This window comes from Paenibacillus monticola (assembly GCF_009664975.1).
Taxonomy (GTDB): domain Bacteria; phylum Bacillota; class Bacilli; order Paenibacillales; family Paenibacillaceae; genus Paenibacillus_AQ; species Paenibacillus_AQ monticola.
This window is the reverse complement of sequence record NZ_WJXB01000002.1, coordinates 1-57,671: the sequence shown is the minus strand read 5'-3', so window position 1 is coordinate 57,671 and position 57,671 is coordinate 1. Positions and strand designations below refer to the sequence as shown.

Annotated in this window: 20 protein-coding genes and 2 pseudogenes (1 of these 22 running past the window's edge); 14 read left to right on the top strand and 8 right to left on the bottom strand. The window is 41.5% G+C overall.

What is annotated here, in order from left to right:
• The 3 genes from GJB61_RS04695 to GJB61_RS04685 all read right to left on the bottom strand — a co-directional run.
• Positions 1 to 1,703 carry the 5' portion of an ABC transporter permease gene (locus tag GJB61_RS04695; protein WP_154117334.1) on the bottom strand. 7 nt of this gene lie to the left of the window's left edge, so the window shows 1,703 of its 1,710 coding nt (coding positions 1–1,703); its start codon is at positions 1,701 to 1,703; its stop codon lies off the left edge, out of view.
• Positions 1,704 to 1,715: 12 nt separating this feature from the next.
• The gene (locus tag GJB61_RS04690; RefSeq protein ID WP_154117333.1) at positions 1,716 to 2,732 is read right to left on the bottom strand and encodes an ABC transporter ATP-binding protein; all 1,017 of its coding nucleotides are present in this window, start codon (positions 2,730 to 2,732) and stop codon (positions 1,716 to 1,718) included.
• A 110-nt stretch (positions 2,733 to 2,842) separates the two neighbouring features.
• Positions 2,843 to 3,952, bottom strand: coding sequence for an extracellular solute-binding protein (locus GJB61_RS04685; protein WP_154117332.1), 1,110 nt, complete (start codon positions 3,950 to 3,952; stop codon positions 2,843 to 2,845).
• Positions 3,953 to 4,389: 437 nt separating this feature from the next.
• Here GJB61_RS04685 and GJB61_RS04680 point away from each other — a divergent pair, with 437 nt between their 5' ends.
• On the top strand, positions 4,390 to 5,817 hold the full coding sequence (locus GJB61_RS04680; RefSeq protein ID WP_154117331.1) for a family 43 glycosylhydrolase: 1,428 nt from the start codon (positions 4,390 to 4,392) through the stop codon (positions 5,815 to 5,817).
• A 113-nt stretch (positions 5,818 to 5,930) separates the two neighbouring features.
• Here GJB61_RS04680 and GJB61_RS04675 read toward each other — a convergent pair whose 3' ends face one another.
• The 4 genes and pseudogenes from GJB61_RS04675 to GJB61_RS32505 form a co-directional block, all read right to left on the bottom strand.
• On the bottom strand, positions 5,931 to 6,308 hold the full coding sequence (locus tag GJB61_RS04675; protein WP_154117330.1) for a PilZ domain-containing protein: 378 nt from the start codon (positions 6,306 to 6,308) through the stop codon (positions 5,931 to 5,933).
• 226 nt (positions 6,309 to 6,534) lie between these two features.
• A complete protein-coding gene (locus GJB61_RS04670) occupies positions 6,535 to 8,076 on the bottom strand; it encodes a flavocytochrome c (protein WP_154117329.1) in 1,542 nt (513 codons plus the stop codon).
• A gap of 176 nt (positions 8,077 to 8,252) precedes the next feature.
• Positions 8,253 to 9,023, bottom strand: a pseudogene (locus GJB61_RS04665) (IS5 family transposase).
• A 389-nt stretch (positions 9,024 to 9,412) separates the two neighbouring features.
• Positions 9,413 to 9,496, bottom strand: coding sequence for a (2Fe-2S)-binding protein (locus GJB61_RS32505; protein ID WP_154118114.1), 84 nt, complete (start codon positions 9,494 to 9,496; stop codon positions 9,413 to 9,415).
• Positions 9,497 to 10,945: 1,449 nt separating this feature from the next.
• Here GJB61_RS32505 and GJB61_RS04655 point away from each other — a divergent pair.
• The 12 genes and pseudogenes from GJB61_RS04655 (at position 10,946) to GJB61_RS04600 (ending at position 54,349) form a co-directional block, all read left to right on the top strand.
• Positions 10,946 to 12,667 (top strand): ABC transporter ATP-binding protein, encoded by a 1,722-nt coding sequence (locus GJB61_RS04655; RefSeq protein WP_229521481.1) that lies wholly within the window; start codon positions 10,946 to 10,948, stop codon positions 12,665 to 12,667.
• A 30-nt stretch (positions 12,668 to 12,697) separates the two neighbouring features.
• Positions 12,698 to 13,237, top strand: a complete 540-nt coding sequence (locus tag GJB61_RS04650; protein WP_154117327.1) for a hypothetical protein — start codon at positions 12,698 to 12,700, stop codon at positions 13,235 to 13,237.
• Positions 13,238 to 13,266: 29 nt separating this feature from the next.
• Positions 13,267 to 13,998 (top strand): thioesterase II family protein, encoded by a 732-nt coding sequence (locus GJB61_RS04645; protein ID WP_154117326.1) that lies wholly within the window; start codon positions 13,267 to 13,269, stop codon positions 13,996 to 13,998.
• 10 nt (positions 13,999 to 14,008) lie between these two features.
• On the top strand, positions 14,009 to 24,106 hold the full coding sequence (locus GJB61_RS04640; protein WP_154117325.1) for a non-ribosomal peptide synthetase: 10,098 nt from the start codon (positions 14,009 to 14,011) through the stop codon (positions 24,104 to 24,106).
• Positions 24,107 to 24,140: 34 nt separating this feature from the next.
• On the top strand, positions 24,141 to 34,916 hold the full coding sequence (locus tag GJB61_RS04635) for a non-ribosomal peptide synthetase (protein ID WP_154117324.1): 10,776 nt from the start codon (positions 24,141 to 24,143) through the stop codon (positions 34,914 to 34,916).
• A gap of 34 nt (positions 34,917 to 34,950) precedes the next feature.
• Positions 34,951 to 41,208, top strand: coding sequence for a non-ribosomal peptide synthetase (locus tag GJB61_RS04630; protein WP_229521544.1), 6,258 nt, complete (start codon positions 34,951 to 34,953; stop codon positions 41,206 to 41,208).
• A gap of 15 nt (positions 41,209 to 41,223) precedes the next feature.
• The gene (gene fabD, locus GJB61_RS04625; protein ID WP_154117322.1) at positions 41,224 to 42,498 is read left to right on the top strand and encodes an ACP S-malonyltransferase; all 1,275 of its coding nucleotides are present in this window, start codon (positions 41,224 to 41,226) and stop codon (positions 42,496 to 42,498) included.
• A gap of 34 nt (positions 42,499 to 42,532) precedes the next feature.
• Positions 42,533 to 47,293, top strand: a complete 4,761-nt coding sequence (locus GJB61_RS04620) for a type I polyketide synthase (RefSeq protein WP_154117321.1) — start codon at positions 42,533 to 42,535, stop codon at positions 47,291 to 47,293.
• Positions 47,294 to 47,309: 16 nt separating this feature from the next.
• The gene (locus GJB61_RS04615) at positions 47,310 to 52,019 is read left to right on the top strand and encodes a type I polyketide synthase (RefSeq protein ID WP_154117320.1); all 4,710 of its coding nucleotides are present in this window, start codon (positions 47,310 to 47,312) and stop codon (positions 52,017 to 52,019) included.
• Positions 52,020 to 52,021: 2 nt separating this feature from the next.
• Positions 52,022 to 52,477, top strand: a complete 456-nt coding sequence (locus tag GJB61_RS04610; protein WP_154117319.1) for a GNAT family N-acetyltransferase — start codon at positions 52,022 to 52,024, stop codon at positions 52,475 to 52,477.
• Between the two features lie 276 nt (positions 52,478 to 52,753).
• Positions 52,754 to 53,253: pseudogene (locus tag GJB61_RS04605) on the top strand (accessory Sec system translocase SecA2); the annotation flags it as partial.
• 328 nt (positions 53,254 to 53,581) lie between these two features.
• Complete coding sequence (locus GJB61_RS04600; RefSeq protein ID WP_338115674.1) at positions 53,582 to 54,349, top strand: hypothetical protein; 768 nt, start codon at positions 53,582 to 53,584, stop codon at positions 54,347 to 54,349.
• A 139-nt stretch (positions 54,350 to 54,488) separates the two neighbouring features.
• On the opposite strand, the gene GJB61_RS04595 is transcribed toward GJB61_RS04600, so the two are convergent.
• Complete coding sequence (locus tag GJB61_RS04595) at positions 54,489 to 55,877, bottom strand: S-layer homology domain-containing protein (RefSeq protein ID WP_154117317.1); 1,389 nt, start codon at positions 55,875 to 55,877, stop codon at positions 54,489 to 54,491.
• Positions 55,878 to 56,493: 616 nt separating this feature from the next.
• On the opposite strand from GJB61_RS04595, the gene GJB61_RS04590 reads away from it, so the two are divergent.
• On the top strand, positions 56,494 to 57,138 hold the full coding sequence (locus GJB61_RS04590; RefSeq protein WP_154117316.1) for a hypothetical protein: 645 nt from the start codon (positions 56,494 to 56,496) through the stop codon (positions 57,136 to 57,138).
• Positions 57,139 to 57,671: the final 533 nt, after the last annotated feature.

Here is a 57,671-nt window from a genome sequence, read left to right as displayed (position 1 = left end):
TTCGATTTTCTTCCGTAAACTAAATAGAGGGTTACGGTTGAAATCACCATTAATACAACGGAATAAACCAATCCGAGTGCTTGGGTGTCAGCAGTCGTTTGCCCGCTCGTCGCATTTTGGATAGCGATGCCCAGCGGTTTGAACAGTGGATGGTACAGAAATATGGTTAAGTCATAGTCTGCCAAATGGCTGTTGAAGTTAAGCGCAAGTATAGCCAGGGTTGAAGGGAGGACAATGGGAAGAATCACTCTTCTGAACGTATAGAAGGTGCTGGCTCCCAGACTTTTCGCTGCATCCTCCAGGGAAGAATCCACAGCGAAGAAAGCAGCCCTCAACATGCGCAGCGTGAACGGAATCAGAACAATTACATAAGCGATCATCAGAATCCACATCGTTCCGGTCAACACGTTGTTTGCCAGAATCCATCTTGGCGTGTCGTACGTAATAATCAGACCCAGAGCAATCAGCGTAGACGGCAGCAGCCAGGGGATCAGCATCGCATATTCCAACGCGGTCGTACAGATATTGCTGTATTTATGAAGAAAGCGTGATACCGTCAGCGATAGCGCAACGACGAGAATAGCGGCTGCGGCGGAATAAACAATACTGATGATATATGGCTGATACGCATCAGCTTCGGTGAACAGCATTCGGTAGTTGGCAATTGTAAAATGGCTCCATGATAACGTGGATGTGGAGATGCTGTATGCATCCGTAAAAGAAAACGTAATGGTCAGCAGAACCGGCAAAGCGTAAACGATAAATAGCAGGTAGGCAAGAACGTGAACCAGCGCGTTCAGCCACTTGTTTCCGATTTTCTGCTTCTGGATTTCCGATTTCACTTTGGAAACAGAAATATAGTTGCCTTTTTTCTCGATTTTTCTAAGGAATATCAATAAAATCAGCGTAGCTGCTCCCAAAAATATGGCTAGCACGGCAGCCATGTCCCGGGAGGTCGGGCTTTTCGAAAACGCGAGAATCATAGGGGTGATGGTCTGGAATTCCGTTCCGCCTACAATAAGCGGCGCAGAGGTTGCCCCCAGGCCGGTCAGAAAAAGCAAAATGGTGATGGCGAACAAAGTGGGCTGCAATACCGGCAGTACAACTCTTCGTAAAATATAGAACGAAGATGCGCCCATATTCCGAGCTGCCTCAACGGTTTGAAAGTCAATCTTGCGAATGGCGTTAGTCAGGAAAAGGACATGGTTGGATGTGCAGGCAAACGTCATAACGAAAATTACGGCCCAGTACCCGTGGAACCATCCGGCAGGAAAAAAGGGAAACATATTGGACAGGAATTTCGTAATAAAGCCTTGTTCGCCGTATAGAAATTTATAGCCGGATACCAGCACGATCCCGCTGTAAACAAGTGTAGTATAATAGCCAATTCTGAGCAGTCGGGAGCCTTTTATGTCGAAATATTCGTTAACGAACACCAAGAAAATTCCAATAATATTAACAGTAACGACCATAGAAACCGCCAAAATAAAGCTGTTAAGCAAACTTTTCAAAGCTCTTGTGGAGTGAAGTAATTTTTGGATGGGTTCTATGGAAAAGGTTCCGTTCACCCAAAAGACGGCTTTCAGCAGGTTAAGATTCGGATAAACCAAAAAAGCAACGACAAACCATGTTAAGAACAAGCCGATGATCAGACCGATGATGTTTCCCAAGGTTACATATTTTCTTATGCGTTCCATTGTCATGAGGACAACCTCCTAGTATTGCAAAATGTCGTCGGGATGGATATAAATATCCATTTGATTCCCTTTGACATAGTGGTTTCGTCCGTCTTCGATTTCCACCTTTTTTAGCGAGGCTCCGTCTATTTCAAACGTATATTTCGTATAAAGCCCGTAGTATTCGGCTTCGGTCACACTGGCCTTCATTTTAGCAAATCCGGCGCTATTCCGATCGGGGACTAATGTATGAACCCTCTCGGTTCGCAAATAGGCAACTTTGGACAGATCAAATGTTTTGCCCGATGCGGCTGTTACTTTCTCCAATAGGGTCCTGCCCAGCTTGTTGATATCTCCGATGAAATTGCACACGAATTCGGTTGCGGACTGATTGTATATTTCGTAAGGCGTACCAACCTGCTCGACAACCCCGTGATTGAACACGGCAATGCGATCCGATAAGGTCAGGGCTTCCTCTTGGTCATGGGTAACGTAAATCGTGGTAATGCCAAACTTCTTTTGCAGACTTTTCAGCTCGTTTCTCAATTGGACACGCAAGCTGGCGTCCAGGTTGGATAAAGGCTCATCCAGTACGAGCATGCTTGGCTTTAGTACCAGTGCTCTGGCGATCGCTACACGCTGCTGCTGTCCGCCTGACAGCTCGGACACTTTCTTGAGTAACTGTTCGCTCTTCAAATCCACTTTTTGCGCGATGGCTCTAACCTCGGCATCAATCTGTTCTTTTGGCATTTTCTTGACCTTCAGACCGAAAGCGATATTCTCATATACATTGAGGGTCGGAAACAGGGCATAGCTTTGAAAAACCATACTGATATCTCGCTTCTCAACGGGCAAGTGTGTGATATCTTTGCCGTTCACATAAATGGCGCCACGCGATGGGTTAATAAATCCTACTAAACTTCTTAGGGTTGTTGTTTTTCCGCAACCGGAAGGGCCTAGCAGGGTGAAGAATTCGCCTTCCCCGATCTGCAGATTCAAACTTTTCACTGCGGTAAAATCATTGTATTTAATTTCAACCTCTTTAAATTCGATCATGACTCCCTGGCTCCTCGCTTGTCTGTCTACAAATAAAGGCAGCCGGCAGAGCGGCTTCGATGCGCCGTGGCACACCGAAACCGTTCTGCCGGGGATGCGCATTATACGGGTTATGGCAAAAGCTCAAGCTGAATTTTTTCAACCCAGTTGTTGATGTTTTTGTTGACGAACGCCCAATCGATATCCTGCTGCTTGACTGAAGCTTCCAGGTCTTTAATGTCCTGCGCCGCGTTCTCAAGCGCTTTGTTGTTTGCCGGCATGCTAGAGAACTGCTTGGACCATTCCGTTTGCACTTCCGCGCTGCCGAACCAGTCTACAAAGGCTTTTGCGCTGTCCAGATTCTTTGTGCCTTTCACGATGGCTGCCTGTTCGACGATAAAAGGAACGCCGATTTCGGGTTTCACGATCCCGGCTTTTACGCCGTATTGTTGCTCCCGGGAAGCAATGCCGCTTGAAAACATAGGACCAAGAGGAGTTTTTTCGCTTGCCAGGTTAGCATAGAAATCCTCGCCTTCGGCTTTGTAAAAACCGAATTTCAAATAATTCTTCATGGCATCCCAGCCTTCCTGGGAAATCCCGTATTCGCCGTTTGGATCCTGATAGCGAACCAAGATGCCTGCAAGTGTTGCCTGGACTGTGCCTCCGCCCAGATCGCCTGTTCTTGGTGCATCGTATTTATTATGGAACTGTTCGTCGTTCCACAAATCCGGCCAATCTTTCGGAGCGGTATTCTCGTCATACATTGTAGAATTATAAATCATGAGAATGGCTTGTTTGACAAGAGCATGGAAATAGTCGTCCTTATCGCTTAAACCGTCCGAAACTTCGTCCGCCCAAGCAGGCTTGTACTGCTCCAGCATATCTTGAGCTTTGAACTCCTCATAGTTCATTGTGCTTAAGCCATAAATAACGTCGGCGACCGGTTTGTTCTTCTCGGCAATCAGCCGGTTGGCGATGTCGCCGCCTCCGCCTTCCACAATTTGCAGCTCGAAGCCTTGCTCCTTGGCCTTCTCCTTCAGCCAGTCGCCTCTGCCGTCGGAGGCAGAGTTTGTGTAAATGACGAGTGGAGACTTGGCAGAATTGGTCGGTTTGGCAGAATTGGTCGAATTGACTGGATCAGCGGCATTGGTGGTAGAGGCGTTATTCCCACATGCGGCTAAAGAACTGGCTAATGCGATTCCGAGCAGAGGTAGTAAAATCCGTTTTAATTTGATTTTCATTCGAATCTCCCTTTTTTCATTTTTTGGAACGTGTCAATTTCAATTTCATTATACCAACCTCCCAAAATGACCGTCAATCGAATTGATGTTATTTAACGTGGGGTTAATAAAATTAACAAATCTCAATTTTCGACAATATCCATCATATGATCTAACTGTAAAAGAACCGAATTGCTGCGCTCCTTTTCTTTATAGAGACGGTTCATATATCGTCAAGCTAAGAATGACAAAGATAATTTAAAGATGCCTCAGTATAAAGGCGCTTACATATGTTGTACACTAATATCAAACCATATAATTACATATTTACCATGATAATGCCGAGGGGTGATGCTTGAATAGTCTTTGCCGTCTGGTTAGTAAGCAGGATTATTGCATGAATTTGAACTGCATACCGGGAATGTATCCCGGATACAGGTAATGGGGAGGTAGCACTTATGAAAAAAAAGTTTTTGAGCCTATTTTTATCAGGAACAATGCTATTGTCCGTATTTATCGGATACACATCCTCTTCCTCAGCCTCGGCTGCGGACATCATGTCTGGAAACCCTATTTTCACTAGTATATTTACCGCTGATCCCTCTGCGCATGTGTGGGATGACGGACGTATTTATGTTTATGCGTCACATGATATTTTCCCTTCTAGGGGTAGTGATTTAATGGATAAATATCACGTCTTCTCATCGGACAATATGGTGGATTGGGTGGACGAAGGAGAGATTCTGCGTGCTGATGATGTGCCGTGGGGGCGTCCGGAGGGCGGCTTTATGTGGGCTCCTGATGCCGCTTACAAAGACGGGACCTATTACTTCTATTTCCCTCATCCCAGTGATACGAATTGGAACAATTCTTGGAAAATCGGTGTGGCCATAAGTGATAAGCCTGCCGCAGATTTCACCGCCCAAGGCTATATAGAGGGGCTTCCCGGCAGTAATCTTATTGATCCTGCTGTATTCCGCGATGACGATGGAAGCTATTATCTTTATGCCGGCGGCGGCGGAACCGGCTATGGCGTGAAGTTGGGAAGCAACATGATGTCGATAGATGGGGCGGTCAAGCAGTTCACCGGGCTGCAGGACTTCCATGAGGCCAGCTGGGTCTTTAAGCGGAATGGTATGTACTACTTGATGTATTCCGACAATAATCCCGGTGCCAACCGGATGCGGTACGCCACCAGCAACAGCCCGCTTGGACCATGGGTAAACCGCGGCATCATTCTCGACCCGGTAAAAAATAGCGAAACATCACATGGCTCTATCGTGGAGTTTAAGGGTAACTGGTATATGTTCTACCATAACTCCGAAATCTCCGCCAACGGTACGCTGCGTTCTGTCAATGTGGATCGGTTATACTTCAATCCAGATGGAACCATCCAAAAGGTAATACAGACGACCGATGGTGTCCCGGCTGTCGGGCCACGTTCCCATGCTACAGAGATAAAGTATTATGATTTGATTAACGAGAACTATGAGCAATATACGGTGAAGACAGAATATCCCATGAACAGTAGCAACGTATCCATCGGAGGCGGGGCGGTCCGGTCGGGTAATAATATTGAAAATATGCATATCTCAGGTTCCTACTTCGAGTTGACTGGTGTCAATGGCGGCGCAGGTGGCAAGGCGCTTCTTACAGTGATCTACGCTTCCGCTGACAATGGTGCAGCCTTCAAAGTGGACGCTAGCGGCGACCCAGCTGGTGACGGTTATTTTCTTTCTCTGCCTGGAACAGGAGGATGGGGAACTTACACGGGTCGAACCAGCCGCCTGATTGATTTAAACTCAGGTATGAATAACACTATTCGGATGAGTGGTGGTATGGGAGGAGTTAATGTATCTCGCGTTATTGTTTCGTTGATACAGTAATGTTTAGGGGTAGACAAAACTGCACCTAAACTACGTAAGTAATTGGAGCCTCAGGGTTCAAGCAAAAAGCCCGCACTATGCGCGGGCTCATTGTCTTCAGTTCTCATCTGTTTTTATTTCACGATTATTTTATTCTGACCGGCAAGGAGTCGCAGCTCACGCGGGAGCTGCTCGCGATCATGTTCGGCAATCTCCAGCTGAACCCCATAATAGTGATTATCTGCCTCCTCAAGACCCCAGCGCAGTGTACCTTCCAGGCACAGCGGTTCTTCATGCAACACGAGATTCATGCTGATGCGGATTTGATGGGTATCCACGTTCAACGCAAGTGGCATCCACAGACGACAGCCCGATTGGCTGATGTTATGCATGAATGCCTTAATAGGTTTGGTGGGAGCAGGTATTCCATTTATGCTTACAATATACAGATTGAAGGGAATAGGCTCTTTAAATGAGTATCGGAAAGGTTCTTTTCTGTGATTGGTCGTCATAGGTTCCTCCATAATGTTCCAGTAATATCGGCCTACTTATATCATCGTCAGAAAAGATCCCTAGATGAAGAGGAACCCGGGAAACTTCACCCTCTGGATAGAAGACCCGTATTGAGAATAACGTATTAATATGGATTTACAAACAACCGCTTGAGCTATGTTCAGCCCAAGCGGTTGTTTGTTTTTTTGTTAAATAGATAGAAGTGAGTAGAGCTGATAGCTTAGTTTATTGTGAGGCTACGAATTCAGCTGCTTTAATACCGGCTTGGCGGCCGAAGATTATGATTTCTGCTACAGAGTTTCCGCCGATCCGATTCTGACCGTGTAAGCCGCCTGCAACTTCGCCTGCCGCGAATAACCCAGGAATAGCTGTGCCTTCTTTATTTAATACTTCTGTGTTCGTGTTGATAACTACGCCGCCCATCGTGTAGTGAATCCCAGGTCCGATTTTAATAGCGTAATATGGCGCGCCGGACAAGTCATTGTCCATGCCTGTCGTTCTACCGAATTCGGCATCCTTTTTATTCTTCACTGCGCTGTTCCATGTATCCAGCGACGTTTGCAGTTGTGCTGCTGGAACATTAATTTCTTTTGCCAGTGCCTCGATAGTGTCCCCTTGAATTACGAAGCCCATTTTTTCATACTGTTCAATCGCCTTAACACGGGTTTTTACGCCGGAATCAAAGATAAGAATGGCTGCTTTTTCGGGAAGTGTATTGATTGCAGCGGTAACTTTATCACGCGTATTCATTTCGTTAGTGAAACGTTTGCCTTCACTTGAAATTAGGAGAGCTCCTTCACCGCGAACAGCTTCCCCTATGAGATAGGATTTTTCTTGCTGCACAGTGGGGTGAACTTGGATTTGATCCATATCAACGGTTGTGCCGCCGACTTTCTCGATCATCTTGATGCCGTCTCCGGTACTGCCTATTTGGTTGGTGGTTACGTAACCTGCCAAATCAGGTCTTACTTCCGTAATCATATCCATATTGGCGCCGAAACCACCGGTTGTTACAATAACAGCATTTGAAGTGATGTTTTTCTCATCTGCTTGATTAAAAAGCACTTTGACGCCATTTATCTTGCCGTCTTGTTCGGTAATTTCCTTAACATCGGCGCTCACAAACAGTGGAATACCTTTATCTTGTAAGTTTTTCACCAATCCTTTGACTAGGTATTGACCTACGGCCGAACCGTCTTCAGGACGGTGTGTACGCTTTTCGTTCATGCCACCAGTAATCGTGATATTATTCAAGCGAATTCCAATGGAATCCAACCATTCGATTGCACCTGCGGAATTGTCAACAAAGAAACGAAGCATCTCCTTGTTGTTGGTACCATGCCCGCCTTTTAATGACTCTTCATAAAATAAATCATTGCTGTCTTTAATGTTTTGCTCTTTTTGAAATTTGGTCTCAGATGCGTTCATCCCCGAAGAGGATTTGTTTGTATTCCCGCCGACAACCGGCATTTTCTCAAAAATAACCGGGTTCAGGCCTTTTTCTTTGGCCTCCAGTGCAGCAGACATACCCGCACCGCCTGAACCGATAATGATGATATCGTATTTATCTTTTAATTGATCATACGGTGTATAACTTGCTTCAGATGCTCCTGAAACGCCCTCAACTTTGCTAGTTTCGTTGTCCTTACTCAAGTTCTCGTTGCCCTTGTTGTTACCTTTGCTGTTGCCATCCCCGTTGCCGCATCCTGCGATCACGAGCATGACTGAGAGAATGAGAGTAAGGGCAGCGGCTGCTGTCTTCTTCATTTTATAATCTCGCCCCTTTGTGCATATTTTCACAATAAGCATAGCGGATAAGTTCCTGCCCATGGAAGCATTAGTAATTAAAGAAAGGGTTAAGTAATTAAAGTAATCTGTCTATATAAACCGTAATTAAGATTAAAACCTGACTAGGGCGTGTCTGAAAACTAATCTTAATGGGGCTAATTTAACAAAATCATCGCAGAAGCCAGAAAGGCAAAGCTCATAAAATTTAGTGAAAGCTTGTCATAGCGTGTTGCGATCCCACGGAATTGTTTGAGTTTGTTGAAAAACATTCCACCCCATGGCGTTCTTTATAATGGTAAAAATCACAGGCCCAAGGATCTGTCGCATTAGACTTGGGCGGAATGCAGAACGTTGCGTTTTGGGATTCAATATAGGTTCAAATATTTTGGGTTCGCAGGCTTTATCGGCTAAAACAATACTTCCGGACAACGTTACGTCAGAGAGGACTTCAATGGCTAACTTACAGTCATGGATGTTTCCAGATGTTAGAAACAGACGAACCGGATTACCCAGTGCGTCTACTACAGCGTGGATTTTGGTATTGCGTCCCCCTCGGGAAAGTCCAATTTGCTGGTTGGTTTCGGCGTTTTCGGCCCCTTTTTAGCCCCCGCTGCATGCTGATGAACTTTACAGGAGGTGCTGTCCAGAGAGACATCCTGCAAGTCCGCATCGCGGGTCAAGGACTCAAACACCTTTTGAAATAGGTCGTCTTTGCTCCACAAACGAAATCGGGAATACACCGTTTTCCAAGGACCGAATCGTTCAGGCAAATCACGCCATGGAGCCCCTGTTTTTACTTTCCAAAGCATTCCATTCAGCATGACTCGATTGGACTTCGAGGGTCTGCCTTCTCCTGTATTTTCGGGCGGCAATAGATGTTGTATTCGTTCCCATTCTTCGTCCTTGATTTCGTGGCGTCTTTGCATCTTTTTACAATCCCCTCGTGAGTTCTTTCTTGTAAAATTATGCTACGGCTTCGCTTTTGAAGTAATATCTAGTTTTCAGACACGCCCTAATGAAATCGGCCCGAAATGTAAGCTCTGACAAAAAAATCAGCTATTATATTACGATAGTTCAGGCTGACCGCAAGCAAAGATTTGATATTTTTTTAAAGAGCAGACAGCATATGATCATCTATGTCAATGATTTGAACAATCCTCACTTGAATGCATATAAAATAATAAGTCCTTATTATCCGCAAGCACTGGAACAAGTTTTTGACTGATTATTGTTGATATAACCTGCTTCTGGGTACTATGAACAAGCTTTCATCGTATAACTACAGCATAAAGAGCCTGCAGCTTGCGCAGGCTCTTTATGCTGTTCCCCGGTATCCAACCCGGAAGAGTATTGGGCAGCTACTGCAGTATCCATGATCCGCCCTGAGCTGATAGGCCAGACAAGTAGGTCCCTTAATAGCTGCGGTGCGGAGGGTTTGGGTCCGTTCTGAACTTAGGAATGATGCGAAGCCCGAATACCTCTGGTTCGAGTTCCCAGGTCATGGATTTGAACCGCTTGATGATAAGATTGCGGCTGCGAATGTATGAACGCTATCAAACCATATATCTGCATGAGATCAAAGGGAATAGAATGATTTCCATACATTTCACCCCGTGATTTCACATTTTCATTTTTCATAATTGTGCAACAAATTATATAGAAAATAATTCATATAAAACTCATCGGACTATTCGACCATTTTCTAATGGGTGTAATTATTACTAATAATTATTGCAAAGATTTTACGAGAACATAGATTTTCAGTAGTATCTAAACTACTGCCAACAGTAAGAAGTTTTGATTCTTCATTCATAATGTAATCATTTACGTCTGGTCGTAGAAGGATGATTGTACTTTGTAATCGTCTAGATATGTACTTTCGTAAGATTGTTTGATGGGAAATGGGCGAGCGAATGACCAGATAACTTATAATGTCGGATCTTCAGCAGGCCTTTAGCCGCCAGCGTATAGCTTTGGATTTATGCATCATATCGATTGATTATTATAGACCTAGGAGAGGAGCGACTGTCCTTAAGACGGTCTGCTTAAATTTTCTGTGTTTGCTTTCTTTATAGAGGTCATTGGATAATTGCAGGCGCAATTTCGGGTGCGAAATCTCGTGAGAAAAGTATCGTATCTGACACCGTAAGCCAAGTAAGCACAATGAGAAACTTTCTATTAAATCTAAATTTCAGCATCGGTAAAAAAAATAGGGATAAACACTAAGGAATGACAAAAAACGATCTTTTGTATTAAGAATTGCATGAAAGGGAAAAAAGGTATGATATTCCAACATAATACAAATAGGGCTTTGGAACCATTCCACTGAAAGATGAAATAAAATAGTATTAATCCTATAAAAGTAAAAAGATACCATATATAAAGGTCAGCTATTTTAGTTGTGCAGCTTCACAAGAACTGAAAATTAGGTCATTCGAAGCGAGTGATGCGAATAAGCGAAAGTGTGAAAGAAATGAATCTCCAGCTCGTTGCAACGGTTGTTCGAGGGGAGGTCGCGGTCATCGACGTCACGCCTAGTTGAACAGAGTGTAGCAAGAATGAGGACAATGAACTATTTGAAGGAGGGGCTTAGACAACGTAAGCGTGGATATAGTCAATCAGGATGACATCAAGTACAGAATGAAAGAAGCATGTCGGAAATTGTTATTAGTATTTTGTTAGATATACTCGAAGTGTTCTCTTCGTACATAAGTAATTATCCATAATGAATGGAATTCGTGTTTCTTTATCCTCCTCTTTCCTGTCAAGTTGTGAATAAAATAAAAAACGATAAGTAGGTAATTTATTTATGGGCTATGGAACTACTTTTAAACGTTTATGGGTATACATGAGTAAATACAAGCCAATGTATGTTCTTCTAGCTGTGACTACAACAGTGAGTATTGCATTGGAATTATCCATTGCTTGGTTTTTGAATATCATAACGGATGCTGCAGTGCAATTTAATATGGACAAATGGATTGATTTTATATTTGTAGGCGCTGTAATACTTATTGTGTATGGACTTAATACATATATTGACAATTATTTTAAAAGTAAAGTTTCTATGAATGTTAGAAATGATATTCGAATAGATATGATGAATCATGTTTTGCGATTACCGCATTCTTTTTTTAGTAATTCTCATTCCGGAGATTTGTTATCCAGGTTCACTAACGACAATCAGGTTATAGGTGACGCTTCGGGGAGAATTATCGTTGATTTAGTGAAAAATCCCCTACTAGCAGTAGCAGCTTTCAGTTATTTGATGTATATCGAGTGGAGACTGGCTTTGATATGTATATCCATCGGGCCTTTGATGATGATGATCGGAAAGGTGTTCGGGAGCACCGTTCGTAAGACGAGTAACAACATGCAATTAAAACAAGGGAAAGTAACCTCGTTTCTACAAGATATACTCGGTGCAGACCACATTTTCAAGATGTTCAACCTGGAAAAGAAACTTATGAATCAGTATATAGATCATTGTGCAGATGTTATAAAGATTGAGAAAAAGCTGGGGAAAATTAATGCAGCTGCGAACGCTTCATCTACAGTGGTTGGGAACTTAACCTTTGTAATAGCTATTCTATTGGCTGGGTATTTTGTTGCGAAAGGGTCATTGAATGTAGGCTCCATGATAGCATTTATTCAGCTTATGAATTACCTAGTGATGCCGTTTACTGTGATTCCCACACTTTGGGCAAATATGCAGCAAGCTCTTGGAGGGGCAGAACGAACGTTTGTAATTTTGGATCATCCAGTTGAATATAATGATATTCAGGAACAAGAGATCAGTAGAAAACCGTTTACCAGTCTAAAATTGTCTTCCGTTTCATTTGGCTATCCCCTCTCCGATAGCAAAAGTACAATATCTGATATCAGCTTTGAGATCAAAGAAGGGCAAAAGATAGCGATTGTGGGACTAAGCGGAGGCGGTAAGTCCACACTGTTCAAGTTATTACTGGGATTGTATCCACCCGATCAGGGATTAATTCAGATTAATGGCAGGGACATTCGGGAAATAGGAATAAGAGAACAAAGAAATTACTTTTCATACGTACCTCAAGAAAATTATCTTTTTTCAGGAACAATTAAAGACAATATCCTCGATGGAAATCATTCTGCTGATGAATATGAGCTGATTGCCGCTTCACAACAAGCAAATGCGTTCGAATTCATCAGCAAGTTTCCAAATGGTTTTGCTTCAGATATTGGGGAGAAAGGGAAAAGTTTGTCGGGTGGACAAAAACAAAGAATATCAATAGCCAGGGCCATTCTGCGTAATTCTCCGGTTCTATTATTGGATGAAGCAACCGCATCTCTGGATCAGGAATCCGAAAAAATAGTTCAGGATGCTTTGCAGAAGTTAATGCAAGGGCGTACCACAATTGTTATCTCTCATCGTTTGTCTACGACGATTGATGCCGATTGCATTTTAGTGGTAGAAGATGGACGGATTGTTGAAGAAGGAACACATGAACAATTGATGATGCGTCAGAGTAGATACTTCGCCCTATATTCGTCTCAGAAAGAAGAAGAACAGGAACGACTCTATAGTGTGACTTGATACCAGAATGGATAGAGAAAGGAGATATCAATGGGAATCTTAATCATTCTATGTGAAGTTTTATTTTGGGTATTTGTCATTGCTGGACTATTTACTCGCTACACTCTCCACCAAAAAAAAATAGGTGGAATGCTGTTGCTCTGTTCACCGATCGTTGATACCATGCTGCTGATATTCACATTTTTTAATTTGAAAAATGGAGCTGAGGCTACTTTTGTTCATGGACTAGCCGCTTATTACATCGGAATGAGCATCGCTTTTGGACGTCCTCTTATTCGCTGGGCTGATCAAAAGTTTGCTTACTGGTTTGCCAATGGACCAAAGCCAATAAAAAGATATGGGAGAGCGCATGCGGAGAATGAGGTTAAAGCCTGGATGCGTCATCTGCTAGGTTTTTGTATTGGTTGTTCAATTATAGTTTTAATGATTAAATTTGTTGGCGATCCCGAAAGGACATTAGAGCTTGGAAAACTTATGAAGTTATGGTCTCTACTGTTAGGGATTGATTTTTTAGTGAGTTTCAGTTATCTCTTCTCACCCAAAAAGGAAAAAAACTCTAAATCGATTTAATAAAAGAATGACGTATCGGAGGCTTAATCTTGAAAATCAAACTCTTCTGTATACCCTATGCAGGTGGATCGGCGGTCATTTATCATAGTTGGAAGACCTACTTAAACGAACAAATAGAACTAATACCATTGGAATTACCAGGTAGAGGGACAAAAGCCAAACAACCTTTGCAGCGTAATGTACAAGAAATTGTCGCCGGGCTTTACGATATAGTAAAGGAGAGTTTGAAGTGTGATGAAGATTATGCAATTTTCGGACATAGCATGGGAAGCACTATCGCCTTCGAGTTGTATCATGAACTGATCAAAAATGGCTTTCATCAACCTGTTCATTTTTTTGTGTCAGCGGGAAGATCCCCCGATAGTATAAAGGAAAAAATTGTTCATAACCTACCGGAGGAAGAATTCAAGCAAGTGATTTTGGAGTATGGCGCTTCATCCAGCATAATTTTTGAGAATGAAGAGTTACGTAGTTTCTTTGTTCCGATTCTTCGTGCGGATTTCGAGGTTATTGAGAACTACACTTCTTTGGAACGAAACAGAAAAATCGGATGTGGTATGACGGCGTTCTATGGTAGCGAGGATACTGGGATTAAAAGAACTCAGATGGGCGAGTGGAAAATCCATGCCTCTGGGTTATGGAAAATACACTGTATACCAGGTGGCCATTTTTTTATTAAAGAGTCCCCGAAACAAGTTGTAGCTATAGTTAATGAAGCGATATTTAGTACGGAGAACGTAAAGAGTTATCAAGAATCCTGAAATTGATTAAATGGAGGGCAATAAATTGCTAAACAGTAGTTTGAATGTATACGGTCATGAGGAACGAAGAACTCAAGTGTTGCTTGATCAAAAGTTGACTCAACAGCTTTGGAGAATGGCTGAAAGAATGACGACAACATTGGATGTTGTCATTCTTTCAGCAACCGTGCTTCTTCTTCATAAATACTTTCAACAAGAAATTCCAAAGATAGAAGTAATTACGGGAAGTGATCTTTACCAAGGCGTTCATAGTGAACATGGTTTGATTAAAAAGGTTATTCCTCTTCAGTATGATGTCAGTAATTATTCAAACATTAAAGATTTATTGCTGAATTTAAACTTATTAAAGGTGGATAACAACGAGAGAACGGGATTGTTAAGTGGAGAAGATAACGTTCAAGCTGCCATTGGCGAAGATGAACATGATTCATATTTAAAGGTATTGTTTATGCTGAATACTTGTGATCCTGATCGAAATGTGATTTCTCTTATGGAGTTAATGAAGAATATTAAATTGTCAGAAACAGATTTATTAATTACCCCAGAGAACGAAGGGGGACAAATTCAATTGAATTTACGGTACGGAAATCAAGTTTCTGACGATACTATTCATATTGTTAAATCGAATATATTACATATTTTACATAGTATACAAGGGGGATTGGAAACGGATACATCTGAATTTCGCTTAATTAATATAGCTGAAGAAAAGCAGCTTCTATTAGATTTCAATTGCACCAAATTGACTTACAATCAGAACCTTACACTTAAAGATTTGTTTGAGGCCCAAGTGCAGTGTACTCCTGATCAGACGGCATTAATATTTAATGATGAGGCAATTAGTTATAAAGAGTTAAACCGTCGGGCAAATCACTTAGCCACAATTTTAAGAGAGAAGGGCGTTTCTCCGGATAGGCTGGTAGGATTATTGTTGGAGCGCACTCCTGATTTAATAATTGGAATGATTGCCATTTTGAAAGCTGGTGGGGCATACGTGCCCATTGATGTTACATATCCTAAGAGCCGGATCGAATACATACTTAATGACAGTGGTATATCATTGATGATCACAAATGCTTCTATTTCAAGAAACTTCACTTTTACGGGGGAGAAGATTGAAGTTGAATCGCTTGGTTATTTATCGGAGGATATTACAAATCTGATGACGGAATCCAAACCCGATGATTTGGCGTATGTAATATATACTTCAGGAACTACAGGACAGCCTAAGGGAGTAATGATTACGCAAGACAATGTTCATAATTTCATGTGCGGAATTTTGGAGAACATCCCGTTGGCAGAGGGTTCTTCCATGCTCGCATTGACAACACATTCCTTTGATATTTTTGTGCTTGAGTCATTAGTACCTTTAATGCGTGGCGCAACTATAGTATTGGCTAGTCAAGAGCAACAGCAAAGTCCACGGCAAATTGGGTTGATCATGAAACAAGCTTCAGTTCGTATAATTCAAATGACCCCAACAAGATGTAAGGCGTTCTTGGTTGATCCCTTGTTCCTTGCTGCCTTGAAGGATGTAGAGTATATATTGTTGGGCGGGGAGCCGCTTCCTCTTAAATTGCTAGAAGCGTTACAATCGGTATCGTCCGCTGCTATTTTTAATATGTATGGACCTACTGAAACAACGATTTGGTCTTCGTTAGAAGCGGTAACTGGTTCAACCGTAATTCGTATCGGGAAACCAATGGCGAATACTCAGTTCTATATACTTGATAACCAGGGTGAATTGGTACCGATTGGTGAGGAAGGTGAACTGTACATCGGAGGAAGAGGTTTAGCCCGTGGATATTTGAATAGAAATGATCTTACAAATGAAAGGTTTATTGTAAATCCATTAACAGGAAAAGGATTAATATATCGTACTGGAGACCTTGTTAAATGGACGAATGACGGGAGAGTAGAGTACGTAGGGCGTTGCGATGAACAGGTGAAAATGCGTGGTTACAGAATTGAATTGGGAGAAATTGAAAACCTTATTTTAAGAATGGAAAGTATTACTGAAGCGTCAGTGATACCTATTAGTAAAGATGGTGAAATTCAAGGAATACACGCGTTTTACGTAGCCGAACTCACGATCCCTAGTGAAGTTATAACAGCACATCTTGCTGAGTATTTGCCTGAGTACATGCTTCCGGTCTCCTATACACAAATTGAGTGCTTGCCCCAAACGCCGAACGGGAAGATTAATAAAAAGGCACTCCTGGAGAGTCTTGTTGATGCTAGGATTGGCGAATTCGCGGCTTATATTCCACCAAACAGTCCGCATGAGATACTAATTTCTCGAATCACACAAGAGATTTTTCAAGAAGACAGGATAAGTGTTGAGCAAAATCTGTTATTAATCGGCGGTCACTCGTTGAAATTTATGGAGTTATCTTCCCGCATTCATCAAGATACCGGAAGCATCGTTCCATCCAAATACATGTTTTCTAAACCAACTATCAAGTCCATTGCCAACTATGTGGATAACGAATTGAAGAGCGAATATTATCCAATTGAAACTGCTGCGGTACAGGATAGTTACCCAGTTACATCAATGCAGAAAAGAATGTTTTTGCTTCAGGATAACAGTGGTGCAGATCAGAATATGCCAGAAGCATATCTTTTGGAAGGAGTACTAGATGTAGTACGTCTTGAAAGAGCCTTGGAACAGCTGATTCAGCGTCACGATATACTTAGGGCGAACTTTTATTGGGAGGGTGAGGAATTAGTTCAAAGAATAAATGAAGTGATCGCATTCCAACTGGAATGCGTTGATGTTCATGATGGAGATCTAGCAGCAATGGTTTCTTCATATGTGTTTCCCTTTGATCTAACTCATGCCCCTCTATTTCGTGCAATACTTTTTAAAATTGGACCTTCTAGCAATGTATTGTTGCTAGAAATGCATCACATCATTACAGATAATGTCTCGATGAAGGTTTTTCTGCGGGATCTTGAGGGTCTCTATGAAGGAAAAGCTCAGGAGTCGGTGAAAATACAGTATCAGGATTATTCGGTGTGGATGAAGAACCACCCGAAGGAATTAAGCAGTAAAAGAGAATTTTGGATGCAACAGCTTTCTGGAGATCTCCCGGTGCTGGATTTACCAACTGATTATGTCCGGCCAATGTTGCAAAGTTTTGAGGGAGAAACTCTGGATTGTCATCTTGATCAACAGCTTACCGCTAAGCTGAAGGGAATTGCAGCCGAAACAGGGACCACATTGTATATGGTACTATTTAGCATGTTTAAGATTCTTTTGTCTAAATACTCTGGTCAAGAGGATATCTTGGTTGGTTCTGTTTCAGCTGGAAGAACACATGCTGATATTCATAGAACGATGGGGATGTTTGTTAATACTTTTGTAGTTAGAAGCTTCCCGAATGGAAATAAAAACTATAAAGAATATTTACTTGAACTCAAGGATATTTTTCTTGACGTATTTGACAATCAGGATTATCCATTCGAGGATTTGGCGAATGAATTACATCGATATAGAGACCTTAGTAGAAATCCACTGTTTGATGTAATGTTCGTTATGGAAGAAAAGTATCTGCCATCCCTGAAAGGAATTCAAGCTGAACCATATCAGATAGCTACTAATACCTCGAGGTTTGATCTTACGCTTGTAGCTGAAGAACTGAGAGATTCGATTCAAATTAAGTTAGAATATCGTACAAAGCTTTTTAGCAAAGAAACAATAGAAAGAATCATTAAGCATTTTCAGTATCTTGTTGTAAGTATAGTCCATAACACGGATCTCAAGATTTCTGAATACGAGATGATGGATGCCGAGGAATATGAGCGTATAGTCCATACCTTTAATAATACAGATTCAGATTATAATTCTTCACGAACGTATGTCCAATGGTTTGAAGATCAGGTTGAGAGAACTCCTGATGGTATCGCGCTTGTGCATCAAGGTATGAAACTCACTTATAGACAGGTGAATCAGGAGTCAAATCGTTTGGCTAGGGCTCTATGTAAGAAGGGAGTAAAACAAGGTGACATAATTGGAGTATTAGCTTCGCGAGGAATCAAGTTGATTGTAGCTATGCTGGGTGTAATGAAAGCTGGCGGGACCTATTTGCCGCTTGATCCTGAATATCCTGAGATCCGACTTCAATATATGCTGGAAAATAGTGATACCAAACTACTTCTAACGGATTTAGAACAACCGTATCTGCTAATTAATCAGATTAATACTATAAATATCAACTTTGAGTCGTTTTGCCATGAAGATGAGCATAATCTCAATAATTACATATCTTCAGACAATGCTGCTTATATGATTTATACCTCCGGGTCAACGGGAAAGCCCAAAGGAGTAGTTTTAGGACATAAAGGTATTTCCAATCTTTCCGTTTTTTTCAAACACGAGCTCGGAGTGCAGCAATCGGACAAAATTGTTCAGTTTGCCAGCATGTCATTTGATGCATCTATCTGGGAGATCACGATGGCGTTGTTCAATGGTGCTCAATTGCATTTAATTACTAATGAGATTGCTTCAGACTATAAAGAATTTGAAAATTATTTACAGGATAATGAGATTACAATAGCTACTTTGCCACCTACGTATTTATTGCATTTAGACCCGGCAAGAGCGACATCATTGAGGATACTAATCACAGCGGGTTCATCTGTTACCTATGAGTTGGCTGAACGGTGGGGCAAGTCGACCGAGTTTATTAATGCATATGGTCCAACAGAGTCAACTATATGTTCTACGTTCTGGAGATATAGTCAGCAAGAAAGAACTTGTAAGACTGTTCCTATCGGAAAGCCTGTTCTCAATGCAAAAGCATATGTTCTTAATCAGAATGATCGTCTGTTACCTGTAGGGATCATTGGAGAGCTTTGCATATCAGGCGATATGCTGGCAATTGAATATTACCGTTCCCAGGCAGTTACATCCGAAAAATTCATAACAAATCCCTTCGATGCAGGTACTAGAATATATAAAACTGGTGATTTAGTACGTTGGCTCCCAGATGGAAATTTGGAGTTTATCGGAAGGAAGGATGATCAGGTTAAGATAAGGGGATTCAGAATTGAGATGGGAGAGTTGAAGAGCCAGCTCCTTCAGTATGAGTCTATACAAGATGCAACTATTCTCTGTAGCCGAGCTCGAAATAACGAGGAATATCTATATGCTTATCTAGTTAGTGATACTGTACTGAATCCACGACATGTTAGGGAATTCTTGTCCACTCGTCTGCCTCAATATATGATTCCGACTTATTTGCTGCAAATAGATGCTATACCCCTAACGATCAACGGAAAAGTAGACACCAAGGCGTTGCCGGATGCGGAAGCTGAAATTAATTCCCAGAGAGTAGTGGCAGCTGCACGAAATCAGACAGAAGAAAAACTGGTATCAATTTGGAAAGAGATATTGGATATCGAAGAAGTGGATATTAATGATAACTTTTTTGAACGAGGGGGCCACTCTCTAAAAGTTGCCTATCTAATAAGAAAAATAGCTCAAGAATTTGGTGTGCGATTTACATTCAAAAAACTGTTTGAGTATTCGAGCATTAGTAAGATCAGTTCTCTTATTGAGAACTCTCGTCGATCTACCATCCAATCATTGGAGCTTTCTGAAAAAAGATCTGGATATCCTTGCAGTTCTGCCCAAAAGAGAATGTATAGCTTGTACGAGCAGGATAAGCACGGAGTAAGCTATAATCTTCCGAATGCAATGTTAGTGGAAGGGGATTTGGAAAGAGTTAGGATTGAAGATGCATTCAAGCAAATGATAAATAGACATGAGTCCTTTCGCACGTTTTTTGAGATTGCAAATGAGACTGTGATCCAAAAAATCAAACCTAACGTTAACTTTGAAATATCATATGTAGAACTCAAATCAGAGAGACAGGAGGACATTGATCAGAAAATCAAAGAATTTATCAAACCTTTTAATCTGGAAAAATCAACATTACTCAGAGTCGAACTGGTTAAATTATCGGACAACAAACATTTGTTGCTGTGGGATACGCATCATATCGTTTTTGATGGGTTCTCAGCAGGTTTGTTTATGCAAGAATATATGAATATCTATCGTCAAGAACCACTTCCTGAACTTAAATATCACTATCATGATTTTGCTATTTGGGAGGAAAAGGTTAAAGGGTCACTGGAGTGGAAACAAAAGGAGAGATTCTGGCTTGAGCAATTAGCCGGTGAGATTCCTGTACTGGATTTACCGTATGACTATACAAGACCTGTGGTAAAAAGCTTTGAAGGTGACTCGATTGATTTTGAATTACAAGGTTCGATTTGTGATGATCTCAACAAGCTTGCCACAGAAACAGGCACTACTCTGTATATGCTGCTGCTAAGTACATATAAGATTCTATTGTCTAAATACTCAGGTCAAGAAGAATTAATCGTGGGCAGTGTGTCTGAGGGAAGGCCACATTTGGATCTGCAGCAAACGCTAGGGATGTTTGTTAATACCTTTGCTGTTCGGACGTATCCAGAAGGAAATAAAAGATATTGTGATTATTTGGATGAAGTGAAATCGTATTTGCTGGATGCGTTTGACAATCAGGATTATCCGATTCAATCTATCCCGGAGAAGCTCCTAATGCAACGTGATATCAGCAGAAATCCACTATTTGATACATTGTTTGTGTTAGAGAATATGCATATCCCTGCTATGAAGTTAGAGGGGATGAATATTACACCTGTAAGAATGAAGTCACAAACCTCAAAATTCGACTTATCAATGATTGCTGAAGAGTCAGTGGGCAAAATTAATTTTAGACTGGAATACTGCACCAGACTTTTCAAAGAGAGTAGTGTGGAAAGGTTGAAAAACCATTTCATACAGCTAATATCAGATATTGTTAAGCACCCGGATAAACTAATATCGGAGTTGTGCATGCTGGCTCCAGGCGAAGAACAGCAGATTTTGAATGCGTTCAACAATACCGCAACGGAGTATCCGGCGTCTAAGACAGTAAATCAATTATTTGAGGAACAGGTTGAGAAGTCTCCTTCGGGTGTGGCGCTTATATTCGACAAAGAGGAGTGGACCTACCAACAGTTAAATCGCAGAAGCAATCAGATTGCCAGAAAACTGCAGAGTCTGGGGGTTCGATCCGAGCAGCCTGTAGGAATTATGCTGGATAGAGGTTTTGATCTGATTGCAGCAATTATTGGCATTCTCAAAGCTGGAGCAGGATATCTCCCTCTTGATAGTGATTATCCTGAGGAACGTCTTCATTACATGCTGTCTGATAGTAATTGTGAAATTGTACTTACTACGCTCCCCTTTGCAGACAAAGTTAACAAGAGCGCAAACCTGGTTTTTCTCGATGATCCAGAAATTGCAGCTTGCGGTGAAGATAACTTAGTTTCCATGAATACTGTAGACAGCTTGATTTACATTATGTACACTTCAGGATCCACTGGAAAGCCTAAAGGAGTTCTGGTCAAACATCAGAATGTGGTCAGACTTGTAGTAAACGCAGAATATATGGAGTTTAGTTCTTCGCTAAAAATGTTGCAGGGAAGTACCACCGTTTTTGATGCCTCAACATTTGAAATATGGGGTGCCCTTTTGAACGGAATGAGTCTCTGTATCGTTACCAAAGAGACGATGCTGGAGTCGGATAAACTGCACCAAGTTCTGAAACAGCAACAAATTAAAACCATGTGGTTAACTTCTGCATTATTTAATCAACACGCCTTAGAGAAACCTGAAATGTTTGCAGATGTTAAGTATTTGCTTGTTGGTGGTGACGTGCTTTCAATTCAGCAAATAGATGCCGTACAGAAAATGAATCAAGGGTTGACGATTATCAATGGCTACGGCCCCACTGAGAACACGACATTTTCCACTTGCTTCACCATAAATGGCGGGTACGAGATGAGCATCCCTATTGGTAAGCCAATCAGTAATTCAAAGGCATATCTATTAGATAAATACGGAAAACTTCTTCCGATTGGAGTGATAGGAGAGCTGTATCTAGGAGGAGATGGGGTAGCTGGAGGATATCTGAATGATTCTGAGAAAACCCGAGAAAAATTCCTGCCAGATCCTTATGCGTTGGGCAAGACTATTTACAGAACGGGAGATCTCGCACGGTGGTTGCCGGATGGTAATCTTGAATTTTGTGGCCGGAAGGATCAACAATTAAAAATTCGGGGTTTTCGAATCGAAACAGGTGAAATTGAGTGGCATTTAATGAATTATCCTTCAATTAAAGAAACAGTAGTTATAAGTAAAGAAGATAGACTCGGGAATAAATGCTTGTGTGCCTATTTCATAGCAAGTCAAGAAGTTAATCCAGCGGAGCTTAGACTGGATTTATTAACAAAGCTTCCGGACTATATGATGCCATCTTACTATATACAGTTAGAGAGCTTTCCATTAACGGTAAATGGGAAAGTAGACAAACAAGCGTTACCGCAGCCAACTGAGGGGATGTTGTCAAGTAGTAACTATCAAGAACCTAGAAATAAGACGGAGGAGTTGCTTTGCAAGGTTTGGAAGGAAATTCTTGCATCTGATCAAGTAGGGATCACCGATCATTTCTTTGAACTGGGAGGGGATTCAATCAAAGCTATTCAACTAGCCTCCAGAATGAAAAGATACAATCTTCGAGTGGATGTAAGGGATATTTTAATACATCCAAGGATCAACGAATTATCAAGTTACGTTCTTCGCCTCAATCACGAGGTTGAACAAGACAAGGTTACAGGAGAAGTAGTGCTAACACCGGTACAAAGGTGGTTTTTTGAGAATCAAAGCTTAGGAAGGGATCACTTTAATCAATCCATGATGCTGTATCATGAAGGACAAATCGATAAGGAACTTGTATTTAAGGTCTTTCAAGCGATCCTGTCTCATCATGATGCTTTAAGAATGGTAGTGGACGATCAAGGTGAGGAACCTTCGCAATTGAATAGAGGAATCGAATATAACTGGTTTGACCTTTATGAATTTGATTGCTGCGATGAGGAGGACAGCAGAGCATTTATTGAACGGAAAGCTGATGAAATTCAACAAAGCATCAAGTTAACAGAAGGATCTCTTGTGAAAGTAGCGGTGTTTCACGAAAAAATGGGAACTCATCTATTCATAGCAGTTCATCATCTGGTGATTGACGGTGTATCCTGGCGAATTTTACTTGAGGATATTGTAATGGCGTATGAACAATTGTCGTCAGGTGAAGTAGTGAAGCTGCCAAGTAAAACACATTCTTTCCAGGCATGGGCAAAACAGCTCAAGGAATATGCAAATTCCGAAACACTAATTCTGGAACTTGAATTCTGGAATACAATGGGAAACCATCATGTGAGTAAGTTACCTATGGATTATGAGTTTGCGGAACATATTACGATGGACAGCGATGAGGTGCAAATGCAGCTTTCATATTCAGAAACAGAGCAGCTGATTAAGCAATGTAACAAAGCATATAATACAGAAATTAACGATTTGTTGTTAGCAGCACTTGGCCTCACCCTAAAAAAATGGACGCATGAAGATAATATACTTATTAATCTTGAGAGTCACGGAAGAGAAAATATTTTTCCGAATCTGGATATTGGGAGAACTGTAGGTTGGTTCACCTCAATTTATCCTGTAGTTATTCATATGGATAACTCCACAAAAATTGAGGATACAATTATCTCGGTCAAAGAGACTTTGAGAAAGGTTCCGAATAAAGGTATTGGCTACGGTATTCTGAATTACTTAACTCCTGCTGCTTTATTGAAAGGTTCAAAACCTAAGGTTACACCTGAAATTAGTTTCAATTATATGGGGCAGTTTAACCAGCAAGAACTTAATCACCCCCGTTTTAAATATTCAAGCTATCTTACAGGCAATGAGGTCAGTCCTTACTATGGCAAGCGTTGCAATCTTGATTTGAATGGAATTATTAAGAACAACCAGTTCAACATGACTATCAGTTACAGTTCACGACAATTTGCTAAATGCACCATTGAAATGCTGGCTGAATCGTACAAAGATCATTTACTCCGAATCATTAATTTTTGTGCAGAAAAAGAGGGTACCGAGCATACCCCTAGTGATTTTAGTGCTAAAGATTTGGATTTCGATTCTATGAAAGAGGTCTTGGATCTCTTTAACTAGTGAACTCGTTCCATAGAGGATTGTTACTTAACATATGATTGGGAGGTTGGAAATTTTGAGCACTGATAATAATATAAAAGACATTTATTTTCTTACCCCCATGCAAGAAGGAATGCTGTTCTATCACATTCTTAATCAAGAGAATGATGCGTATTTCCAACAGTTACATTTCTCTGTAGAAGGTACGTTGAATTATGAACTTTTTGAACAGTCTATTAGGCAACTCGTTTCAGATTATGACATCCTTAGAACTGTATTTGTATATAAAAAAGTAAAAAAAACAGTCCAAGTGGTGCTGAAAGATTTATCGATTCCTGTTGAGCTAGCGGATATTTCCACTTGGAATCTGGAGCAACAGCAACTGTTCATCAAAGAAAATAAAGAGAAGGAAATTAAGAGGGGTTTTGATCTAACCCGGGGACCTCTTATGCGGATTACTGTTGTTAAGACCGCTGAGACAAAGTATGAGATTATATGGAATTTCCATCATATTATTCTGGATGGATGGAGCCTCGGTAACTTGTTGCTGGCATTTAGAAGGAATTATAAGTTATTGCAACGAGGCAAGACTATTCATCATAGAAATACGCTTCCCTTCAGCAATCATATTAAATGGCTGGAACGGACAAATTCAGCTGAAGCCCACTCTTATTGGGATAAATATCTCACAGGGTACAGCACACCAGTTACCATTCCTGGAAATGCCGGTGCTGAAAATGTGAATGGGTACAAAGCAGCTCAGATTTTCTATAAGTTTAGTTCGGTTTTGTCTTCCAGACTCGAGGAGACCTCCAGGAAAAACGGTGTGACCTTAAGCAGCTTGCTTCAAATGCTCTGGGGCATCTTGCTCAACAAATACAATGGTGTTCAGGACTCCGTTTTTGCAACGGTTGTATCGGGAAGAAATCCGGATATGGATGGTATGGAGCGAATGGTTGGAATGTTCATTAATGCGATTCCGGTCAGAGTTCGTTATGATGACACAATGTCAATAAGAGATCTGATTCATCAGTTCTGGGGGGAGAGCTTTGCTTCACAGCAATACGACTTTGCATCGCTCCCCGAGATTCAATCCCGGACAAGCTTAAATAAAGAACTAATTAATCACACCTTTATATTTGAGAATTACCCACTGGGAGACGGTTTGTATAATAAGTCCTTTGATTTCTGGGTTACGGATCTCCAAGTCTATGGACATCCCAATTATGATTACAACATTGTAGTAACACCTGGTCATGAGCAGATCGAAATCAAAGTGAGCTACAACGACTTGGTGTACAGCCACGATATGATCATGCAATCGTTAGAGCATTTCGAACGAATTGCGGAACTTGCAGTGGATAATTTGGACCTTCGTGTCGGCGAGATCGGAATCGTCACAGACAAAGAAAAAGCCAAACTGTTATATGAATTTAATCCGGTGCCGAGTGAAAATAGTCAGCCCTATTCTCTCATTCATGATGGCTTTGAACTGGTGGCTTCAACCTATCCCTCGAACATAGCTGTGGTCTATGAGAATCAACGGTTGACTTATCTGGAACTCAGCCGTAAATCGAATTTAATCGCCCAAAGCTTGATTCTTTCAGGTGTGACAAAAAATTCTGTTGTCGGTGTCGGGGTGCAACCGGGTATTGAAGCTGTAGTTGCAATATTAGGAGTTCTGAAAGCGGGAGGAGCCTATCTACCTATAGATCCTTCCCATCCGATAGATAGAGTCAATAATATGCTGAACCAATGCGGCTGCAAGTTCCTTATAACAGGCTCAGAGACACTAGACGGATTGTTGGCGGAAACTAAGGTGATACGTTTCAATGAAATAGATATGGAACCGTTATATGATCGTAATTATGATATTGAATTCCCTACTGTAAGCGCTGAAGACATCGCCTATGTTATTTTTACCTCAGGGACAACCGGTGTTCCAAAGGGAGTGAAAGTCAGTCACAGCAATCTAATTCATTATGTCTCTTGGTTCAAACAGTACTCAAAGATCTCTTCAGCAGATCGGACGGTTATCTTATCTTCATTGGCCTATGACTTAAGTTATACAAGTTTTTATTCGGGCCTGCTAACCGGCTGCCAAATACACTTGTTGTCACAGGAGGCTTATTCGGATTCCAATGAGGTAGTCAAGTATATTCGAATGAACGAAATCACTTTCTTCAAAGGCACTCCGTCTCACCTGAGTATGATTCTCTATTCCCGTGAATTTTATAGAACAGAAGCATGCAACTCTCTTGAGCTTGTAGTGCTTGGCGGTGAAGAGATTCAGGCATTAGATATTGAGAAATTTAATAAAAAATATCCAAAAACAAGATTTATGAATCATTACGGACCAGCAGAATGTACAGTAGGTTCTGTTGCAATGGAGATAGAATCTGCAGCATTTGATAATTTTAAGAGTGTACCCGTTCTGGGCAGACCGATTAGCCATGCCAAAGTTCTTATTCTTGACAAGAGTATGAACCTGCTGCCTGTTGGTGTATGTGGTGAAATTTATATATCCGGAGCAGGGATCTCATCCGGGTATATCAACGATGCAATAATGACTGAACAACGTTTCGTAGCAAGCCCATTTCAGAGTAACGAGAAAATATATCGTACAGGTGACTTGGGCAGATGGCTTGTTGATGGAACTATACAATTTCTAGGTAGAATAGATGATCAAATTAAGATTCGCGGCTTCAGGGTCGAGCTTGGAGAGATAAAAAGCAAACTTCAGTCTCATCCCAAAGTTGCGGAGGCCATTGTTATTCAAAAGATACAAAATAATAAGGAATCAATAGTCTGCGCCTATTATGTTTCAGAAGATGGAGTGGAGGCAGAGGAATTACGAAGCTATCTAAAAAATGCATTGCCCGAGTATATGATTCCGGCATATTTACAACAAATTGACAGCATTCCTTTGACAGTTAATGGGAAAATCGATCGTAATAAACTTCCTGAACCGGGATTTATCTTACATCCGGAAGAAAAATTCAGTATGCCGGAAAGTGAAATAGAGTGCGAATTAGCACGGATATGGGAATCCATCCTGCAAGTGAAAAACATTGGAGTGAATGATCATTTCTTTCAGATCGGAGGTCATTCCCTCAAAGCAATAATGCTAACTACAGCCATTTATAAGCATTTTTCGGTAGAGATTCCGCTGCGATCTCTGTTTCAGCTCCCGACAATAAAAGAATTAGCTCTATATATTGAAGAGTCAACTATATCCAAAGAATTTGTCGGTATTCAAACTGTAGCTCATCCGACAGGCAAGTATGCATCTTCATCAGTACAGAAAAGGATATATGCTCTAAGCAGCTATGATAACGAGAGCATTAACTATAATCGCCCCTTTGCGATGCTTTTATCAGGTCCGCTGAACATCAGTGAATTGCAAGAGGCCATTCATAAAATGATTCTTAGACATGAGGCACTCAGGACTTCTTTTGAAAATGAAGAAGGTAATATTATTCAAAAAATCTGGGATAGTGTTAAATTTAATTTAGACTTTGCAGATATGGAATATCGAACTGAGAAAGAAGTTAATGTTTTCTTAAGTGAACTTGTGACACCTTTCCAATTAGAGCAGGCACCGCTTATGCGAGGTATGGTTATTCGGTTGGCAAATTGTAAACATATTCTATTTCTTGATATGCATCATATTATCTGGGACGGAGTGTCTACCGGTATTTTTACAAAAGAGCTCTTCGATGTATACTCGGGTGAAAAATTGCCTGGATTATCGGTTCAGTACAAAGATTATACTGAGTGGCAAAGGCAGCACTTGCTGTCGGATGAGTATAAACAAAAAGAGCAATATTGGTTAAATCATCTCGGTGGAGAAATTCCAGCATTGAATTTGCCACTGGATTATGGAAGACCGAGTATTCAAAGCTTTGACGGAGATTTTGTCCATTTTTCAATTCACTCTGCTGATTACGAAAATCTAAAAGCTTTGGCAGCCGCTACCGAAACAACGATGTTTATGCTCATTTATTGTGCTTTCTGTGTGTTGATGGCGAAATACAGCGGACAGGAAGAAATTATTGTAGGAACCGTTAGTGCCGGCAGATCCAGGCCAGAAATTCAGGGCGTATTAGGGATGTTTGTCAATACTCTGCCTGTTCGAACTTTTCCCGATAAACATAAGACATTTGTAGAGTATTTGCTAGAATCCAAACAAACATTGTTGGACAGTTATCATAATCAAGATTATCCATTAGAAGATATTATCGAATCACTTAATCTCACAAGAGATGCAAGCAGAAATCCGTTATTTGATGTATTTGTTGCCTTTGAGAATGAGAGCAAGAGAGAATTAAAAGTTAATGATATAGAGATATCCGGTTATGACGTTGAATATAAGGTATCCAAATTTGATTTGTCGTTACTGGCGGAAGAACGTGGTGACGGTATCGATTTTCGCCTGGAGTATTGTACCCGCCTGTTCGCTAAAGATAACATTAAAAGGATGATTTTACATTTAATGCGTTTGATCTATCATATAACAAAAAATTCCAATAAGCAAATCGGGGAATTACAATTCCTTGACGATGAAGAAATGAAACAATTGCTTCAACATCAGCAGGATTTTGACGTGGATTATCCGGTTGGGAAAACTGCAGTCCAGTTGTTTGAAGAGCAAGTTAATAGAACACCGGATCATATCGCAATTAGTTTTGACGGGATTCAGTTGACTTACCGCGAGTTGAATTCCAGGGCCAATCGTCTTGCCTGGCGGTTAAGGGAACTTCATGTTTGTAGAGATCAAATGGTAGGCATCATGCTTGAACGATCTCCAGAAATGGTAATTGGGATCCTCGGTATATTGAAAGCCGGAGGGGCATATTTACCTATTGAACCGTCATATCCACAGGAACGGATTCGATTCATGCTGGAGGATAGCGGAGCGCAGATTTTGATAACTCAGAAAGAATATATGGAGGACATTTCTTTCGAAGGGACCATTGTCAATATTTTTGATGAAGATTCGGGCAACGAAGCAAATCTTCCTTTGGTGAATAAACCGGATGATCTGATTTATATGATTTATACATCTGGAACGACTGGTAAACCTAAGGGTGTAATGATTGAACATCGTAATCTTGTCAGACTTATGGTGAATAACAAGATGAAATTTGATTTTCATGAGCATGATGTCTGGACACTGTTTCATTCGTTTTGTTTTGACTTCTCAGTGTGGGAGATGTATGGGGCATTACTCTATGGAGGGAAACTGGTTATTGTCCCGAAGCTGATTGCTCAGGATACAAGAGCGTTTATTCAAATGCTGGAACGGGAAAAAGTTACTGTATTAAATCAAACCCCAACGGCTTTTTATAGTCTGATTAATGAAGAGATGCGAATGTCGGATATCCGCCTATGGATTCGATATGTCATTTTTGGCGGGGAAACATTAAAGCCTATGCTGTTGAAGCTCTGGAAGGTTAAGTATCCCTCTACCAAACTGATTAATATGTACGGAATAACGGAAACGACGGTTCATGTAACCTATAAGGAAATCGGAGACCAAGAGATAAATGCGAATGTCAGTAATATCGGTAAAGCCATACCGACGGTAAGAACTTATATTTTGGATAGCAGCTTACATCCGGTTCCAATAGGTATTCCTGGAGAGCTGTGCATCGGAGGAGAGGGAGTCGCACGGGGCTACAGAAACCGCGATCAATTGACTGCGGAGAAATTTATTTACGTCTCTGGAATTCACGAAAGGTTATATCGCTCCGGGGATCTCGCCAGATTCTTATCTAATGGTGAAATTGAATATATGGGCAGAATCGACAGTCAAGTAAAAATAAGAGGTTACCGGATTGAGTTGGGAGAGATCGAAAGGCAGCTTCTTCAGCATGACGATATCATTGATGCTACAGTTGTTGATTGTAATAACCATCTTGGAGAAAAATGTCTCTGTGCGTATATCGTAGTCAGACGTGAACTAAAAGCGAGGAGTGTACGAACCTTCTTAGCGGCATCAATCCCTGAATATATGATTCCAGCATATATTCTATCCATTGATAGTGTTCCTCTAAGTAGTAATGGTAAGGCTGATCGAAATGCACTTCCCAAACCGGATTTTTCTGCCTATCAAGTGGGTGAATATCAAGCGCCGACGAACAAAACAGAAGAAATATTGGCAGGGATTTGGAAAGAGGTACTAGCTGTTGACAAAATTGGTATTTTGGATAGCTTCTTTGATTTAGGAGGGCACTCTTTAAAAGCAATATCATTGTTGGCGAAAGTTGAAAAGGAGTTGAACATAGCGGTTTCACTCCGCAGCTTATTCGTTAATCCTACGATTGAAAAACTGGCGGCTCTAATTCAGGGTACCCAAAGAACGGGAGCTTATCCTGCGATTGTGAAGACACAAGCTAGCACGTATTTCCCAGTGGCTCCAGCGCAAAGAAGAATCTATGCTTTGTCCGGTTTTTATCCAGAAAGTACCAATTACAATATTCCTTGTATGATCATGGCAGAAGGTTCATTGGATAAGAAGCGGCTGCATAAAGCATTGAGGGCATTGCAGGTCAGACATGAATCCTTGAGAGTATCCTTTCATCTGTCTGATGGAGCTCTCATGCAAAAATTGGAGGAACCGGAAATTGCAGTTGTCGAGGAAGCGGAGGTTATAACTGGGATCGGTCTAGGCGAAGACTGGCATACACCATTTATCAAGCCGTTTGATTTACAGAGTTCTCCGCTCCTGAGAGCTAACTTGATCACTGTAGACCCACAAAAGTCAATCCTTATTTTGGATATGCACCATATCATTTGCGATGGCAAATCTCTTTCAATACTTTACGAAGAATTGATTGAATTATACGCTGGGCGAGACTTACCGCCTGTGGTCTATCAATACAGGGATTATGTTCATTGGCAAAATGCGGTAATGGCAGGGTCTCAATTCAAAGCTAGTGAGAGTTATTGGGTAAAGCAATTTGAAGGAGAGTTACCCGTGCTGCAGCTGTCAACGGATTATCCAAGGCCGGCTATTCAAAGCCAGAAGGGTCATACTGCGGAAGTGGTTCTGGATACGGAGCTTGTTCAGAAATTAAGCAGGATTGCTGCAGAAACTGAATCCACTTTATTCATGGTTTTTCTGGCTGCATACAATATTCTATTGGCAAAGTACAGTAGTCAAGATGACATAATCGTAGGTACTGTAACTTCAGGTAGAATGATCGAGCCATTGCAACGGATCGTAGGCATGTTTGTGAATACGTTGCCGCTCAGAAACAGACCCACATCGGAGTTGTCTTGCCGGGAATTTTTAGAGGAAGTGAAGAAAGGTGTATTGGATGCTTTTGAACACCAAGAGTATCCTTTCGATGTCCTTGTAGAACAGCTGGGCTTAAGGAGAGATGTTAGCCGGAGTCCGCTATTTGATACGATTCTCACATTTAATGAACAAGCCAACAGTGAGATTAATGTAGATGGAACAACGTTCAAAATAATGGAAGTAGATAGTCAAACCGCCAAATTTGACCTGGTAACCTCCATCGAGAGAAATGACAAGGAAATTCGTATCCTGATGAATTTCTGCACAGCGTTGTTTAGCCTATCTACGATCTATAGAATGCAGGCTCATTTCATTTATATAATCAAACAATTTGCCGAAAATCTGGATGAACGCATCGGAGACATGGAGCTTGTTAACGAGCAAGAAAGAAATATGCTATTCAGCTTTAACCAGACTAAGGTCAGTTATCCTAATGACGCAACAGTTGTCGGCTTGTTTGAAGAGCAGGTGCAACATCATCCGGATCAGGTTGCAGTTTTTTCTAACGATAATGTTTTGACTTACGCGGAATTAAATAGAAAAGCCAATCAGTTGGCTCATAAGATTCGGGAAATTGCTCCAGATAAATCAAGTATTGTAGGGATTATGACCGAGCCATCAGTTGAAATGTTAATTGGCATACTTGGCGTACTGAAGGCGGGATGCGCTTATCTTCCCATTGCTCATGATTATCCGGCAGACAGAATAGAGTATATGCTAAAGAACAGTGCGGTCAGACTTCTTTTAACCAAAAATAAATACCGTAAAAACTTGTCGTTTGATAATGATGTGATTATTCTTGATGATTCATCGATCTACCGAGGAGACTGTCAGAACCATGATGTTAAGGGTGAAGCTGATGATCTGGCTTATGTCATCTATACTTCTGGTTCCTCTGGTCAGCCCAAAGGAGTCATGGTAGCTCACAAATCATTAGTGAACTTGAGTTATTGGCATAAGAATTACTTCAATATTACAGCTGCGGATAAGAGTGTGAAGTATGCAGGATTTGGGTTTGATGCCTCTGTCTGGGAGATATTCCCCTATCTCCTCAGTGGTTCGACGATTCATGTAATTGATGAGGATCTCAAGCTGAATATGCATAAGTTGAATCAGTATTTTGAAGAACATCATATTACGATAAGCTTCTTACCGACGCAAGTTTGTGAACAGTTCATAGGGTATGGAAATACATCATTACGAATTCTGCTAACTGGTGGTGACAAGCTAAAAAAATTCATCCCTGAGCGTTATCAATTATTTAATAACTATGGCCCTACAGAAAACACTGTTGTAACAACATGTCATCTTGTAGAAAGTATTGATCAGGTTATTCCGATAGGTAAACCGATTGCAAATAATCAAATATTCATTCTGGACCGCGATATGCATCTAACGCCGATTGGTGTACCGGGTGAGCTTTGCATTGCTGGAGAAAGTCTAGCTGTCGGATATCTCAATCTTCCTGATTTAACTGCCAGCAAGTTTATACAGAATCCTTACGCTGTGCAAGAAAGGCTGTATAAGACCGGAGATTTGGCCCGTTGGACGCCGGACGGAAGCATTGAATTTTTGGGCAGGATAGATCAACAAGTCAAGATTAGAGGCAATCGCGTCGAGCTCGGAGAAATCGAGGCACAACTCATTAAACATACTGCAGTAGAGGATGCTGTAGTTGTATGTAAAGAGGATCCTAACGGAATTCCTTACTTAATGGGATACTTCATTTCTGGTACAACATCCGATCCGATTGCATTGAAGGAGTTTCTGGGCACACAACTTCCAGCATTTATGGTGCCGCTTCATCTGATACAGCTTAGTGAATTTCCTGTAACTCCTAATGGCAAGGTGGATAAAAATCTTCTCACTCTTTTGGAATTACCCAAAGTTGCCAACCCAAGCGAACAACTTCCCGGCACGGCTACAGAGCAAACGGTAGGGGGAATATGGAATAAACTCTTGAATCTTGAATCAATTAGTGTGCATAGGAATTTCTTTGATGCTGGTGGTGATTCACTGAAAACGATGCTTTTGATTTCATTAATTGAGAAAGAGCTTGGAGTGAAGCTATCTGTTGTGGACGTATTTAATGCTCCGTCCATTTACAAGATATCTCGAATAATCGATCTAGCAGAACGCTCCACAATTCCGCGTATTACGCAAGTTTCTGAAGCAGTGTACAGTGAGGGACATTTCCCGCTTGCAATGGTGCAGAGACGGATGATCGCACTAAGTATGCTTGATGAGACTGGAATTCTGTATAATGCGCCATTCGGTCTGGAGATAATCGGGAACTTGGATGTGGTAAAAGTAAACCATGTTTTTCAACAATTAATTCATAGGCATGAGATTTTGCGAACTTCCTTTCATGTTGTTGATAACCAGCCTGTCCAACGTATCCACGACAATGTAGAATTTGAAGTCAACTTTATGGATGTGTCTTCTGCCGATCCGGATGTTGCAATTAAGCAATGTATTAAATCATTTGTTTTGGACGAGCCACCTTTAATACGTGTGGCATTGTTGCGAGTAGATGAAGAGCGTTTCATTCTGCTCATAGATATGCATCATATTATATGCGATGGTGTATCAGCAGATATCATGATGCATGAGTTTGCCGTTTTATATCAAGATATGTCACTAACGACAATAAATCTTCAGTATAAGGATTTCGCTGTTTGGCAAAATGAATTTTCCCATTCTAACGAAATGAAGCAGCAGGAGCAATATTGGTTGGACCAGCTGAAAGGGGATATTCCACGGTTAAATATGCCTACAGATTATCCAAAGTCGAAAATGCAGAGTTATTATGGGAAAAGCAAGTTTTATGTGCTTGGAGAGCAGCTTAGCCTTCAATTGGAGAAGTTTGCCCAGCAAAATAAGGTAACATTATTCCAGATGTTACTGGCAGGATACTATATTCTTCTTCATAAAGTAACCGGCAAGGAGGACATATTAGTTGGTTGTGCCGTGGCAGGACGGCATCACGCAGGGTTGGATCAAATGCTAGGATTATTCGTCAATACACTGGTATTGCGCAATTTTCCGAATCATGAGATCGAAGTTGGAAGGTTCCTTAGTGATGTGAAGCAAAATGTTCTGCAGGCGTTTGAGCATCAGGATTATCCGTTTGATCAATTGGTTGAACGACTGGCAATCACCAGAAATGCAGAGGAGAATGCTTTGTTCGATACACTGTTAAGCTGGCAAGAGTCAGAGACGGAATTGATCCGAATTCCAGGACTTCATATAAAGAATTATTACGTAAGACACGATACATCGAAGTTCGATTGTTCTCTCTTTGCCTTTAAAGAAGATAACGGAATCAATTTGTGCTTCAACTTCAATACGCAATTATTCAATGAGAAGACGATTGATATGTGGTCTAAGGACTACTTATCGATCCTTACCGCAATAACACAAGATATTAATATTCCTATCAAAGATATTGAAGTCCATTCAGAGCAGGGTTATCAACGGCTTGAAAGCGTGATGGATAGAACGTTGCAAATCGATTTTTCCTAGTAGATTAATGGGAGGTGAACAAACTGTGAGCATAATGGCCAATCAAAGCAGCTTTTTGAAAGAACAAATCTATTGGAAGGAGCAATTGAAGAACTGTTCTGCAATTAGCGGTTTTCCAGCAGATGGTGGCAGTAAATCTAAATCTAAATATCAGTACACCAAAAGAGTTTGCTCCAAGGAATTCCCACCAGAATTAGTGAGTAAACTTTGCGGGATGACTAAAAACTCCGAATACGGGATCTTTATGATTTTGGTTTCAGGGTTGAAGTATTTGATCCATACCTATTCAGGGGAGAAAGATATTCTTGTCGCTATGCCTGTGTTTAAACAAAGCACTAACTCGAGTCTAAACGACAACATACTATTGCTCAGAACAAAGCTGGATAATCTGCAGAGTCTAAACTTTCAGAACTTGTTCTTGCAAACGAAAGAGACTATTACCTCTGCAGATGAAAATCAGAACATGTCACTGGAATGGTTGATTAATCAGTTGAATCTGGATTCACGACTGCGCACGGTGATCCTTATGGACAATATCCATAATTATGGGGTGGTCGCTGGCAGGAATGCCGATATGGTTTTTCGATTCAACAAATCGGACGCGGCAATAACGTTTGATATAGACTATAATGCTGAGATTTATCAGGAGAGCACTATTGATCAAATTGCTTCACATCTCATTCGCTTTTTGTCAATTACCCTTTTTCAAGCAGCACTGCCCATCTCGGGGATTGAAATCATTAGTGAAGAGGAGAAACAGGAAATTCTTCAGGTCTTTAATCATACTCGTCAAGAGTATCCGTCAACTTCTCCGGTAAACCGGTTATTTGAACAAATTGCAGACCTTTATCCTGATCATCCAGCGCTCCAGTATGAAGGTGAACAATGGTCCTATGGTTTTTTGAACAGTAAGTCCAATCAAATTGCTAGGTACTTGAATGCAAAAGGAATTTCATCCGCAAAACCGGTCGGGATTCTAATGGAGCGCTCACTCGAAGCCGTTGCAGCGATTATAGCCGTTGTCAAATCCGGCGGTGTGTACGTCCCTATTGACCCTCAATATCCAGAGGAACGGGTACGCTTCATGATCAAAGACAGCGGTATGGAGCTGATGATTACTGAGCAGTCTCTCCTAAACCAATATTCTGCTCATGTCGAGTGCATTACAACTGGCCATCTTGAAATATATGAACAGTCCCAAGAGAATCTTGAAACGATAAACCAAGCGGATGATTTGCTGTACATCATGTACACTTCAGGATCAACAGGCCTTCCCAAAGGGGTACTTATCGAACATAAAAATGTAGTTCGGCTTGTTAAACAGACCAATTATGTACAGTTTCAGCCAAATGACAGGTTTATTCAAACCAGCCCTTTTGTATTTGATGCATCCACGCTTGAACTCTGGGGCAGCCTGTTAAACGGATTGACTCTGTATTTGGTTGATAAGGAAACGATACTGGATACTGAGAAACTGGAGGACTTGCTTACAAGTGAAAAGATCACGATCATGTGGCTTACTTCGCCTTTGTTTACGCAGCATGCCAGAAACCACCCGGAGATGTTTGCGGCACTGAGGTATTTGTTTATCGGAGGTGATGTGCTATCGAATATACAGGTGCAAATGGTAAGAAGGCAATGTCCTGAAGTCAAGCTTATTAATGGTTATGGCCCTACGGAGAATACAACCTTTTCAACTTGTTTTCATATTCAGGAAGATTATCCCGATCGTATTCCAATCGGTTCACCTATTGGCAATTCAGTGGCCTATGTTATGGATGAGGCGGGCAGGCTGAAACCAAAGGGAGCTATAGGGGAGTTATATGTAGGTGGAGATGGTGTTGCCCGGGGGTACACGAATCAAGCTGAATTAAATGCAAGCAACTTTATTAAGGATCCCTATGCAGAAGCGGGACGATTATACAAAACGGGGGATCTTTGCAGATGGTTACCTGGAGGCATTCTTGAATATCTTGGGCGAAAAGACCAGCAAGTGAAAATTAGAGGCTTCCGCATTGAACCGAGTGAAATCGAGCATCAGCTTTTGAAGCATTCAGGAATTAAACAATCCAGAGTGATCGTCAGGAAAGATAACCAGGATGAGAGAATGTTGTGTGCATATTTAGTATGTCTGAATACATTATCTACTAAGGAAATTATAGAGTTTCTGGCCCACGATCTTCCTGAATATATGCTGCCTACCCGGTTTTATCAGGTAGATTCCATACCATTAACTACGAATGGCAAGGTGGATGTCACCAGCTTAATACGAGATGGCCTGGAATTCTCCGATTCGGTAGAATTTATTGAACCTGAAGGCTCTATCGAAGAGAAAGTGGCTGTTTTTTTTAAAAATACACTGAATAAGGGGAAGTTAGGAGTTCTCGATGATTTCTTTACTTCAGGGGGGCATTCTCTCTCGGCAGCAGTGTTATTAACGAAAATTAATAAGGAATTCAAGATCAGAATTTCATTACGTGAGTTTTTTGCGAATTCAACTGTCAGGGACACCGCAAAATTAATTGTAAGTGCGGATCAGCCGATTTTTCCGGAAATGCTGGAAGCTGAGGAGCAAGAAGTCTATCCGACTTCTCCCGCGCAAAACAGGATGTTTATTCTTAATCAGTTCAAACAAGCGGGAACCCATTATAACGTACCCATTGTATTATCACTTACAGGCCATCTTGACAAAGAGAGGTTCTCCAAAGCTATAAGAAGACTGATAGAGAGGCATGAATCTTTACGAACCTCCTTTGAAATAGCCAATGGCCAACTGGTTCAGCGGATTCATCCTTACGTTCAGAACGATATTCTGTTTCGGGAAATGAATGAAGCTGTGGATCTCGCTCCGTTGCACCACTTTATTCAAGCATTTGATTTAAAACAGTCTTCATTGATAAGAGTGGGGATATTCAGCTCAAGTTCGTCAGAGCATTATATGATCATGGATATTCATCATATTATCACTGATGGGGTGTCCATGAAGCTCCTACTGAATGATTTGTTTGCCTTATACCGGGAGGAAGAGCTTCAGCCTCTCCGGCTGCAATATAAGGATTATGCGGTATGGCAGAAGAAGCTGCATAAGGACAATTGGCTAAAAGATCAAGAGGGATATTGGTTGCAATTATTTGCAAACGAGATTCCTGTGCTTGAGCTGCCTACTGATTATCCCAGACCGGCAGTCCAAAGCTATGAAGGATATACAATAGAACATCATTTGGATGTAGACATGACCAGAAATTTGCGTGCACTGGCACACCGGACATCGTCTACTCTATATATGGTGCTGTTGGCTGCTTTAAATGTAATGCTTGCGAATTATACCGGAAACAGAAACATTCTCATAGGTTCCCCAACTGCCGGCAGAGGCTACGAGGAAACCCGTGACATTGTGGGGATGTTTGTGAACATGGTGGTTATGAACAACCAGCCGGAAGTCAGTCTCACCTTCAGCAAATTTCTCGAGCAAGTGAAGAGGAATACCTTGGCTGCTTTTGATCATCAGGATTTTCCGTTTGAAGAATTAGTTGACAAACTGAAGATCCAAAGAGATACGAGCAGGAATCCACTGTTTGATGTAACTTTTGATTTGCAAACTACGGAAGCGTCTGAACAGAAGCTTTGGGCGGAGGATCTTGATATCAAGACTGTCAATCTGGGGAATGCTCAATCCAAATTCGATTTAACCATTGCTGCCATTGAAACTGAACGTGGAATCCGGCTCATCTTTGATTACTGCTCTGCACTTTTTAAACCGGAATCTATTAAGAGAACAGCCCTACACTTTTCCAATATTCTTGAACAAGTAATAGACAATCCGGATATCGTGTTGGGTGAAATTAATCTGGTAACAGCTGAAGAAAAGAAGCAAATATTGTATCAATTTAATCCGCCGCCTCAGCCATATCCGAAAGAGAAAACACTTGATCAGTTATTTGAGGAGCAGGTTGAACTTACGCCTGAGGGAATTGCGCTCATCTACAAACAAGAGCGATGGTCATATCATGAACTTAACACTCGGGTTAACCGATTAGCAAGAGTGCTGCAGCAACATGGGGTCGGCAAAAATATGCGAGTAGCACTGATGCTGAAGCGTTCTCCAGAAATGATCTCGATCATGTTGGCTGTTTTAAAAACCGGAGGTGCTTATGTTCCTATTGATCTTGATTCTCCTGCAGGAAGAATAGCGGATCTTATTGAAGATTCTGTTCCAACAATAATTATTCTCAAACATGAGAAGGATGTGGATAAAATTCCTCTTTCATGCAGAGAACGGATTGTAATCCAAGATCAGCTTATGAAAGACATGAGAAACGAAGCTGAACACAACATCGCAATCAATCACACCTCAGATCAGTTAGCATTCGTAATGTTCACATCAGGTTCAACTGGAAGGCCCAAAGGCAACCTTACCACTCACTTCAATGTTAGCAGAACGGTAAAAAACACCAATTATATTCATATTACACCGACAGATACCATGCTGCAGCTATCCAATTATGTTTTTGATGGTTCAATTTTCGATATTTATGGAGCGCTCTTGAATGGAGCCGCACTTGTCATGATTGATAAAGAAACGATATTGGACATGCCCAAACTATCTCAGATCATACAGGAAGAGAAGATTAGTATTTTCCTTATTACAACAGCATTATTTAATGCTCTGGTCGATTCCAGGATTGAAGCCCTAAAAAATGTTAAGAAGATTCTCTTTGGAGGAGAACGGGTTTCTCAGTTCCATGTTAACAAAGCATTTGCGTATTTGGGGCCTAACAGAATTATTCATTTGTATGGGCCTTCAGAAGGCACAGTATACAGCACCTACTACATAGTAAATGAGTGGAACGGAACAGAGAACATTCCTATAGGAGTGCCTGTTTCAAACACCTGTGTTTATATACTGGATCAACAGTTGCGTATTGTACCTGTAGGAGTGCCCGGAGAAGTGTGCATTGGCGGAGAGGGAGTAGTTGAAGGTTATTTAAAGCGGCCAGATTTGACGAATGAGAGGTTCATTGATAATCCGTATCAAAAACATTCCAAGCTCTACCGGACAGGGGATCTAGCGAAGTGGCGCCCAGACGGAAATATTGAGTTTATCAGCAGGATAGATAATCAAGTGAAATTAAGAGGACTAAGGATTGAATTGGGTGAGATTGAACAATGGATAAAACAATATGACTCCATTAGTGATTGTGTGGTTGTTCTCAAAGAAGAAGAGAATGAGCATAAATATCTGGCAGCTTATTATGTTTCAGTACAGGAAATTGATCTTAACAATCTTAAACGGTTTATTTCCGGATATTTAGCCAGTTATATGCTGCCCGCCGCCTTTTTCAGAGTAACCAGCATTCCTCTTACAGCCAACGGTAAAACAGATGTAAAGGCGCTGCCTAATTTGAAAGCAGAACGTACGCTGTTAAGCACTTCTTTCATTAAAGCCTCCAGCCAGACTGAACAGGAGTTGATCCGGATCTGGGAGAGGATACTCGTTCGGGATGATATAGGAGTTCATGATAATTATTTTGATTTGGGCGGGAACTCTCTTCAAGTTGTAAAAATGCATCAGGAAATAGAGGCTTTGCATCCTGATAAAGTTAGCATTGCGGATATTTTCTCGAATACAACGATAGCCAGTCTGGCTCAACTTATTATCAGTAAGGATAAATATCAGATCCTAAGGACAGAACTGGCAGGTCTATCTTTTCCAGCTGACTATATTACGAATGCAAAACATCAGCATGGTCTGGAAACAATGAATCTGCAGGTTCAAGGCCACCTATATGAAGGTATCTCTCAATTAGGTGTTCAAAATAAGATGGACATTCATATGATTATGCTGGCCTTGTATCTTTACTTGCTACATGAGGCAACAGATCAGCCAAAGATTCCGATACATCTGGTCTTATCCTCAAATGGGTTGGTAAGGGAGAGCCAGCCTGCGGTATCCGGGATTCACGATTTATCGCAATTCTCAGGACTCTTCACCGAAATTAAGCAATGGGTTGCTAATCAGCAGGAAGAAGAGGGGGAGCGTGTTCAAACTATATTAGATACAGTGCTACCTGAGAAACAAAAGCATTCAATACGGTTATTTTATACCAATCAAGAAGGTTACTTAGGAAAAGTTATTCCTGTATATGATTTGGCGATCCACTTCAAAGAAGAAGATGAGTCTCTGCTTCTGGTGTGTGAATTTAATACCGGGAAGTTGAAGCGTGAGAAGATCAGTCAAATAATGAACAACTACCTTCAACTAATAAAGTTGAGTATCACTAATATCAGATAAGAGGAGCGAGGATGAATGAAGAATTTCGCATATTTAATGCCAGGGCAAGGCTCTCAGTACGTTGGCATGGGAAAGAGTTTATGCAGAAAATACTCGGCCGCAAATGCAATTTTCAAAGAAGCCAATGAAGTTCTGGGGTTTGATCTGCAAGCTTTATGCTTTGAGGGCAATCCCGAGGAGTTAACAAAAACAGAAAATACCCAGCCGGCTATTCTTACTGTCAGTGTGGCGATGTTTAAGGCTTTCATGGAGGAGTATGGAATTCAGCCCGCATATTTTGCCGGTCATAGCTTGGGTGAGATTACAGCGCTAACTTGTGCTGGAGCTATTGAATTCCATGATGCAGTGAAAATTGTAAGAAACCGAGGCATCTTCATGCAAGAAGCGTCCCCCTTAGGCGTGGGGGCAATGGGAGCGGTCAGTGGAGTGGATACCAATACTATCCTGAAAATGTGTTTGGAAGCTTGCATTAATGGTGAAATCGTCGAGGTTGCAAATTACAATTCTCCTGATCAGATTGTTATATCCGGGCACAAATCAGCAGTAGAAAGAGTTAGTGGGAAGCTGACTGCAAAGGGGGCTACCGTAATTCCGCTAAAAGTTAGTGCGCCGTTCCATTCATCGTTAATGAGGCCAGCAGCCGATCGTATGAGAGAAGAACTAGGCAAGTATACGTTTGGCCCTCTTAGCTCAGAGGTTGTATCCGGTGTTACAGCCTTGCCATATGGTGGAGCAGATGACATTGTTGATTACTTGTCTGAGGGTATTATTAGACCTGTTCAATGGATTGCTACCATGAACTATCTTAAGAGCAGGGGCGTCTCACAAGCCATTGAAGCGGGGCCGGGTCATGTTCTAAAAAAACTTGCCAAGAAATGTACATCATCGATGCTTGTATATTCAGTGGATAAAGCTGAGGATGAAGCACTTTTGAACGAACGAATTCAAGCTTCTCCGTCTATTGAAGGCAAGGAGAACGGGAAAACCTCATTTCTGTCCCGATGCTTGGGTATCGCCGTATGCACTCAGAACTTTTGCTGGGATCAACAGGCTTACCAAGAGGGCGTAATTGAACCCTACAGAAAAGTCCAACGATTAGTAGAGCAATTAAATGAAGAGGGGAAGGAAGCAGAGACAGAACAAATAATAGAAGGCTACCAGATGTTGAAATCAGTATTTCAGACCAAAGGGACCCCTGTCAAAGAACAAATTTCAAGATTCGAGCAGTTATTCCGTGAGACCGGTGTATCTAGCTCAGTCGTTGATCTATTGGAATTGCCCACTGTTTAATCTTTGCTGCGAATCAATGTAATGGAGGGAACAAATGAAGAACAAGCTGCTGAATTGGTCTGCCGAAGATGATCAAGATTATAAACTGGACTCTTCCTCTTCACAAGATATCGCAATTATTGGAATGTCCGGAAGACTGGGCTGTACGGATTCTTTGGAAGAATTCTGGAATTTGGTTGTAGACGGAGAGGATGGAATCGGCTCCTTACCGGATATTCGGAGAAATGATATAGAAGGCTTTGTAAAGGAGCGGGCTTGCAAAGAAGAAATCGAATTTGTTAAAGCTTCTTATCTAAAAGAGATTGATAAGTTTGATAACGGATTATTTTCTATCTCTCCAGCAGAAGCTAACCTCATGGACCCTGAACAACGGATTTTCCTGGAAACTGCTTGGGCAGCTATTGAAGATGCGGGGTATGGAGGAGGGAAGCTATCCGGCACAGAAACGGGAGTCTTTATTGGTTACAGCAGTACAATTTCTGATGACTATATCACTTTGGTTGAGAGAAATGATCCTGAATTATTAACAATGGCAGTTCCCGGCAATCTCAAATCTATTATTCCCAGTAGGATCAGTTATCTATTGGACCTGCGCGGGCCCAGCATGCTTATCGATACAGCCTGTTCTTCATCACTAGTTGCACTGCATGTGGCCTGCCAATCCTTGCTGAATGCAGACTGTGAATACGCAATTGCCGGCGGTGTAAAAATCAATGTTGTGCCTGGAATAGTTACTGGATCGGAAGGGATGGGAACATGCTCTTCTGATGGCAAAACGAGGACATTTGACGAAAACTCTGATGGTACTGGTGTTGGAGAAGGTGTTGCAGCAGTTTTACTCAAACCGTTGAACAAAGCTTTGAGTGAAGGTGACCATATTTATGCAGTGGTCAAAGGAAGTGCTATCAACCAGGATGGGGCTTCAATGGGTTTGACCGCTCCCAACTCCGCAGCGCAGGAGAGGGTTATTCGCAAAGCCTGGGAGGCTGCGGATATCGAACCGGAATCACTTTCTTATATTGAGGCTCATGGAACCGCAACAGATCTGGGAGATCCTATTGAAATTGACGGAATAAGACGCGCATATCATAATCGCACTCGACGTAATCAATTTTGTGCAATTGGTTCTGTCAAAACAAATATCGGCCACTTGGACAGCAGTGCAGGCATCAGTGGATTAATTAAAGTGGTTTTGTCATTGTACAATAAGAAACTCCCGCCAAGTTTGCATTTTAAGTCGCCTAACCGAAAAATTCAGTTTATTGATTCTCCTGTGTATGTAAATGACAGATTACAGGAGTGGAAATCGGAAACTGGGCCCAGAAGGGCCGCAGTAAGTTCATTTGGATTAAGCGGCACAAATGCACATGTCATTCTTGAAGAAGCGCCATCTTTGAGCAAAAGAAGATTAAACAAAAAAAACGGGGCCAAATCTATACTCACTTTATCTGCTAAGAACGTAGAGGGCGTACAGAACCTTGTTACTTCCTATAGATTATGGCTGCATAAGCATGCGGGGCAAGAGGTATCTCTTGATGATATGTGTTATACAGCTAATACAGGGAGAGGCCATTACACCTGCCGAGCGGTCATTATATTCGATGATTTGTCTGATTTAGCAACCAAACTATTGGTGATGTCCAATCAATTAGGTACGTTAGACTCATTAGGGGTTTACTACGGGATATCGAAGGTGGTTCCCAATCAAAAGAAAAGAAAAAATGAAGATGAGATTACTGAAGAAGAACTCCTTTCCTTGACGAGTACTGCTGCTGATTTATTGAAGCAGTTTGAAGAAGGGGAGGAGCCGCTGAGAATGGAGAAGCTGTGCCTGTTGTACATAAAAGGGGCAGGCATTGACTGGGAACGGCTGTACCGTGGTGCAGATGTAAGGAAAGTTAGCTTACCAGTCTATCCTTTTGCCAAAGGAAGATGTTGGATGACGGAAAAACGGTCAGACCGGAAAGAAGAAGCAGGAGCCAAGAGTAGGCAGCATCCAATACATCCACTGATTGACCTATGTTTGGCAGATTCTATGGATTGCAGCATTTACTCAACAATTATTAATACGAATCAGCAGTGGGAGATTGGCGAGCATCGTCTGGAGAATGATTATCTGATGTTAGGAACTGGATATGTAGAAATGATGACGCAACTTGCTCGCAAAACCTTTCAATCTGGGAATATCGAATTGAGAAATGTGGTCTTTGCCTCTCCCTTATTCGCGAAAGAAGGGGTAAATAAAGAAGTTCAAACCATTATGCGTAGGAATGGAGAGGAAATTGAATTCAAGATCGTTAGTAAGAATGAAGAAGGAACGTGGATTATTCATTCAGAGGGAATTGCATCTAAAGGTAAAGATCAGCCTCAAAAGAAAGTAGATCCAGAAGCGCTTATCTCTCGTTGTTCTACACAAATTCCAATTAAACCGGAAACCTTCTTACTTGGTTTTATCAAAACAAGTCCGAGATGGCAAAGCACCCAAATAATTTATTTTGGTGACCAAGAAGCAGTCGCCAAAATCGAACTAGCTGAAGAATTCAGAGAAGAACTGGAACAGTACATGGTGTATCCGTCGCTGTTGGATTCTGCAGCAAATGCAGCAAACAGTGCATTGATGGAAGGCGTGTTTCTACCTTTGCTCTATGGAAAGATAAAAGTGTATGCTCCTTTTCCGTACAAATTCTACAGTCATATTAAGTATAAAGACAAAGTTAAAGAGAATCAGCAGATTGCTTCCGTAGATATTACTTTGATGGACCCGGATGGTTTTGTTTTTGCCGAGATTGAGGATTATACAATCAAAAAAGTGAACGTGTATGAGCTTATTCCAAGTGCTAGAGGAGATCATGGATTTTATTACAACAGGGTGTGGCAGAAACGCGAACAGGTTGTTGAACGGAATCATCCGCGATATAAACAGGTTCTGATAATTCAAGGAAAAGATGAAGCAGTAAGTGAACCTCTTGCTGTTGCTCTTGAGAAAGCGGGCTCCAATGTAATCAGAGTCAGACTTGGTGATCAATACAGCTATCACTCGAGGAAGCAGATTGTTATTCGTGGAGAGGAACAGGACTACAAGAGGCTTGCTTATGATTTAGTGGATGATCATCAAGAGATTGAACAGGTTATTTTTTCGGGCTTAGCATGCAGACGACTTGAAGATATTCATAATAAAACCGAGTTTTACGAAGAGTTACAGGGGACATCCGACGGGCTTTTCTATTTGGTCAAGCATTTTGTACAGTCGAAAGTCTCAAACAATGTGGAATATGTGTTGCTATCCAACAACGGGTATGTTATCAGCAGGAATGAGAGTTTCATTAATCCGTTCGCGGCCGCAATTTATGCGATGAGCAAAGCGCTGCAACAAGAGTATTCCAATCATATCTTCCGGTGTATTGATCTTGACGGACAACATGATGTCCCCCTGATCATGCAGGAATTAGTTGAAGAGAAACAGTCCCATATCGTCAGTTACCGGAATGGAAGCAGATATGTGGAACAATTTTCAGAACAGCAGATGGACGATGTTGAGCCAGATGAGGTTCATTTGCATAGTGAAGGAGCATATGTCATCACCGGTGGAACGGGTGGAATCGGCTTGGAAATTGCTAAGTACCTTGCTTCGATAACAAACGTAAGACTGGTATTACTGAATCGAACACCGCTGCCTCCACGTCTGAAGTGGGAGGAAATCCTTCATAGTCATGAGGATCATAAAGTCCAGGGAAAGATTAGGGCGATTCAAGAAATTGAGGCGATGGGTTCACAGGTGGATTTTATGAGTCTGGATATTTCAAATTATGAAGACTCATCGATTACCTTCCAGGAAATACGGAAAGCATACGGTAAAATTAACGGAGTTATTCATAGTGCAGGGGTAGCAGGAGAAGGATTCTTGATCCGTAAAGAAAAGCATCAATTTGATGAAGTTGTTAGACCCAAAGTGCACGGAACGTGGAACATCGATCATATCACAAAAGAAGACAAGCTTGATTTCTATATTTTATTCTCATCGTTAACCGCTGTTTTTGGCTCTCCCGGACAATCAGATTACACCATGGCCAACTCATTTATGGATTCATATGCCCAATACAGAAGCCGACAGAACAAACGAACGATTACGATTAATTGGCCGGGCTGGAGTGAAACGGGGATGGCTGTTGAATATGGAATCAATCAATCCAGTGGATTCGTTCGGCCAATGACGTCTGCCCACGGAATACGGGCTTTTCATGAGATTCTGCACAAAAAAATTAGTGGAGTAATGGTGGGGCGATTAGAAATGGATAATTTCGCACAAGCATCTGGAAAGATGCTGATTAGTTTATCACCGCAGCTTGAACAATCCCTTAGTCAATCAGAAATTTCCAAAGAGCGTGTTGATTCCCAGAAGCAGAATCAGAATCAGGATTCATTGTTGAGTTTAACCGGAAAAAGTACAGAGGATCTTACTCAGAGCGAACTTAAAGTTGCTCAAGCCTGGGCTACGATTCTGGGGATGAATGAGCTGGATTTATATGACAAATTTCTGGAAATCGGTGGAGACTCTCTACTGGCAACCTATCTTTTGAAAGAAATAAATGTTTCATTTCCAGGAGTGATGGATATTACGGATGTATTTATCTACTCTACAATTCTGGAAATGGCCGATTACATTGATAACCAGCAACAAACGGTAGTAGTTAAATCACCAATGAAAAAGGAAGAGTCAGATGAGCAAATGGAGCGGATTTTGGAAAAGCTGGCGCGTGGAGAGATAAGTGCAGCTGAAGTGGAAAAGTTAATATAATTAGGAGGATCTGCAGATGGATAATATCAAGAAATATATCTTTGATCAGGTAGCTGCCAACAGACTTGCTCCTCAAGAAGCTACACAATTGCTGAAGGAGCTGCGTAGTGAGAAGGAAGAATCCATTGCCGTAATTGGCATGTCTTGTAAGCTTCCAGGTGCAAACAATGTCTCCGAGTATTGGAACAACCTCGTTAACGGTGTGAATTGCATGAGTGTTTTTCCTGAAGAAAGAAAAAAGTATCTGGCGCCAATTCGCGAGAATCCACATTTCTCGGAATTTGTTACCGGTGCTGTGTCTACACCAGAGGATCACACGAAGGCCGACAATAATAAGGCAGGTTATTTAAGTGATATTGATATGTTTGATGCAGAGTTTTTCAATATTCCTCCCAGAGAGGCCAAGTATATTGATTCCGTGCAGAGAGTATTTCTTCAAACCGCCTGGTCTGCAATTGAAGATGCCGGTTATGGAGGGAATAAGATCTATGGATCAAATACTGGGGTTTACGTTGGAAAAGATAATACGGGTTCTACGTTTTACAGATGGCTGGTGGAAGGTGACCCCATGCTATTTACTGGAACCTGGGAAGGAATACTTGCCAGCAGAATCAGTTATCTTTTTAACATGAGAGGCCCGGCTATGGTAGTCGATACCGCATGCTCTTCTGGTCTGGTGGCAATTCATAATGCATGCAAGGCGTTATTGAACAAAGAATGTGAAATGGCACTTGCGGGTGGTGTTGCACTCGGAAGTACACCGCAATCCTCATCTGATGATGAGGACAATAATAGTGTCATCTCTTCAGTTCAAGCGGATGACGGGATTGTCAGAACCTTTGATAAGCGATCAAGCGGAACCATATTTGGTGAGGGAGTCGGGGCTATTCTGCTGAAGCCTCTCAGCAAAGCGTTAGAAGACGGGGATAATATCTATGCGATTATTAAGGGTAGTGCATTAAATAACGATGGAGCATCAAATGGCATCACAGCACCTAATCCTAGAGCGCAAGAAGATCTTTTCTGCAAAGCTTGGGAAGATGCTAAGATTAATCCTGAAACCATAGCCTACATTGAAGCACACGGTACAGGCACAGCATTGGGGGATCCGATTGAGGTCAAAGGATTAACGGGTGCATTCGGCAGGTATACAAATCACAAACAATTTTGCGGAATTGGTTCTGTAAAGACGAATATGGGGCATTTGATTGGGGCTTCGGGCTTAGCGGGGATCATTAAAGTAATTCTCTCGTTGCAGCAAAAGACGTTGCTTCCAATGATTAATTTCAGTGAACCTAATCCGCATATTAATTTCCCGAATTCACCGCTGTATGTTTCCGATACAATAAAGGAATGGAAGGAAGAGGATTATCCACGGCGGGCGGGAGTCAACGCCTTTGGATTTAGTGGGACTAACGCTCATATCGTTGTGGAAGAGGCGCCCGTTTCTAGGACTCGAAGTGCAGAGGAGCTTTATGTGCCACAGGTATTTGCGATCTCTGCAAAAAGTGAGAGTGTTCTGGCTGAGCTGGTTCGCAATTATGATCAGTTTCTGCGCGTGAATAATCAGTTAAACCTGGCAGATGTTTGCTACACCGCAAATACTGGGCGGGGGCATTATTCGCATCGTTTGATTATGATTGTGAATGATCTTGCCGATTTGAAAAAGAAGATAACAGCCGTAAATCTATCCGGACTAAGAAATACCTTCATGGAGGGATTATGGTATGCCAAACATCAGATTGTTTCTGACAAGAGAAAGGTGCAAGATTCCGGCGAAATTTCCGAAAGCCAAAAACGGGGATACGACATAGAATTCAAAAAAAGGCTGGATACATTACTGGAGTTGAACGGTTCATCGTATGAGAACTTCCTGAACGAGTTATGCGGCTATTATATTAAGGGGGCTCACATCGATTGGGAAACTATGTATTCGGCGAACAAGAGAAGAAAGGTGAGTCTGCCGGTCTATCCGTATGAGAAGATACCTTACTGGGCAGAAATTCGCAAGTCATCAATTAAAAATACGATTAACGCAAAAGAAATTATGCATCCGCTATTAGACAGACTGGCCATTCATTCAATTTCTCAGGATATTTATACCGTTCAGCTTGGTGTGGATACCCATTGGGTGCTGAAGGATCATAAAATTCTTGGGAACCATGTAATTCCGGGTACTGCGTATATTGATTTGTTAAGAACACTGGGTCAAATATACTTCGTTGATACTGCTGTTGAACTAAGAGATATACAATTTTTCACTCCGTTGTCTGTAGATGAGGCTGAACCCAAAGAAGCACAAATTATTGTGACCAAGCAAGACGATTACTACAATGTGGTTGTAGCCAGTTTGTTACCGGAAGATGATGATCGCTGGGTTGTTCATGTGGAAGGGAAAATATATGGTGTGGAGCCAGGAGAACCAGAGGTTCCTTTTTATTCAGTGGAGACCATATTGGAGTATGGAGATTTGAACCCGTTAAATCTGGACTTCAGTCTCATCAGTGATACGCAATCTGAATTGGTTGCCTTTGGTCCAAGATGGTTTAACGTAAAGGGAGCCTATAAAGGAGAGCAGCATCTGGTTGTACACCTTGATCTGCCTAATGAATTTATTCCAGACTTGGACATCTATCATTTCCATCCATCGTTGCTGGACAATGCTTTGAATACAGGAATTAACGCTTTTGGAGACGGGATATACCTACCGTTTTCTTATGGATGCTTTAAAGTATATAACCGTATGCCGTCCAGCTTCTACAGCTATGCTACACGAAAAAATCGTATAAACAGCAGTCTGGAGACCATGGAGTTTGATATTTGTCTACTGGATGAGAATGGGGCTGTATTTGCAGAGATTAAAGATTACCGTGTCAAAAAGGTTAACCAAATTGATGCGGCTAACTATAAGAGAACTTATTATAAGCCGCTTTGGAAAAACAAAGAGCTGGAGAGTTCTGAAGATAACATACATGGAAGTGTGGTTGTTTTTAAAGACGAATACGAGTTCTCTAATCGGTTGATTGAAGCTCTCAGAAGCAAGGGTTGCGATATTATTGAAGTCCAACTCGGAGAAGAGAGTTTCAAAATAAATGATAACATGTATGTTATAGATGGTTCTGAAGAGAGTTATCAAGAAATCGTTGATAAGTGCGACCAGAATCAGGTGAATCAGTTTATTCACCTTCTGACCCTTAACGAACAAAATGAAGTCAACACCTTTGAACAACTTATGGAGCGCAAAAGAAATGGATTGGACAGCCTGTTCTTTCTGACGAGAGCGGTATCCAGAAGTAAGCAGCGAAATGAAAAGTTTATCACATTGGTCTCAGACTATGTCAAAGAGGTGACAGGTGACGAACACAGTATTAATCCTCATCATGCAGCATTTTTTGGTCTTGGTAAAGTAGTTCCTTATGAGAATCTGAATATGTTCTGTAAGACTATTGATATCGACGACGATACCAGTATCGAGAGCATAGTTCATGAACTGAGCCATCCTAAACAAGAAAGCAATGTGGCTTATCGAAAGGATGTAAGGTATATAGAAGAACTGAACCAGGTTAGCATACCAGCTGAGGCGCCTAATGAACTCTCTATTGTAGAGGATGGAGTGTACGTTATTACGGGGGGGAATAGCGGTATTGGGCTTGAAGTGGCCAAACATCTTGCTGCCAAAAAGCCCGTCAAGCTATGTCTTCTCAGCCGTTCGATCATACCGGAGAAGGATAAGTGGGCAGAGATCATTGCATCCGATGAAGAAAACAGTCTTGTACACAAGGTGAAAGCACTGCAAGAGATTGAAGCTTCAGGATCATTTGTTCATTGCTATCAAGCTAATATTGGAAAGATGGAAGAGATTGAAGCTGCATTAACTATAATCAAGGAACATCATGGAACGATAAACGGTATCTTCCATTGTGCCGGACTACCTGGGGATGGATTTATATTACGAAAAGAAAAGGCGATCTTTGACGAGGTAGTTCTGCCTAAGTTTGAAGGTACATGGTTGCTTGACAATCTCACAAGAGAGCTGGATCTGGATTTTCTTGTTTTGTTCTCCTCCATGACCTCCATTGTAGGTGCGCCAGGGCAAGGAGATTACGCAGCTGCGAATGCATATATGGATGCGTATTCTATGTACCGGAATAAACTCGGCAAACGTACCCTTGCAATTAACTGGTCTGCTTGGACAGAGACGGGCATGGTAACCCATTTAGGAATCACGAAAAAAGATGTTCTGTTCAAATCCTTGAGAAACAGAGAGGGCCTTGAAATTTTAGATGAGCTGATGAAGTATAACGTTTCTAACGTAATTACTGGTGAGATGAATTATGAGCTGGCTAACTTTACCGAAATTGAGAGTGTAATTGGAGTATCCAAAAAGATTAAGAAAAACATGGAGAAAAGCTCAAAGAAAAGAGTACGTGGATCGAACAAAAAGAATGTAAGAACCACTGCAGAAATCGACATCAAAGGTAAAGCACAGGGAGAATATACAGAAATGGAGAAAATTCTAGCCTCCTTGTATGCCACAGTATTGGAATTGGATGAAATCGACATATATAGTAATTTCAATGACTTGGGTGGCGATTCCATAATGGCTACTGAGGTTTCAAGAATAATTGATGAGCACTATCCGAATAAGGTGGATATTTCAGATGTGTTCACGTATAGCTCCATTTCTGACATGGCGGAATATTTAGGTACAAGATTGGAGGTCTAACGATGTTTAAACAGGTAGATAATATAGAAGAGCTTCGGGTCTTCAATAGTATTGTTGAGGAGGTTTGGGAGGAGAGTGGCTATGTGGTCGAACAAAGCGACGGAACTACCGACTGTTTCTTAATCTTTAACGATAATGTGGCTGTAGGGACCGTGGAATTTAAGCAGGTTTCTGAGCAAACTGAGATCTTAAGGTATTATCCTATTATTCCGATGGAATGCACGGTGGAAATTGATAAAATTGCAATCCTAAAAAAATATCGTTCCAGCGGAAGTATGTCTGAAATTATTAAGATCATCGCTGACTATACCCAACAGAACGGTGTTCAACGACTTATCGGCTTGATAGAACCATCCTTTTATAATTATTTGAAAAATGAGGTTAAAGCATCGATTGATGCCGTTGCCAAACCCTTCTTCTACAAGGGAGATTATGTTGTCCCAATAATAACTCAATAGTGTATATGAATTACACAGAAGAACATCAAGACTTGGAAACAAAGCCTGCGCTTATGTGCGAACAGCTAACCGCAAGCGGTATACTGCAGAGCTCTAATCTGGTAATTTTGGCATTCTGTTTGAACTTTATATCGACATTACTCCAGCACAAAAAGCCCGCGTCCTTTGCGGGCTTTTTGTGCTGGAGCGTGAAGCTCCGGGTGCTTCTTATTGGGCGCGTCGCAGTGAACTTCCCGCAGAGAAATGTCCCGCGAATATACGCGTTATGTACTTAGCGAGTTGATGGTTCGGCTCAGCATCAATAAAGTGATTCGCGCTCCTAGGCAGGATGAGGCTCTCGAAGAGCCAGTGTGGAGGATCAGAGGCAAATTCTATACAAGGAGCGGCTCGGAATTTTGAAAGGCGAGCAGAGTATGAGCCCTTCGGAGCAGAGGGTACGACTTTTTTATATCGACGAGTTCTGGGCTGACCATCTGGCATACGTTTCTTACCTTCGCGAAGGCATCCATTTGGAGAGCCTTGCCAGCCGCAATCTGATCGACGAATTTCATACGCAAATTACCCAAGCATACGAGCAAATTCTGGCTGAAATAAATACTGCGTCGGTGAATATGCTTGTAAGGCTCGGAGGTTCAAATGATCCGGCGGAGTGGGAAAAGTTCGGTCTGAAGAGCCCTACTTCCACTCGGACTTACATAATCAACGATCAATACAGCCAGAATATGCGCAGCTCATGGACCGCAGTGACCGTATTTGCTTATTGGATTCGCACGATTACGTCAAAATATTGGTGCAGCGTAGATTTTTTAAGGCTGGCCGCGTTGTCGCCCATCTTTCTGCACGAAATAACGGCTGATCTGAACTATTTCCAGAAGATTTTACCTTTTAATGTACATCATTTCTCGCAAACATTAGTTTGCTACTTCTCAATAATATCTGAATACCCACTCGACGATTAGAACACTTAACTAATTTTATCTTGACGATAATTAGTAGGTTATGCTAATATCTGTTCTATATTAAAGGCAATGTAGCCAAAGGGCTCAACCTCGCGTACCAGCGTGGTTGAGCCCTTCTTGCGTTTAAACAGAGAGGAGCCTTTTGATGAAAAAAACATTATTGTTGCAAAGACTGGATGAAATAGGAAAGGTGCTTGAGAATAGAGGGGATGTATTAGCTTTATTTGGCCTTGGTTCTGTGGGAATAGAAACCGATCGCATAGACGAATATTCAGATCTTGATTTCTTTGTTCTTGTAACTCCGGGCAACAAACAGAGGTATATTGACCACCTGGATTGGCTGGAGGAAACACATCCCTTAGCGTACCATTTTAAAAATAGCGAGCTTGGGCATAAGATTCTATTCGAAGATGGGATTTATGGAGAGTTTGCGATATTTGAAGAGTTAGATTTAGAAAGTGCTCTGTATACGGGCGGCAGAATGATTTGGAAGCAACCTTCTTATACGAATGAAGACATTCTTACAGGGTACATCCCTTCCTTAAAATCATCTTCGATCGACCATGTCATCGGTGAAGCACTGACCAACATTTATGTGGGGCTTGGCAGATTCGCCAGAGGAGAAAAATTATCAGCTTTAAGGTTTATAGAGAGTTATCCGATAGATGGCTTACTGTCTGTGATGCATTTATTAGAGCCAGAGGTAGCTTACTATCCTGATGTATTTGGAAATGAAAGAAGAGTTGAGAAAAGGTTCCCTAAATTTTCAAGTGTTCTCAGTGGCATGCTTCAAGGTTATGATAAAGTCCCGGAATCTGCCATTCATCTGCTGAATTACTTGGAAGAAATCTATCCTATTCATCCAAGAATGAGCTCAGAAATACGGGCTTTAGCCGAACATTGCAGAAAATGAGTGTGATTCTTCGCTGTTTTGGTAATCCACTCGGGTCTTAAGATCATCACAAACCTTATCTATCATTTTATTAAAAAAGAGCTGCCGACGGCAGCTCCTTAAACTTATTCTTCAGTTCAACATTTCTTGAGAATTTAACTTACAAGCTTACTAATTTAATAACAATAGAAGCGTTTACGTTTGTATTTGTGCCTCCTGCCAATGTCTGAAGAGTAACGGCCGAACTTGAAGAATGATTTTTCAGAGTAATAACATCACCTGCGGATAGAGTAAGTATGAGGTGCCCATTGTTTTGTTGATTAACTAAACCTGATCCAAATATACTTTCCGGAACAAGAGCTCCATTAACAAAGATTGCGAATTGATTAGATTCTTCAGCTGTCACGGAAAAACTAATCTCATAAACACCACTATTGTCAATTTGAATATTTTCGTTTCCTGGTGCATGTGTAACTCCAACTAAAACACCGTTTGAATTAAAAGTAACATCAGTCTCTAATGCAACAGTTTGCGCAGATGTATTATAAATGTATCCGAAATACATTGAGCCCACCGGACCTGCCGGACCGATTGCACCCGCCGGACCTGCTGGACCGATTGCACCCGCTACACCCGCCGGACCTGCTGGACCGATTGCACCCGCTACACCCGCCACACCCGCCGGACCGGTTGCACCCGCTGCACCCGCCGGACCTGCTGGACCGGTTGCACCTGCTGCACCCGCTATGCCTGCCGGACCTGCTGGACCGGTTGTACCTGCCGCACCCGCTATGCCTGCCGGACCTGCTGGACCGGTTGCACCTGCTACACCTGCCGGACCAGTTGCACCCGAAGCACCCGCTGTACCTGCTGCTCCAGTCTGGCCAACTGCTCCAGTTTCACCTGTTGTATTTTCTTGTGCCTCCGCTTTGTAAGAAATTACACGATCCAAAGCTACGACTGCTTCTGCACGATTGAGTGGATTCATCGGCTTAAAGCTACTGTCCGCATCATGGCCAATCAATATATTACTAACTATTGCAGTATTAACGGCATACTTAGCCCAATCAGCAATCATGCTTGCATCTTGGAAAGAAGTGCCTGTGCTTTCATTTGCAGATACATTTAGCAGCCTCCCCACAATAACAGCTACTTCTTGTCTGCTAATCGGTTTGTTGGGGCCGATTGTTCCATCCGCATAACCTGTAATATACCCTGCTTTGACAGCGACTGCCAATTCGGAGTAAGCCCAATGATTCGAAGGAACATCACTAAATGATATTGCAGCTTTTTCTGTGAATCCAAAAGAACGATTAATCAAAGAAAAAAATTCTGCTCTTGTGATTGAATTATCAGGTTTGAAGCTTCCATCCTCGTATTTCTTAATAAGACCTTTTTGAATCCAAGTATTGATTTGGCTTTCTGCCCAATGCCCTTTAATATCCGATGCTTGTGAAGCAGTGGCACCGAATGCCACTCCAAAGGAAGAGAACAGCATACATGCAAAAATTAATGACAATACGGACATCTTGATTGATCTTTTCTTCATACTTTTGCCTCCGAATTATCTATTTATCCTGTGACCAACATTATTGGAAGAATGTACTTCATCCTATCATAAAAAATTATCCAGTATCTAATAAATTTTAGGTAGTATTTACGTTATAAAAATTTAAATTGCTTCTATTGTACATAAAGTTTCTGTGCGAAGGGATATGGAAGTCATCATAGGCCTATCGAAACTAACCAGATCATCCTCATAACTCAATTTCTGACGTAGGAAATTTCGTGGTTAATAACCTTAGCGGAGAAAGTCGTTGCAAAAGAATGTATAATTGTTGACAACCTATCTTAGAAAAGAGGCGGATTTTCTTTATACTCTATGCGTAAGCGTTTGCAATAAACAAACAGCAAGAAGCCCGCATTGAGACGCGGGCTTCTTTACATTGAATCTTCTCTAGTAGCCACTTGGTTCTCTCATAAGAAATCCGCTTCATTCCAAATCGAAGCCGCAGGTGTATAGTTTAGTCCAGCACGCGTTTCGTGTAATCCATATTTTTTTGTAGAAAAGGCTATAGATTGAAATAAGTAGTAATAAAGCTATGATATGCTAGACTGTACATGGTATACCGAAAAAATAGAAAATAAAACCATCAGGAGGTATTATGAAAAGCAAGAATAAGGGATTGTTATCCATAGTAATGGTACTAGTCTTAGTGCTGGTTACCGCATGTGGAGGAGAAAAAAAAGAAGTAAGCTTAGGTAGTACTGAAAGCGGATCATATACCAATGATTATTTTGGGTTTTCACTAACCTTCCCTAAAGAATGGGTTTATCAAAATGCTGACCAGATGAGCGAACTCATGGCTGCTAGTGTAGGAGCTATTGCTGGAGATGATAAAGCCAAAGGGAAAATGTTGGATTTATCTGTGGCCAAAACGCTCAATTTATTGATGGCTTCGAAATTTCCATTAGATTCAGGTAAAGCAGGCCCTTCCGCAGTGGCTGTTGCTGAAAAGGTAAGCATGCTCCAAGGTATTAAAAGTGGAAAAGATTATTTGGAAGCTTCTAAGAAATTAATGACGGATAGCAAGCTTCCTTATAAATATAAGGAGATAACAACTGTTAAAGTTGGTGGTAAAGACATGGATATGATGGAGGCCTCTATTGATGCAGGTGACCTGATTGTTACACAGGACTATTTCAGTACGATTATCGATGGCTATGCTTTTAACCTTATTCTTACTTATACAAACGATGAGACAAAGATTGAAACGGATAAGATATTGGAGTCAGTTAAGTTTAAATAATGGGACTGTCCCCGAAAAATATATTGTTCACGTAAGCGCCAGCCTTCTGTACTTCTAAGCTGTAAAAGCTAGAAACCGAGCCAGTCTCCGAGTTATTGGAGACTGGCTCGGTTTCGTTTTGATCTCTTTCTGTGCTCTTTACGGATTGGATTGTTGAGTGGGTGTCACTTGATCTAATGTTTTCCATTGGAATAGAGCTTGTATGAGGAACGTTTCAAGATCGCTCCAACATCCGAAACTGGCCAGGTGCATCTGCTGCTCTAGTTTCACTTATAGTTTTTCTTTGACCGCAGCTTTTTAAGAAATTACGCGATCCAAGGCTACAACTGTTTCTGCGCGATTTAGTAGATTCATCGACTTATAGCTGCTGTCCGCATCATAGCCTATCAAATTGAATTCTTAATATCTCAACTTTCGCAGCATGAAATCGGCAGATAAGCCTTGATGTAGCTGGGCAAAGCAGAGATCCAGTGCTGGAGTTGACTTTTAATCATAGCGGATAGTTTCTTACCGACTTGATTGGCGATTTCGTT

What these genes read in the sequence shown, in the direction of transcription:
- GJB61_RS04690 (WP_154117333.1), bottom strand. Translation starts at nt 2,732, where the DNA reads ATGATCGAATTTAAAGAGGTTGAAATTAAATACAATGATTTTACCGCA.
- GJB61_RS04685 (WP_154117332.1), bottom strand. Translation starts at nt 3,952, where the DNA reads ATGAAAATCAAATTAAAACGGATTTTACTACCTCTGCTCGGAATCGCA.
- GJB61_RS04680 (WP_154117331.1), top strand. Translation starts at nt 4,390, where the DNA reads ATGAAAAAAAAGTTTTTGAGCCTATTTTTATCAGGAACAATGCTATTG.
- GJB61_RS04675 (WP_154117330.1), bottom strand. Translation starts at nt 6,308, where the DNA reads ATGACGACCAATCACAGAAAAGAACCTTTCCGATACTCATTTAAAGAG.
- GJB61_RS04670 (WP_154117329.1), bottom strand. Translation starts at nt 8,076, where the DNA reads ATGAAGAAGACAGCAGCCGCTGCCCTTACTCTCATTCTCTCAGTCATG.
- GJB61_RS04655 (WP_229521481.1), top strand. Translation starts at nt 10,946, where the DNA reads ATGAGTAAATACAAGCCAATGTATGTTCTTCTAGCTGTGACTACAACA.
- GJB61_RS04650 (WP_154117327.1), top strand. Translation starts at nt 12,698, where the DNA reads ATGGGAATCTTAATCATTCTATGTGAAGTTTTATTTTGGGTATTTGTC.
- GJB61_RS04640 (WP_154117325.1), top strand. Translation starts at nt 14,009, where the DNA reads ATGGAGGGCAATAAATTGCTAAACAGTAGTTTGAATGTATACGGTCAT.
- GJB61_RS04635 (WP_154117324.1), top strand. Translation starts at nt 24,141, where the DNA reads ATGATTGGGAGGTTGGAAATTTTGAGCACTGATAATAATATAAAAGAC.
- GJB61_RS04630 (WP_229521544.1), top strand. Translation starts at nt 34,951, where the DNA reads ATGGCCAATCAAAGCAGCTTTTTGAAAGAACAAATCTATTGGAAGGAG.
- fabD (WP_154117322.1), top strand. Translation starts at nt 41,224, where the DNA reads ATGAAGAATTTCGCATATTTAATGCCAGGGCAAGGCTCTCAGTACGTT.
- GJB61_RS04620 (WP_154117321.1), top strand. Translation starts at nt 42,533, where the DNA reads ATGAAGAACAAGCTGCTGAATTGGTCTGCCGAAGATGATCAAGATTAT.
- GJB61_RS04615 (WP_154117320.1), top strand. Translation starts at nt 47,310, where the DNA reads ATGGATAATATCAAGAAATATATCTTTGATCAGGTAGCTGCCAACAGA.
- GJB61_RS04610 (WP_154117319.1), top strand. Translation starts at nt 52,022, where the DNA reads ATGTTTAAACAGGTAGATAATATAGAAGAGCTTCGGGTCTTCAATAGT.
- GJB61_RS04600 (WP_338115674.1), top strand. Translation starts at nt 53,582, where the DNA reads ATGAAAAAAACATTATTGTTGCAAAGACTGGATGAAATAGGAAAGGTG.
- GJB61_RS04595 (WP_154117317.1), bottom strand. Translation starts at nt 55,877, where the DNA reads ATGAAGAAAAGATCAATCAAGATGTCCGTATTGTCATTAATTTTTGCA.
- GJB61_RS04590 (WP_154117316.1), top strand. Translation starts at nt 56,494, where the DNA reads ATGAAAAGCAAGAATAAGGGATTGTTATCCATAGTAATGGTACTAGTC.